This window comes from Chitinophaga sp. CC14 (genome assembly GCF_048957795.1).
Classification (GTDB): Bacteria; Bacteroidota; Bacteroidia; order Chitinophagales; family Chitinophagaceae; genus Chitinophaga; species Chitinophaga ginsengisegetis.
Genome location: NZ_JARBFY010000003.1, coordinates 2,249,183 through 2,306,853, shown reverse-complemented (window position 1 = coordinate 2,306,853; position 57,671 = coordinate 2,249,183). Strand labels below are relative to the sequence as shown.

Below are 57,671 nucleotides of genomic sequence, written 5' to 3'. Positions count from 1 at the left end.
TTGCTGAAGCGCTTTGGCAGCAGGCCATCGCGGCTCATGCTCATCCAGATACGCGGCTGGCCGATCTGGAAAACCAGCAGTACGCTGGTAGTGGCCACCACGGCGCTCACAGAAATAAGATAACTGATCCAGGGCAGGTTTACCTGTGTGAAAACATAAGCCAGCGGGTCGTTTACCTTCAGGTTATAATACGGCACCATGCCGGTGAGCACAAATGAGATGAGGATATAAAGTACGGTACAGATAATCAGGGAATAGATCATGCCTTTGGGCAGATCCCGCTGCGGGTTGGCGCATTCTTCGGCCGTGGTGCTTACCGCGTCAAAGCCGATATAAGCAAAAAATACGGCCGATACCCCCTTCAGCACACCAGAGAACCCATTGGGCATAAAAGGGTGCCAATTGGCCTTATTTACGTAAAAGAAGCCTACTACAATCACAAACAGGATCACCAGGATCTTCAGGGCCACCATAAAGTTGGCACTTTTCTTACTTTCCTGGATGCCTACATAGGCCAGGTAAGTTACCAGCAGTACAATCAGAAACGCCGGGAGGTTCACAATGAAGGGGATGCCTGCAATATGCGGCGCCGCGGCAATGGTTTCGGGAGTGGCGCTGTCGTAGTTACTGGCCAGCCAGTCGGGTAAACTGAGGCCGATACCACCTAAGAGGTTATTGAAATATCCGCTCCAGGAAATGGCTACGGCGATATTGCCAATGGCATATTCCAGGATCAGGGCCCAGCCGATCACCCAGGCGGCCAGTTCTCCGAAAGTAACGTAAGAGTAAGTGTAAGCGCTGCCGGATACCGGTACGCGGGAAGCAAATTCTGCATAGCAGAGTGCGGAGAATCCGCAGGTAACTGCTGTAATCACAAAGAGCAGGGAAACGCCTGGTCCGCCGTGGAAGGAGGCTTCGCCAATGGTGGAAAAGATCCCGGCCCCGATAACCGCTGCAATTCCCATAGCGGTAAGGTCTTTCACCTTCAACACCTTATTCATCCCCCCTGTTTCATGACCATCTGACAAACCGTCTTTGGCATCTTTAATAATGGCAGTAAGTGATTTTTTCCGAAACAGCGAATTTGACGACATTGGCTAAGGAATTACGTTTACAGTTGTCTTTAAATTTAATGAATATGATTGTCTTGTTCTCTAAAAAACAATAATGCTGATTGCCCTGATTAAATCTTTCAGAAAAAATCAATGCAATCAGCAATATCACTTTCATCCTGAATAAGACAAGCGCGAATATAATGCGAATTTGAATACGAACCTTATTGCTGACGGTTTAAGAGGTAGTTAGCCACTTCCATCAGTGCAGCCTTGCGGTTAGACAATACCGCCACATTATCCAGGCTCTGGAAAGCCAGCTGCTGGAAGCGTTCTTTTTCCTTCTCGGCCCATTCATCCACTTTACAACTGCGGAATAATGCCAGTACCCGTTCCACTTTATCGGCCGGCGACGTTTCCATCAGCATTTTCAGCTCCGCCCGTTGTTCCGGGGTACACAGCTCCAGCGCCTTCAGGAGCAGGAATGTTTTTTTATTAACGAGGATGTCTCCCCCCTGCTGCTTGCCAAATTTTTCAGGGTCGCCAAAAGCATCCAGGTAGTCGTCCTGGATCTGAAAGGCAATACCAATATTTTTACCAAAAGAATAAATATGCTGCTGGTTGCCTTCGCCGGCGCCGCCTATGATAGCGCCCAGCTGCAGGCTGGCGGCGAGTAACACGGAGGTTTTAAGCCCGATCATATGTACATAATCGTCGTACTGCACCTTTTCGGGGTCCATGCCTTCAAAGTCCATATCGAGCTGCTGCCCTTCACACACTTCAATGGCGGCTTTATTAAATACGGAGATGATCTTTTGTTTGTAGTGCGCTTCTATCTTGTTCAGGCGCTCATATACATAAATGAGCATCACATCACCGGCCAGGATTGCCGCAGGTTCGCCATATACCGTATGAACGGTGGGTTTACCGCGGCGAATCGGCGCTTTATCCATGATGTCATCATGCAGTAACGTAAAATTATGAAACAGTTCTATCGCACTGCCCACCTCAAATGCATCCGTACGCAGGTCATCAAATAATTCGTTCCCCATCAGGCACAGTACAGGGCGGATCCTCTTTCCGCTTATTCCCAGGATATGGGACGCTGCATTGTATAATTTACTGGGCTGTTCCGGGAACTGTTGTTTTTCAAAATGCTGACTAAACTGCGCTGTTAAATCTTTGAATGAATGCATTGCTGTTGGCTCGTGTTTTATTATTTACTCTTTTTCTTTGACTTGCTTTTATCAGCTGCCTTCTTTGCCGGTGCGGCTTTTTTAGGGGCAGCTTTTTTGGCTGGCACTGCTTTTTTGGCTACTGGTTTTGCAGCAGCTTTCTTCGCGGGTACGGTTTTCTTAGCTACCGGTTTTGCGGCGGCTTTCTTCACTGGTACTGCTTTCTTAGCAACTGGTTTGGTAGCAGCTTTCTTTGCAGGTAAGCCTTTCTTAGCCACTGGTTTTGCGGCAGCTTTCTTTGCAGGTACGGCTTTCTTAGCTACTGGTTTGGTAGCAGCTTTCTTCGCGGGTACCGCTTTCTTAGCTACTGGTTTTGCAGCAGCTTTCTTCGCGGGTACTGCTTTCTTAGCTACTGGTTTTGCAGCAGCTTTCTTCGCAGGTACTTCTTTCTTCGCAACCGGTTTTGCTGCAGCTTTCTTTGCGGGTACTGCTTTCTTTGCTACCGGTTCAGCAGCAGCTTTCTTTGCGGGTACTGCTTTCTTAGCAGCCGGTGCTGGTTTTGCAGCTGCCTTCTTCGCAGGTGTTTTAACTGCGGGTTCCTGTTTAGGAGTTGTTTTCTTAACAACCACTTTCTCAGCCACCGGCGCGGGAGCTGGTGCAGGTGCAGGAACTACCGGTACTGGTTTTTCTTCCGCTACCTTTTCAGTCACTTCTTTCTTCGGTTTCTTTTTATGCACAGGTACAGGTGCCGGTGTTGCCGGTACTGCGGGCGTTTCTGGTGCATCCGGTGTTACCGGTACCACATGCGTTTCCACAATCACCTGGTCAACAACCGGTAGTGGCTTGGGTTCGCCGAGCGATACTTCCGGTGCCCTGTGAGGTGCTTTGGCTTCCTGTTCCCAGGGCTTATAGCGTTGTTTGTCTTTTTTCTTCTTCCGGTCCTCACGACGATCATCACGACGATGATCACCACCTTTACGGTCGTCACGGCGGTCTTCCCGGCGTTTATGCTGGAACGGAGCGGCAGCAGGTGTGCCGGTGCCGGTCAGTTCATCTTCCAGGTCGTAGTCCAGCTGGCGTTTGGCCAGGCTGGCGGCCACCACGCGGATACTCACTTTTTCGCCTATACGAAACTTGCGGCCCGTGCTTTGGCCCACGAGGGAATATTCCCCTTCATTATATTGGAACTCTTCTCTTTTATTCAGATTGTGAATGCTGATCAGTCCTTCGCACTTGGTATCCATTGTTTCCACCCAGAAGCCGAAATGCGCTACGCCACTGATCACGCCATCGAAGGTATGACCAATGAACTGCTGCATGTATTCCACCTGCTTGTATTTGTTACCGGCGCGTTCTGCTTCCATGGCTTTACGTTCCATTTCAGAGCTGTGTTTGCATTTCTGCTCCATTTGCTTGTCGGGGCGCACGCTGTTGGCAAGACATTCCGCCAATACGCGGTGTACCAGTACATCGGGGAAACGGCGGATGGGGGAAGTGAAATGGCAGTAGTCCTCGAAACCAAGACCATAGTGCCCCACGTTATTCACCGTATAAATGGCTTTGGCCATTGTACGGATGCCCAGCGTTTCCAGTACCGGTTGTTCCGGTTTGCCTTTCACCTGTGCCAGCATTTTATTGAAAGAGCTGGCAATACTTTCCGGTGTGCTGAGATCGAACTTATAACCGAATTTTCCGGCGAACAGTGCAAACACCTTCAGCTTTTCCGGATCGGGCGTATCATGCACACGGTAAGGGAACGGGATAGGCTGTTTATTGATCCGCAGCTTGCCCACATATGCAGCAATGGTCTTATTGGCCAGCAACATAAACTCTTCGATCAGCTGGTGCGCTTCTTTGCTTTCTTTGATGACAATGCCAATAGGCTTGCCGGTTTCATCGAGTTTAAAGCGTACTTCCTGTGAGGAGAAGTTAATGGCACCATGCGCAAAACGCTGTCCACGCAGGGTTTGGGCGATGCGGTTTAACAACATCACTTCATTCCTATACGGACCGTCAGATTTGCCTTCTATGATTTCCTGTACTTCTTCGTAGGTAAACCGGTGATCAGAATGGATCACGGTGCGACCAATCCAGTGCTGCTTCACCTCTCCTTTTTCGTTCATCTGGAACATGGCGGAGAAGGTCAGTTTATCTTCGTGCGGACGCAGGGAACAAAGCTCGTTGGAGATCTTTTCCGGCAGCATCGGTAATACACGGTCGGGCAGATACACGGAGGTAGCCCGTTTATCGGCTTCTTTATCGAGTTCAGTGCCAGGCAGTACATAATGACTTACATCCGCAATATGCACGCCCAGTTCATACAAACCGTTTTTCAGTAACCGGATGGAGATGGCATCGTCAAAATCTTTGGCATCCACCGGATCGATGGTCATGGTGAGGATTTTGCGGATATCTTTCCGTTTACCTACTTCTTCTTCAGAAATATTTTCCTGGATGGTATCCAGTTCGGCTATTACCTCTTTAGGGAAGCTGAGGGGGAATCCTGCTTCAATGAGGATTTCCTTCATGGCCAGGTCGTTGGTATCGCTGGCATCCAGGATTTCCACGATTTCGCCTACGGGTTTGCGTGATTTTTCTCCCCAGGCTACTATTTTCACCACGGCTTTATCGCCGCTTTTCGCTTCTCCGAGGGAGTTTGCGGGGATATAAATATCCGGCATAAACAATCCCTTTTCGGGGATGAGGAAAGCAAAACTTTTGCTGACCTGCAGGGTACCGGTAAATTCGGTTTTATTTCGTTTAAGGATGTCCGTTATAATGCCTTCCATGCGGCCGTCGTTATGGGCTGCTTTCAATACATCCACCAGTACTTCATCTTTATCGAGGGCGGTATGCAGGTTTTTCTGCTTCACCATGATGTCTTTTGTAAGGCCATCCACGATCACAAAGGCCATTCCGGACCTTGTTACTTCCAATATGCCTTTAAAGGTTTTCTTCTGGCTATGGCTTTGTTGGGGGTTGTTAGGGTTATGATTACCGCCTTTTTTATTTTTCTTTTTTCTACTCATGTTAGTCGTAAGTTATTGTTGACCGGGCGCTGGCAGGTGCCGGCCTATGTAGTCAAAAATAAAGTTATTAAATAATTCTGCTTCTCCGAAGAGGAATGCAATCTCCACCGGAATAACAGCAATCTGCAGATTTTGTTCTGCCAGCATTCCTTTGAGCAGATGTAATCTTACCGCATCCTTCTCTGTGGTAATAACAATCTTTTCTGTGCCGGGCAGGTCGCTGCATTCTTTTTTTATTTTTAGTATATCCTTCTCCGTATAATAATAATGATCGGGAAAAGACAAGAGGTATACCTGTTCGTAACGTCGTTTCAATTCTTCGAGCAATGGTTCGGGCCTTGCTATACCACACGCCAGCAATACGGTTGCTGATTTGGGGAGGGCCACCGGGTGATGGGTGATCATATCGGACAAGGCGCCGTATTGCAAGGTAGTGAAAAAGAGCCGCTGATGAGGCAATGGTTTAATTTCTTTTTCCAGGGCCAGCTTCTCTTCCTTGCTCATGGCCGGCGGACACTTGGATACAATAATACAGTCGGCCCGTTGATATCCCTGTCTTCCTTCCCTTAAACGGCCAAAAGGTACTACATGATCCCGGGTAAACAACCGGCTGTAATCGGTGATCATGATATTAAGACCGGGTTTTATGGAACGGTGCTGGAAAGCATCATCGAGCAGTACCACCTGGGTATCGGGTTCATCTCCCAGCAGCTGCGGGATGGCCAGCATCCTTTCTTCCCCCACACATACCTTGATATCCGGGAATTTATCGTGAAACTGCATGGGTTCGTCCCCGATATCGGCGGCAGTGCTTCTTTCATCGGCCAGGATGTAGCCGCTGGTACGGCGGTTATACCCCCGGCTGAGGGTGGCAACTTTTAAATGATCCTTCAGCAGGCGGATCATGTATTCCACGTGCGGGGTTTTCCCAGTGCCTCCCACCGACAGGTTGCCCGCGGCGATCACAGGGAGGTCAAATTCCACGGCAGTGAGCAGTCCTTTATCATAAAATCTGTTCCGCAACCACATCACCAGGCCATACAGCAGGGAAAAAGGATATAAAAGAATATTCAGGTATTTAAGCACGGTTGTTTATTTAAATTGATAAATGTGATCCGGGGTAACCACCGTATGCAGCGGTACATCCCACGAATCCGCGTCTTCTATCTGCAGCACGGGTTCAAACAGCGAGAGGCCGATGGTACGCACATCCGGCCGGCATTGTTTAAGAAAACGGTCGTACATGCCTTTGCCGTATCCTACCCGTTGCCCGTGCCGGTCGAAGGCCAGCAAAGGTACAAATACAAGGTCTATATTTTCCGGTGGTACCCCTTCCCCCTGGTCCGGTTCCGGGATGCCGAACTTGTTTTTTACCAGGATGGTATTGGTTTTCCAGAGATAATGATTCATCTCGCCGGTTTTCATGTCCGAGCGGGAAAGCACCCATTCCATTTCCGGCCATTGGGCTCTCCCCCATTTTACCAGGGGCCAGGTATCTACTTCTTTTTTTTCAGAGATAGGGAGAAAGATATGCGCTTTCCTGACGTTGCTGTAATCGAGCTGACGGGCATTCGCCAGCAACTGCTCATTCAGTGCAAGGGCAGTGGGTTCGTCCAGGTTAAGCCGCAGCTCCAGGAAATGTTTTCGTATATCCTTTTTCGTGGTCATGCCAGTAAACTATGCAGCGAGGTTGACAACAACTGTGCCTGTTGTTGAACGAATGCCTTATCTACCGTATCTGTCAGCGGGATGCGGCCAACTTTAGGATACCCGCTCCACTTTACCACATCGTCTTCATTGCTGTGATGGTCGCCGCCAAACACCCATCCGATAACGGGCACGCCTGTATGTTGCAGCATCTTTGCAGTGAGCATCGCATGATTGATGCTGCCCAGGTAATTCTGCGCCACAATGAGCACCCTGGCTTTCAGGGCCACTATCAGGTCGAGTGTAAACAGCTCCTCGTTTATGGGCACCATCAGTCCCCCCGCGCCTTCCATTACCAATGGCCGGCTAACCGGCTGGTGTTGGTCTGCCAGCTGCAGGATACGCGCCATATCGATGGTGCAGTGCTCCAGCCGCGCCGCCAGATGCGGGGAGGCAGGCGCCTGCAGCCGCCAGGCTTCCGGGTGACAAACTGACACCTTGTTTGACAACAAGGAGGATACCGTATCCGTATCTGTGCCTTCCATTAAACCCGTTTGAATGGGTTTCCAGTAATCGGCAGTCAATGCTTCCGTAACACAGGCCGCAGTAATGGTTTTGCCCACACCCGTGCCTGTTCCTGTTATAAAAATCCGTTCACTCATTGCCGCAAATATACGCGAATGTTGTCTTTCTCAGGATTGGACTGATTATGCTGATTTAAGGATTTGATCACTTTGGATTTTAAATGATTTTGGGAGATATAAGCGGTATATATTCACTTATATCTCCCCGATTCTTTAAATCAAAAAAGTAAAATCAAAGTAATCAGTCTAATCCTGAGAAAGACAAAATCCGCATCGCCGAAGGCGATTCGGTTCAATTCCGTATTTTCGTAACCATACAACCTCATTTTTTATGAAATACTGTGATAATATACTCGAAACGATAGGCAATACCCCGATGGTAAAGTTGCACCGCGTAACCGCTTCCCTTCCCTGCACCGTACTGGCGAAGGTGGAGTTTTTTAACCCCGGCAACTCTATTAAAGACCGCATGGCCGTGAAAATGGTGGATGTAGCGGAAGAGAAAGGATTGCTGAAACCCGGCGGCACCCTCATTGAAGGTACTTCCGGTAATACAGGTATGGGCCTGGCGCTGGCGGCCATTATCAGGGGATACAAATGTATTTTCACCACTACCGATAAACAATCCAAAGAAAAAGTGGATATCCTGAAAGCAGTAGGCGCTGAAGTAATTGTTTGTCCTACGAATGTGGAACCCGAAGATCCCCGCTCCTATTATTCCGTGTCCAAAAGACTGGCCACCGAAGTGCCCAATTCATTTTATGTGAATCAATATGATAACCTGGCTAACCGCGATGCGCACTACGAACAAACCGGTCCGGAAATATGGGAACAAACCGATGGGAAAATTACGCACCTGGTGGTGGCTACCGGCACTGGTGGCACCGTTACAGGCACCGGGAAATACCTGAAAGAAAAAAATCCGGGCATTAAAGTATGGGCTATCGACAGTTATGGCTCCTTACTGAAGAAGTATTTTGAAACCGGCCAGCTGGATATGAGCGAGGTGTATCCTTATATTACAGAGGGTATCGGGGAAGATTTTGTGCCGGAGAATTACGACATGAAGGTGATCGACAAATTTGAAAAAGTAACTGATAAAGATGCAGCCGTGATGGCGCGCCGCATCACCAAAGAAGAAGGCATCTTTGTTGGCTATTCTGCCGGATCAGCCATAGCAGGGCTGCTACAGCTGAAAGAAGGACTGAAGCCAACAGATGTGGTGGTGGTTATCTTTCATGATCATGGTAGCCGCTATGTAGGTAAAATATATAACGACCAGTGGATGCTGGAACGTGGTTTCCTGGATGTAAAAACAGTGAAAGATGTAGTGAATGGCCGCCGGAATCAGCCACTGGTAACGATCAGCGCAGATGAGAAAGTAAGTGAAGCCATTGCCCGGATGAAAAAATATGATATCGAGCATATACCTGTAGAACAGGGCGGGGAACTGATTGGGTCCATTTCTGAAAACGGGTTGTTTAACCGCCTGATCGATGACGCCAACCTGAAAGATGCACTGATAAGCCAGGTAATACAGCCATCGTTCCCGCTGGTGAGCCAGGACACGCCTATTGAAAAGCTTTCGGTATACATCAACAGGGAAAATGGCGCGGTACTTACGAAAGACGACAGCGGCAACCACCACATTGTAACGAAGTACGATATCATACAGGCATTGGGCAGATAAAAGAACCACATGTTGTTTACCGATCAGCTCAACAGGCAGATAACGCTTGATCATCCGCCACGGCGGATTGTTTCACTGGTGCCATCCCAAACGGAGTTATTGTATTCCCTCGGACTGGAAAAGGAAGTGGTAGGCATTACTAAATTCTGCGTACATCCGTTAACGTGGTTCAGGGAGAAAACACGGGTGGGTGGCACCAAAAATGTTCACGCCGGTATCATACGGCAGCTTGCTCCCGATCTGATCATTGCCAATAAAGAAGAAAACCTGGCCACTGACATAGAGCCGCTGATGAAGGATTACCCCGTATGGGTGAGTAATATCCAAACATTGGAAGATGCTTATGAAATGATGACCAGCATCGGCGCCATCACCAATCGTGTGCGGGCCGCCGCTGACCTGACTTTCCGGATAAAAGCCGGCTTTGCCTCACTGCAGCCGCTTGCAGCGCCGGTTCCCACCGCTTATTTTATCTGGCGTGATCCCTGGATGGTGGCTGGTGGCGACACCTTCATTCACCAGATGCTGCAGTTATGCGGGTTTCACAATGTATTCGGCGATCTGCCCCGGTATCCGGCTGTTACTGCCAGTCAGCTGGCCGGCAGCGGGTGCCGCAGGGTGTTATTATCGTCTGAACCGTATCCTTTCAAAGAAAAACATATAGCGGAATTGCAGGCCATTTTGCCGGAAGCACGTATCCAGCTGGTTGACGGGGAAATGTTTTCCTGGTATGGCAGCCGTTTGGCAGAGGCACCCGCCTACTTTCAATCGGTGATAGAAAATTAAATCGCCTGAGGCAACTTTCTTCTTTTCACTTGCGTAAACAGGATAACGATCAACTAAAACGCATTTTATGGAAAGAAGAGATTTTGTTTCCAACATTGGATTAACGCTGGCATTAGTATGTACAGCCGGTTTGGCTGCCTGCAGCAAGGGAGGCAGTAATGATCCCGACCCAACTCCCCCGGGCGGCGGCAACGCAAAGCTAACATTGAACCTCGGCAGTGACCTCACCAATGTGGGCGATTTCAGGATCTCCAACGGGGTGATCATTATCCGTACCGGTTCCGGCAATACTGCATCGGCTTTCACGGCCCTTTCCAGCACCTGCACCCACCAGGGATGCACCGTTGCTACTTTTAACAACACGTCTAAATTAATAGAATGTAATGCGCCTTGTGGTCATGGCAGCCGGTATACCACTACCGGGGCGGTGAATACAGGTCCGGCTACTGCTGCACTAACGGCTTACACCATCAAGGTAGATGGTAATGTACTCACCGTTAGTTAGTGTTTCTGCAGGAAGTCGAGTACCCATTCAGCGAATGGTACGGCGCGTACTACTGAATTATGATCTCCGGTTACGGTGCCGTGCATTCCTGCCGGCATCATAGCTGCGAGAGCGCCACCGGTATCATTATCTTCGTCTTTATCCCCCCCGATAACCAATACCGGCTGATGCACGCCGGCCAGCTCCTGTGGTGTAGTGGAGGGCTGGCCAAACTGCATCATGGCGAGGGCGCGCTGATCCAGTCCGGCCTGTTGTACATATTTAACCATAGCGGCCAGTTCGGGCACATCTTTCCCTGAGAGGGCTTCATAAAACTGCCGGCGGCGTGGCCAGGCGGGATCCGTAAAAGCCGTACCCATACCGCCCATTACCGCGCTGCGTACCCTGGCATCCAGCACCAGCAGGCGCGCAACAATAATAGCTCCCCTTGAATAGCCAACTGCCTGGTAGTTATTAATATTAAGATGGGTCATGAGTCCCATGATATCTTTTGTTTCTGCATCGTCGAGGTAAGCGAGACTGTCGTGCGGATGGTCCGACGCACCATTTCCCCTCAGATCGAGGGTAATTACCTTATACCCGTGTACCAGCAGGGAATCGTACAAAGCTGTTTTCTTCCAGGAATCCCCGTTCACAATAAAACCATGTACCAATAATACCGGTGCGCCGGTACCTGTTATTGTATAATGAATACGGGTACTGTCGAAGGAGGTAAAATATAGCAACGAATCCGAAACATTGGCCGCAGATGCTGTAGCAGCGGACATTTTCAGGAATACGCCTGCAAGGAAAAACAGAAATAATTTCATACGGAACCGGATTAATACCGGTTAAAATACATTTTTCTGTTGGTAGAATTAATACGTAAGCGCTTACTTTTCGCTATAAATCTTCTATTTAACTCCTTATATTTGCTTTCCTAAAAAATAAAACACATATCAGAGTATGGGAAAATACAGAGCTGGCGTACTATTCGGCGAAGAGCTGGATGCGCTGTATAACGATGCCAAAGACAACGGATTTGCTATGCCTGCCGTAAATGTTGTGGGAACTAACTCCGTGAATGCGGTACTGGAAACAGCTGCTAAAGTAAATTCACCGGTTATTATTCAGTTTTCTAACGGTGGTGCACAATTTTTTGCAGGTAAAGGCATGCCGAACGACAAACTGCAGGCGAACATTGCAGGTGGTATTTCCGGCGCTAAACACGTACATGAAGTAGCAAAATATTACGGTGTTCCGGTAGTGCTGCATACCGACCATGCTGCTAAAAAATGGTTACCATGGATCGATGGTTTGCTGGATGCCGGCGAACAGTTCTTCAAACAAACCGGTCAACCGCTGTACAGCTCTCACATGCTGGATCTTTCCGAAGAACCGATTGCAGAAAACATTGAAATTTCTCATAAATATTTTGAGAGAATGAACAAGCTGGGTATGTCCATCGAAATCGAACTGGGCGTAACCGGTGGTGAAGAAGACGGCGTGGACAACTCCGGTGTAGACAACTCCAAGCTGTATACCCAGCCTGAGGAAGTAGCTTATGCGTATGAAATTTTATCAAAGGTAGGTCCCCGTTTCACGGTAGCTGCTGCTTTTGGTAACGTTCACGGCGTATACTCTCCGGGTAACGTAGAACTCCGCCCGGTGATCCTGCATAACAGCCAGGAATTCATCCAGGAGAAATATAAAACTGCCGCTAAACCAGTTTACTATGTATTCCACGGTGGTAGCGGTTCTCCAAAACACCAGATCACTGAAGCACTGGGTTATGGCGTTATCAAAATGAACATCGATACAGATATGCAGTGGGCATTCTGGGAAGGTATTCATGATTTCTACGAAGCGAAGAAAGATTACCTGCAGGGCCAGCTGGGTAACCCCGAAGGCGCTGACAAACCAAATAAGAAATACTACGATCCGCGCGTATGGCTGCGTAAAGGTGAAGAAACCTTTGTTAAGCGCCTGGAAGAAGCGTTCAGGGATCTGAACTGTATTAACAGGAACGCATAGTTAAGCATCAAGCTGAACGTATAAGGCAAAAAGCTGTTGTAACCGGGATAAAAGCGATCATATATTATATGTATATGTTATTATCTCCGCTACAATGGCTTTTTGCTTTTTGATTTAAACTTTATACTTTTCCCTATATGTTTTTGGCTTTATGCGATAATTCGTATCTTGCACCACTATTTTCTAATCTAATAGTAAAATATGTCAAGCTGGTTTAAGCGAATTAAACAAGGCATCTCTACCACCACCAGTGAAAAGAAAGAAGCACCGGATGGTTTGTGGCACAAGTGTCCTAACTGTAAAAAAACCACCACCGTAAAGGATCTGAAGGAACATTACTATGTTTGCGATAAGTGTAATTATCACAACCGTATTAACTCTGCAGAGTATTTTGAGATCATATTTGATAACAATCAGTTCGAGGAACTGTTCCCAAATATATACCCGACCGACTTCCTGGGATTTAAAGATCTGAAGCCTTACGCCGACAGGCTGAAGGATGCGCAGAAGAAATCCGGGCTGAAAGATGCGATGACCGTAGGGGCCGGCAAGGTGCTGGGTAACGACCTGGTAGTGGCTTGTATGGATTTTAACTTCATCGGGGGCTCTATGGGTTCCGTAGTAGGTGAAAAGATAGCCCGTTCTATCGACTACTGCATCATCCACAAGATGCCGCTGATGGTCATCTCCAAATCAGGCGGCGCCCGTATGATGGAAAGCGCCTTCTCCCTGATGCAGATGGCTAAAACATCGGCCAAGCTTACACAGCTGGCGGATGCAAGACTCCCCTACATCTCTTTAATGACGGATCCTACCACCGGTGGTGTAACCGCCTCTTACGCAATGCTGGGCGACCTTAACATTGCTGAACCAGGCGCACTCATTGGCTTTGCAGGACCCAGGATCATTAAAGAAACCATTAAAAAAGATTTACCTGCTGGTTTCCAGAGCGCAGAGTTCCTGCTGGAACATGGTTTCCTGGATTTCATCATGGATAGAAAAGAACTGAAAACGAAGTTGGCAAGTTTGCTGACCATCTTTAAAAATTAAGACAACAGCTTTTAGCCTTCAATTGTTAGCAATGGTATGGATCTTTCCCGCCACAGCTAACAACTGAAGGCTAAAAACTAACAGCTCATATTAAAGCGCAAATGGCAGAATTAAAGAACAGATCGGCATATTTTGAGTACGCAATAGAAGATAAATTTATTGCAGGGATGGTGTTGCTTGGTACAGAGATCAAGTCGATCCGTGCAGGTAAGGTGAGCTTTAATGATTCTTTCTGCTATTTTTCCAAAGGAGAATTGTACGTAAAGAGCCTGCATATTGCAGAATACTCGCACGGTACTTCCTCCAATCATGATCCGCTGCGTGAACGTAAGCTACTGCTTACCAAGCGGGAACTGAGAAAGATGGAAAACAAAATGAAAGAACGGGGCTATACCATTGTACCACTTCGTATGTTCATTACCGATAAAAGCCTGGCAAAAATGGAGATTGGGATCGGTAAAGGTAAAAAGCTCCACGACAAACGCGACTCTATCAAAGCAAGGGAGGCAGACAGGGAGCTTAGAAGACAATTCAAATAAATACAGCGCCGGCAGGCAAAGCATATCCTTATAAAACAGTTCCCCATTGAAAAAGCAAGCATTCAGGCAGTTACTGAGCATTACCGCCATCCTTCTCTACACCTGTATTCTTTCCTGTAAATCGGGTGAAAAACTATATAACAAAGGCAGATACGATGAAGCCGTTACCGCTTTTGTAAAAAAACTGCAGCGTAAACCGCAGGATGCCACCGCCACACGGATGCTGCCTGATGCCTATAAACAGGCACTACTGGTGCGGGAAGACCGCGTAAACGAATACCTCCGTTCCAATAACCAACTCAAGTGGGAAAACATACGGAATGAGTACCGGGCCTTACAAACCCTCTACAACGCCATTCACAGCTCCCCTGCTGCCCTTAAACTGGTGCAGCCGAAGGATTACCGGGATGCCATCACCGGCGCCCAGGAAAACGCCGCAGAAATGCGGTACGACCGGGGCATGGCTTTACTGGACAAAGGCGATAAGGCCAGTGCGCGGCAGGCATACGACGAATTTGACGCAGCGCTGAAACTGATCCCCAATTACCGGGATACCAAACAACGGCAGGATGAGGCTTACCAGATGGGAGTAATCAATGTGGTAGTCAGTGAAATTGAAGTGCGCTCCCCCTATTACCAGTTCAGCGCCGATCAGTTCCGCGATTACCTGGTGCGTAACCTGCAACAGCGCAATATCAACCAGTTTGTACAATTTTACGACGAACGGGTGGTTCGCAATGGAAACCTCCGTCCCGATGAATATATTGAACTCCGCTTTTTTGACTTCGTAGTGGGCCAAACCTATGTAGACCGCATCCAGCGCGATGTTTCAAAAGAAATTGTGGTAGGTACCACGAAGGACTCTACCGGTAAAGAGTTTAACATCTACAAAACGGTGAAGGCCACGCTCTATATCACTAAAAAAACAGTGGTCTCAAAAGGGTTGCTGGATTACCGCATCACCAACACCGGCAACGGACAATTACTGCGAACCGACCGTATTCCCGGCAGCTACACCTGGCTCAACCAGTTTGGTACCTTTAAGGGAGATGAAAGGGCGCTTAGTGATGAGGATAAACAACTGATGGGAGGACGGGATATGCCGCCACCGCCGCCTACCGACTTATTTATGGAATTTACCCGGCCTATTTATGACCAGCTGGCGAGAGATCTGCAAAGTTTTTATAATAGGATTTAGCGGACTCCAACGGGGACATAGTGCATGGGGAGTGCATGAACAGTGCATTAATAGTGCATGAGGAGTGCATGCTAACAGTATGGATAGTGCATGGATGATCCATGACATACGCAAGTCCGAAGCACCGGAGAAGCATCCGGGAAGTAATAATGACTATATCTTTTGCTTTAACAGCGGTATCAGCTGATGCGCAGGCACTACCCCGCTCTGCCGCCAAATCAGTTTTCCTTCCCGGAAAAGCAATAACGTAGGTACGCTGGCAATCTGCCATTGAGCGGCCAGCTGCTGGTTTCTATCTATATCAATCTTGATAATCCTGAGTTGTTCTCCCATTTTATCCTTTACTTCTTTCAGGATAGGCGGCACCATCTGGCAGGGACCGCACCAGGTAGCAAAACAATCAATCAGTACAGGTGTGGGTGAAGCGAGTATTGCCTGCAGGTTCTCCATAGCACAAGTTTTAATTGCACGCACAAATTACGACTTTTTGAAAATCAGAAAATATAATATATATTACAAATATAATTCCGTCTTATTTGTTGGTCTATGAACGTGCTATCCACCATTATTTATTTTGCCTGGTTCCTGTCTGAAATACTGCTGCACCGCATTCTCCGCGGCAAGGACGCAGACGACAAGAAAAAACAGGATCAGGGCAGCCTCGCTTTTATCTGGATCGTAATTATTGTGTTCATCAATATTTCTGTATTGGTATCTGCAAAAACATCTTACCCGGTTCTTCCGGGGCCTGATATGAATCGTATAGGGCTTAGCGTTATACTGCTGGGAATGGTGCTTCGCTTTGTAGCTATTGCGCAGCTGGGCCGGTTGTTTACCGTAAATGTAACTATCCGGAAAGATCATCATATCAAAAAGGATGGACTGTACAGCATATTGCGGCACCCCTCCTATGCCGGTTCCCTGCTGTCTTTCCTGGGATTCGGGTTATCACAGAATAACTGGCTGGGGTTAGCCATTGTGTTCATCCCCGTTTTTGTGGCATTTGTTTACCGGATGAAGATAGAAGAAAAAGTACTGAGCGAGAAGTTTGGAGAAGAATACACCGATTATATGAAGCATACCAGCCGGATCATTCCGTGGATATATTAGTAATTCTTTTCATGATAAAAATTCTCCCTCAAATTAAAAAGTTTGATTCTAAATTGCAGTCATAAACCTAACTGTCACCAATACACGATAAACCCAATACATACTTAAACCGAAGATTATCCTATGAAAAAAGTTCTCCTGGGCATGACTGCCCTGGCATTTTTTGCTGCCAGCTGTAAAGACGATAAATCCGGCATTGTTACACCTGATCCTCCTAAAACCGAAGACTGGTACCTTACCGGCATTGTTGTCAGGGATATTGACAACAGCGGAGCTACTTTTGGTGATAAAGACAGTATGGTAATGACTTATAACACCGACAAAACATTTAATACCCTGGAAGAAATTGCCGGTGAAAATGAAACTTATTATGCACTGGTTAAATTTATATACAATCAGCAGAAAGTTACAAAAATGACCTTGCAGGAATCAAAAATGGGAGTAGCTGAAACTATTTATGAGTGCACCTATTCGGGTGATCAGCTGGTCCGCTTTTTTGAGCCGGGCCGTTCTGCTACCAGCTACGATTCCCTGGTATATGAAAATAATAAAGTGGTAAAAGTTTTCCAGGTGAGGGCAGACAAACGCAATAATAAATCATGGGAATATACCTGGCAGAATAACAATGTGACAGAGGCCAGGGAGTTCAACGCTAATCCTACAACTTATAACCTGGAGTTAGTGAGTATCCGGAAATACACTTATAATAACGTGGCTAATCCCTACAAGTCCCTGGCTAACTTTTTACTGATGAAAGGAGATAATCCTGATATTCCGCTGCTTTCTGCAAATGAGCAGATGTCGTATACTGTAGCTAATGCGCAAAATGTGGTGTCTCATATTTATAACTACACCAGGTCCGCAAATGATAAAGGGCTGACTGTGGCCGATACAATGTGGCATAAAACGCCGGCAGAGAGTTCTGCCAAAGCCGATTATATTTCTGCTTATAAATACACAGATCTGAATAAATAATTACATCCGTATAAAAAAAGCCTCCGGAAAATTCCGGAGGCTTTTTTTATGATCCTTAATTATTGATATTCGGATTATTCTGTAATTCTGTAATCGGAATAGCAAAGAGGTAGTATTTACTGTAAGGTACAAATGGTGTTCCATCCGGTTGTTTCAGCGTCAGATGCCCCTGTGCAGACACTTTCACAAAGGTGCCATCACCTCTCGGCACGCTGATAATACTATCCTGCCCGTTATAAGAGAGGAAAGGCTTCCTTACTACGGTGCCGCCTGTACGAATAATATCAGACAGTGAAAATCCTTCTCCCCACAACTCTTTTCTTCTCTCCACCAGGATAGTGTCTACCAGGCTGCCGCCGCCTTTATAAAGCGTGGCATTCCTTGCTGCACGCAATACGTTGAGGGCTTCTGCGCCTTTGGTAGTGTTGCCGCTTTGTGCATAAGCTTCTGCTTCTATCAGGTACATTTCTGCGGAGCGCATCAGCACCAGGTCGCCCACCAATGCACCGGCGTCACGGAAACGGAACTTCTTGTAGCGCAGGTAGCCTTCCTGGTCAGGCAGGGTGTCCCAGTCGAATAAGCGGAAACGTACATCTGCACTGTCGAAGAAGTTCTTAAAGTAAGGATCTGCCATAAAGCTCTGGTAGTATGAGGCCGGGCTGGAAACATCGAGGAAATGGAAGTTGTAGCTGGCGTTGCTCTGGTTGGGCGTTTGCGCGTGTCCCCAGATCCATTCTCCATTGTTGATATCGCTGAAGCCTTTGTTGTAATCATCGCCCGACATCAGCGGATAACCATTACGGGCAGCAACAGCAGCGGTGATGGCGCTTGTCCACTGACGGTTGTAGAGGTATGCGCGGGCCAGTAAACCATTGGCTACGTTGAGATCAATTTTCCATTTCTGGGTGGCATTGCGTTCATAATTCTGCAGCAGCGGCAATGCTTTCTGCAGGTCATCAATTACCTGTTTGTACACTTCTGCCACTGTTGATTTGGCCTTTCCTGCAGTGGTGGGGCCGGATGGCTCTGTGTAGATGGGAATGGCTTTCTCTGTACCTGTTCTGTTAAACTGGTAGAAAGATGCCAGCGTGAGATAGCAATTGGCACGCAGCGCATATGCCTGGCCTTTGAGACGTTGTTTCTTATCGGCATCGCCGGTAGCATTGTCCACTTTTGCGATCACATTATTACAGTTGTCGATCACCTTGTACAGAATCGTCCAGAAAGCGTTTACACGGTTCTTGGTGTTGTCTGTCATTTCTGTGTATCCATAGGAATCACGTAGTCCATACGATTGGGTTACCGCGATATCACTGCCCATCGCGTCGCTGGTGAGATGAATGGATTTATAACCCGGCACCGCATATGTAAAGAACTCTTCAAACATATATGCCCAGGTACCGTTGATCACTGTTTCCACGTTGTCGGCAGTATTAAACACCTGGTCGTCCGGTACGGCATTGGTTGGTTTGGTATCCAGGAAATCCTTGTTGCAGGCGCCCAATACCAAAGCAGCGATTATTATTAAGAATATATTCTTTTTCATGGTCGTAATTTTTAGAAGCTCAGATTAATACCTGCAGAAATGGATTTAATGGCCGGGTAACGATAGTAGGTGGTACCTCCTACCGATTGTTCCGGATCCAGCCCCTGGTGGTTATAGATCGTGAACAGGTTTTCTCCCTGTACATATACCAGTACATTATTAAGATGTGCTTTATCCATTAGTGATTTGGGAAGGTTGTAGCTGATGTTCAGGCTTTTCAGGCGGGCATAGCTGGCATCATACAGGAACCGGTCGGATACGGATGTCCAGTTGGTTTGTACGGTAGTCAGTTTAGGCACGTCCGTGATCTTGTTGTCCGGCGTCCAGCGGTTCAGCATTTCCGTGCTGAAAGGACGGCCTGCGGAGGTACCTGTACCCAGCAGGAACAGGTAATCCTGGTCCAGTACTTTACCACCAAGACTGTACACCATCAGGAAGGAAAGTGAAAACCCTTTGTAGGTGAATGTATTGGTAAAACCGCCGTATACATCCGGCAGGGAGGAACCATTGTAATACTGCGTAGCGGAGGAATAGGTGCCGGTAGTGCCTTTGGTGCCATCTGCATTATCGACGTACCACATAGGCAAACCTGTTTCCTGGTTTACGCCAGCCCATTTTCTCAGGTAAAAATCATAGATAGATTTACCTACCATGAGTTTTTTGGTACCGCTGATAATTTCTTTCTGCGGTAACTCGGTGATCTTATTCTTATAGTGCGTGGCGTTCAGATCAATGGTCCAGCTGAACTCTTTTGTTTTCACGGGCACTGCGTGTATGGAAGCTTCCACACCGGTATTTTTCAGTGCGCCGATATTCTCATCCACAGCGGAATAACCTACGGAAGGCGCCATAGGACGGGAATACAGCAGATCCTGTGATTTGCGCTGGAAGTATTCTACGGTACCGCCTAAACGATTTCCAAACATACTGAAGTCAACACCAATATTTAAGTTCAGGTTGGTTTCCCATTGCAGGTTCGGGTTGTATACCTGGCGGCGGTAGGTACCGCCTTCACCGAGGTTACTGTTTACGTTCAGCAACGGGTAGTAGTTGTAGAATGCATCGTCCCCGAGGTTATCGTTCCCCTGTCCGCCGTAGCTGGCGCGGAGTGTAAGCAGGTTAAGCCAGGAATTGTTTTTAAGAAAATCTTCTTCTGTCAATTTCCAGGAACCGCCTACAGACCAGAAGGTACCCCAGCGGTGATTGGGTGCGAAACGGGAAGATCCGTCGCGGCGAAGGGAAGCAGATAAAAAGTATTTTCCTACGTAGTCATATTCAGCCCTGCCCAGGAAACTGGAGAGCGTATAAGTATCGGTATATCCCTGCAAACCCGTGATGAGAGAGGCATCCGAGAGTTCTTCCAGTCCAGGCAGGGAGAAGCCGGATTTCTGACCATCCAAAAAGGTAGTGGTGTATTTGTAGGCTTCCTGGCCTGCCAGCAGGTTCAGGTGATGCTTTTCATTAAATGTTTCTTCGTAGGTAAAGATGTTGTTGAATGTCCAGCTGAACACGCGGGTATTCAACCGCTCAATTGTTCCACCTACTTCTGCATCAAAGCCCAGGTTGGGGTTGGTGTAGTCGTATTGTTGTTTGGCGGTATAATCGGCGTTATAACTTGATTTGAATTTAAGTCCGCGCCAGATAGTGGCTTCGCCATACAAACGGGCAGATAAATCATCGCGGGTGAGGCGGTGTTTATCGATAGCGGAGGTAGCCACCAGGTTGGTGTTGGTGTTTGCAGCACTGGGACGGTAGCTACCGTAGTCAAAGATCTTATTACCGTTGGCATCCAGGATATAGGCGCCGGTGGACCGGTCGCGCTCATAAATAGGATAGAAATTTGACATCAGGCGGCCGTAGTTTACATAGTTATCAGAGCGGCTGTCTTCCGAAGGAGGCGCATCCTGTTCGGAGTGCGTACCATTCAGGTTCAGTCCTACCTTTAACCATTTCTTGGCATCAATATCAATGTTGCTGCGGAGATTATAGCGTTTGAAACCGGAAGCGAGATAAATACCCTGGTCGTTCAGGTATCCCCCGGAAACATAGTATCTTGATTTTTCAGTGGCGCCGCTGAGTGCCACATCTGCTTCGGTACGTTTCCCGGTTCTTTGCATGGCATCGTCCCAGTTATCGTTCCACAGGGCTTTAGCGCCTGCTACCAGTTTCCCGTCGGTGCCTACCGGCTGCGGGAAAGCGGTGCCATAGGGGTTAATCCCTACCCTTCTTACGAGGTTACTGCTGGCCTGGGCGGCGGCAGTAGCGGGTGATAAGCCGCTGGTAAGACCGCCATTGCGGATGGCTTCCCAGTACATTTCAAAATACTGATCGGTGCTTACCCGGTCGTAATTATCCACTGCTCTTTTTGAAAAACCCTGACTAACGCGAACGTCTATATTACTTCCCTGTTTCTTTCCTTTTTTGGTAGTGATGATGATCACACCGTTGGCGCCACGGGAGCCATACAGCGCGCTGGAAGCAGCGTCTTTCAGAACGCTGATGGATTCTATGTCGTAGGGATTGAGTGCATTCAGGCTACCTCCGTAAGGCACTCCGTCTACCACGTATAACGGATCGGCGGATGCGTTGATGGAACCAATACCGCGGATACGGATGGTAGCATCGGAACCCGGCTGACCACTGGTAGACGTACTTTGCACACCAGCTGCGAGGCCCTGTAATGCTTTGGTAACGCTGGATACCTGCCTGTTTACCAGTTCATCGCTTTTGATCTGCGAAACAGAACCGGTATAGGAACTCCTTTTAGCAGTACCATAGGCTACTACTACAATTTCATCAATATCTTTCCCTAAAGAACGGAGTGAAACATTGATGGGTGATGTGCTGATAGGCACTTCCTGTTGTTCCAGGCCGATGAAGCGGATCACGAGCGTGGTGGCGGCAGGATCAGTTACCTGGATCTTAAAGTTACCTTCAGGATCACTCACCACGCCGTTGGTGGTTCCTTTAATTACCACCGAGGCGCCTGGTAAGGGCGAATTATCTTTCGCGGAATAAACACGACCGGTCACCGTACGTGTTTGTGCAAATACTGCCAAGGGTCCAATGAGCAGTAGAAAGAGAAGTAGTCGTTGTAACATAGTAAAATGTTGAGAGTTTTGCAGTGATCTGGTTTTTCCTGGCAATACCTGTTCCTGTCTGTTATTGAACAGGCATTGCAGCATTGTATCCCATTGTTTTTTAACGCCGGTACAGACGGAGTTCCGGAAACAGTTATTGATCGTTGTAACCTGCTGTGGTTAAGCAGACAAATATTTATTGCTGATTTTTAATGATGGCAACAACAATAGTTGCATAAACAATATGGTTGGGTAATCTTCTCCATAAGCAAATCTTTAAATTCATTCCGTTCTATTATCCTATAATTCCTATAGACTAATGGGACGCAAAGCTATATGCTTTCATAATTAAAAACAAAAGAATTGTTAAAAATGTTGAAGAAAAGATTTTTCATGAGAATAGATTTTCAGTACCGACGCGGGTTTCATTGTTAAAAAATGTGATGAGCGGAGAACATCAACTGCCTCTATGCATCAGCAACACGATGATAACGCCTGAAGTGGTGAGTGTAATATTAGCTACTGCATATGCCACGGTATATCCCAGTGCGGGCACTTTGCTGTTGATAGCATCCTGTACTGCCAGCAGCGGTGCGGATTCGTCGTGCGCGCCGGCGCAGGCGCCAAGACCAATAGCCGGATGAAATTTAAATACATACTTTGCCAGGAACAGCGCCAGCATCATTGGCAGCAGGCTTAGCACTACGCCAGCCAGGAAAAGTGTGACACCTTCTTCTTTCAGTCCCTGCAAAAATCCTTCACTGGCGCTCAGTCCAACGATGGCGATAAATACATGCAGTCCCAGTTTGGTAAGCACCCATTGTGATGCAGCCGGGATGTAACCAAAGCGCGGATGGATACCACGCATCCAGCCGAATACCAGCCCTGCGATCAGGGCGCCGCCACTGGTACTCAACTCCACAGGAACGTTGCCGATATGTGCGCTCAAACTGCCAAATAAAGTACCCGCCACAATGCCGGCTGCGAGGTAAACAATATCTGTTTCCACGCCGCCCCTTTCTTTATAGCCAATGATGGCAATGGCCTTGTCCAGGTCTTCCTGGATACCCACCAGTTCTACCACATCGCCTTTTTGTATCACGGTAGATGCGTGCAGCGGCATCTCGATACCGGCGCGTAAAATTTTACGCACGCTGATACCATGAAAATCCGGGTGTTTTGCAAATGCTTTCAGGGGCTTGTTGCTGGCGGCTTTGCTGGTGATGATCACGGTTACTGACTGTACCGGGAACGTGAGCAGTTCCTCATCGGCTACTTCTTTTCCCAACAGGGATGCTGACGCAATGGCCGCCGCACGCTGGCCACCCACCGCAATAATATCTCCCGGCTTAATTATGAAATCAGGGGAAGCTTCCATCAGCTTTCCTTCTCTTCTGGTGCGCAGGATGTAGAGATGTCTTTTCTTATCATGAAAGATGTCTTCTAATTCACGGATGGTTTTACCATCACCGGTAAGTTCCGGGTTAACAAGATAAGCGCGGAAGGCTACCTGGTCGTAGGCGTTGGTAACATTCTCCTCTTCTTCAGCACCTGGATCTGTTATTTTTTCTTCCAGCTCCTTTGTTTCCTCTATCAGCTTGGCACGGCTGCCGGACATAAACCACGGGCCTATTACAGAAAGGAACCAGCTGGTACCGGCGGTACCAAAAATATAGGTAACCGCATACGCCACCGGGATCTGGTTGATGAGCGTATTTTTTTCATCGTCTGTAATATTGAGTTCATTGATGGTATTTGACGCCACGCCGATAATAGCAGAGCAGGTATTAGCGCCGGACATTAGCCCTGCGGTAGTACCTGTTTCAAAACGCAGCAGGGAAGCCAGCCCCCAGCAAAACAACAAACTGCTGCAGCATACTATAAATGAAAACAACGCCAGTGGCAATCCATCTTTTTTAAGTCCCTGGAAAAACTGCGGACCGATACCATAGCCGGTACAAAATAAAAAGAAGAGAAAGAAAATAGATTTTGTTTCTGAAGGGATACTGATGTGAAAGCTGCCGATGGCAATCCCCACCAACAGCACACCGGTAACGGTACCGAGGGTAAAACCTTTTATATGCACCTTACCAACCAGGAAGCCGGTCAGGAGGGTTAGCATCACCGCTATTTCGGGGTATTTCTGTAACGTGTTTATCAACCAGGGGAGCATAATTGGAATTTAAGATTGCGCTTATACTACAATTATGATCGCCGGTTGGTTCAGGGCAAGTGTTATTCTTTAGGCCAATCCTTTTTCAAAACCTTCATCAATCAGCCAGTTGCCGCTGTCGGCCGCTGCTGTAGCCAGTTCATCACAGCGGTTGTTGAAAGGGTTGCTGGCGTGGCCTTTCACCCATTGCATTTTTACCTGGTGTCTTTTATACAATGGTATGAAACGCAGCCAGAGGTCTTTATTTTTTTTGTCTTTAAAATTAATTTTCACCCAGCCCCATAGCCATCCCTTCTCAATACTATCCACTACATATTTGCTGTCTGTAAAAACGGTTACTGTTAATCCATCCTTCTTCAATGCTTCCAGCGCAACAATAACGGCCAGCAGTTCCATCCTGTTGTTGGTGGTTTTACGGTAGCCCTGTGATAATTCTTTCCGGACGTTTCCCCATATGAGTACTACGCCATACCCACCCGGACCGGGATTACCGCGGGATGCACCATCTGTATATACTACCAGTTCAGCCATGTTCAATTTTAAAGAAGCGCGAAGATAAGGAAAAGTGCGGAGGGGATCGAACACTTTCCCCTCCGTTCTTTACACCTGGAATACGCCTACATTAAAAGGCTGTTCCACCGGTGCGTTGTTGGCTGCTTTAATACCTTCTGCAATTCTTATCCGGGTATCTGCGGGATCAATGATGTCGTCTACCCACAACCTGGAAGCGGCGTAGTAGGGAGTTGTCTGCGCGTAATATTTATCGGTAATTTCTTTCAGCAGGCGGGCCTCTTCTTCGGGTGTAATCACCTGTCCTTTTGCTTTGAGAGATGCCACCTGGATCTGCAATAATGTTTTGGCCGCCTGCTCTCCTCCCATCACCGCAATTTTAGCCGATGGCCAGGCATATATAAAGCGGGGATCATAGGCTTTACCACACATGGCGTAGTTGCCGGCGCCATAGGAATTACCAATGATGATGGTGATTTTTGGCACCACGGAGTTGGCCACGGCATTCACCAGTTTAGCGCCGTCTTTGATAATACCGGCGTGTTCACTTCTGCTGCCTACCATGAATCCTGTTACATCCTGGAGAAATACGAGGGGAATTTTTTTCTGGTTACAGTTCATGATGAAGCGGGCTGCTTTATCGGCGCTGTCGTTGTAGATAACGCCCCCCATTTGCATTTCGCCTTTTTTGCTTTTTACAATTTTACGTTGATTGGCAACGATACCTACAGCCCAGCCATCGATGCGGGCGTAGCCGCAGATGATACTTTTGCCGTAGTCCTGTTTGTATTGGTCGAGTGTGTTGGCATCTACAATACGGTCAATGATGTCCAGCATATCATAGGGCCGGGAGCTGTCGGCCGGCAGCACACTGTCCAGTTCATCGGCAGGCTTTGCCGGTGGCTGTGGTTCAATCCTGTCGAAGCCAGCATTGCCGGTGTGACCGAGTTTGCTTACAATGCGTTTGATCTGATCGAGGCATTCCTCATCGGATTTGAATTTATAATCGGCGATGCCGGAGATTTCTGTATGTGTAACGGCGCCTCCTAACGTTTCCGCATCTACGTCTTCCCCGATGGCGGCCTTTACGAGGTAAGGGCCGGCGAGGAAGATGGAGCCGTTGCCTTCCACCATGAGCACTTCATCGCTCATGATAGGCAGGTAAGCGCCACCGGCCACGCAACTGCCCATTACTGCAGCGATTTGCGTGATGCCCATTGCGCTCATGCGGGCGTTGTTACGGAAGATGCGGCCAAAGTGTTCTTTGTCGGGGAATATTTCATCCTGCATGGGAAGGAATACACCGGCACTGTCTACCAGGTAGATGACCGGCAGCCTGTTTTCCATAGCGATTTCCTGGAGGCGCAGGTTCTTTTTACCGGTCATGGGGAACCAGGCCCCTGCCTTTACGGTCATGTCGTTGGCCACAATCATACATTGGCGGCCGCTTACATACCCGATTCCTCCTACGGTGCCTGCTGCGGGGCATCCGCCATATTCTTCGTACATGTCGTAGGCGGCAAATGCACCGATTTCGGTAAAGGGGGTGTCTTTATCGATGAGGTATTGAATGCGTTCCCTGGCAGTGAGCTTACCTCTTTGTCTCACTTTCTCCAGGCTTTTCTTTCCTCCGCCCTGTTCTATTACGCCCAGGCGTTGTTTCATGGTGCTGATTGCCATCCGCATAGCATCTTCATTTTTGTTGGTTTCCAGTTGCTGCTGATCCATAACGATGGTTTTTATATTCTTTAAAAATAAGGGAAAGAATTCAGTAAATTACGAATAACGGGAAGGCTACCGGTGTTTGGCGCCGGATATCTTTTAAAATAAAAATCCTATTGTATGTCTTTATTACTGGAGCATTTAGCCGTATCGCTTGAAAATCTTTACAATGGCGCGCCCTGGATTGATGTTACCTTCCAGGAGCATCTTTCGCGTATTGATGCGCAACAGGCGGTAAAATCTTTCGGAGAATCCAATAATACCTGGGAGATTGTTAACCATGTGATTTTCTGGCACCAGCGGGTGCAGCGATACATGCACAATGAGGCGCCGGAGCAGGACGGGGATCTGCCTGATTTTTATATGCCGGAAAACCACGGGGAAGAAAACTGGGAGGCTACCAAACACCGGCTGGCGCATTCTTTTGAGCTGATGGCCGCTACCATCCGCAAATTCCCGGAGAAAGAGCTGTTTGACACCTTTCCGGGAACGGAACACAAGGCCATTTATTACATACAGGGGCTGGCTGAGCATGATGCGTATCACCTGGGGCAGATCGTACTGCTGCACAAATATGCCTGACGGCAAGCTTAAAATAAATCCATGTCGTAACGCTGTTCATACAGCTGCTGCCCCCACAGTTGCAGGTATTTTTCGCCCGTTTTGCGAAAGCCGGCATTCTTGTACAGGGCAATGGCGGTTTCCTGCATGCTGGTAGTCATCAGGTATACTTTCTGGTAATGTTTTTCTTTACAGAAGGCAAGTGCTTCCTGTAATAGTTTCTTGCCAAGACCTTTACCCCTAAAATCGGGATGGATAAGGAACCAGCGTAACTGCGCCAGGTGCCGGGAAGATCCCAGGATGGCTACAGAACCCACAATCTGATCGTTTACGGTAGCAAGAAACATCCTGTCTTTGGCCGGATTATAGGTGGGGAGAAATTCGTAGAACGTCTTACAAACATATGCCTCAAACTCCAGGTTATACCCTGATTCCTTCGCATACAATTGCCCGTGCAGGTAGATAAGGTATCCTACATCCCCCGGCTGGAGGTTATAACGGATATGGATATCCGAAGTTTGTTCGCCCGGTTGCGCAGATAATACCTGTTCAATGGTTTTCATGGCGCCGGCTACCTGGTGTTGTTGTTTTTCGGAGAGATGACCGGTAATCTGTTGAATTTCCCGGTTAGATTTATCTTCCAGGCCGGCCAGCATTTTTTTACCGGCGGCGCTGAGATAAAGAAAAAACGTACGTCCGTCGGCGGTAGACTGCTGCCTGTTCAGCCACCCGTTCTTCTCAAACTTTTTCAGCAGGCGGCTGAGATACCCACCGTCAATTTTCAGGATGGCTATTAATTGCCCCGCCGTGCATTTTCCAAGCTGCCCTATTTCAAATAAAACCCTTACTTCAGACAGCGACAGGTTGCTGTCCAGGATGTGCTGGTTCAATAGCCCGATCATGCCGGTATAGAAACGGTTAAAGCGACGGATATCACCTACAACCGGAGATTCGACAGTCATACTTACTTGTTTTCCAGACAAAAGTAAATAAATACTTGACAAAAGCAAATTTATTATTTGCCTTTGTCAAATATTTAAAAGAAGGGATTGCGATGGGTAATTTCAGCGTTTTGATTTCAGCCGGCTGAGGGTTTCCTGCGAGATATTTAAGTAAGATGCCACCAGTTTATTGGGCAGGCGTTGCACGATATGGGGGCTTTCGTCCAGCAGCCGGCGATACCGTTCACCGGCGCTTTGCGTGATAAAAGACATCAGCCGGCCCGTATTGATTACATAGGCATTTTCGAGGTAGCTCCGGTAAAATTTCTCCCAGGAGGGAATTGTATCCAGCAGGTAATAAAAATCGTTGCGGGAAATGGACAACAACTGGGAAGGCAATACTGCCTGTATAAATTCGTGGGAGGTTTGCTGTGCAATAAAGCTCATCAGGCCGCAGGCAAAATTATTCTCAAAGGCCAGGTAGCGGGTGGCTTCCTGCCCGTTTTCATCGATGAAATAAATCCGTATACAGCCGCCGGCAACAAAAAAGATATTCCTGGCCACCTCTCCTTCCGTTAGCAGCAGCTGGTTACGGCCAGCCTGCAACGGTTTGAAATGTGATAGTATTACTCCGAGTTGTGCGTCGGTAACACTGATTTTACTGAGTATAAAAGCGGATAATTGTTCGTACATGATCAGGCGTTATTACGGCGTCCTTGTGTTCTCAGCACCAAATATATCAATAAAGCAGCGACTGCCACCAGCACGGCCGCCACCAGGAATACAACCGAGATGGCGTGCGTGATAGTGCCGCTTTTGACCAGGAGCGCGAACACAGCTCCCAGTACAGCCGTTCCCGTTATATGGCCGGTGGTGCGTGCCAGCGATAACAACCCGCTCATCAATCCGCGTTGCTCCGGCGCTGCCAGTTCCATCACGGCCGTGTTATTGGGTGTTTGGAAAAAAGTGAGTCCCAGCTGGATCAGCCCGATACGCCACAGGAAACCAAAGATCCCCTGTCCGGTGCTAAGGCTGCTCATGGCCAGGCAACCGGCCACCATTACCAGTACGCCTGCCAGCATTACCTTACGGGCATGGAACCGGTCGGCCGCCTTGCCCGCAAATACACTCAGCACCGCGGTTACCAACGGACCAAAAGACATCAGCAACCCGGTTTGTAATGGTGTGTAATGTCCTTCATTTACCAGGTAAAAGGGCAACAGCACTACGGTGGCCATGATCACCGTATACACCAGCCAGGCCGCCAGCAGGCTGGCACTGAGCAGGGAATTGCGGAACAGCTGCAGTTGCAGAAATGGTTGCGGTACTTTCTTTTCATATCTTATAAATAACACCAGTCCGGCTGCAAACCCTGCCAGCAACAACAATACCGGCTGGCTCAGCGGGCCTTTATCCTCCATAAAGGTCATACCCATACAATAACAAACCAGTACGCCTGCCAGAAGGATCATGCCGGTCCAGTCGGTTCGCTGCGGCGCCGCCTTCGCCACCACCGGTACATGCCTGCATACTAACGTATACGCCACTACGCCGATGGGAATATTTACCAGGAACATCGACTGCCATCCCAGCGTGGAAATGAGGATGCCGCCGCAGGTGGGGCCGGAAGCGATGCCTAGTGGCACCATCATGGTAAGCCAGCCCATTGTTTTGCCCAGCCGGGCTTTTGGTACCATATCGCCGGCAATAGCGAAACTCAGCGAGAGGCAGAAGGCCGCGCCAACACCCTGTAAGCCCCTGCACACAATAAGGGTACCGATTCCCGGCGCAATGCCGCAACCCAGTGAAGCCGCCGTGAACAGCGCAATACCGGCGAGATATAATTTCTTCTTGCCAAAAATATCTCCCAGGCGGCCAGCCCCTGCAATCAGTGCGGTGAGCAATAACATATAGCTAAGCACTACCCATTGGGCCGACGCAAAAGATGCATGGAGTTGTGCTATTAATACCGGCAATCCCACGATGACGATACTGGTATCGAGGTTTACCATAAAAAGGATCAGGGCGATACCGGTTACTGCCGCCTTCACACCCCATGAACCGGGCAACAGCTGTTCCGCCACCGGCGGGGCTTTCATTGTTAAATCAGACATATTGTTTTTTTTGATGACGCAAAGATGCCCCTAACCTTTTCCCTGAAAATTGATCCACGTCAAAAAATCAGCAGCGGAATTTCCATCCCCGGTGAAGTCCGGAAGATATTATATTTGCGTTTTCGCTCTTTTGCGCCTTTAGCGGGAAAGTAGTATCTTGATTAAATTTGATTTATGTCTCCAGGATTATTATTCTCATTCGTCATTGCCTACTTCGTCATCCTGCTGGTGGTAGCCTGGTATACGGGCCGCAATTCCAACAACGACTCCTTTTTCATCGGTAACCGCAACAGTAACTGGATGCTGGTGGCCTTTGGAATGATAGGCACCTCACTGAGCGGGGTTACTTTTGTAAGTGTGCCCGGCGCCGTTGGGCGCGACGCCTTTTCCTATATGCAGATCACCCTGGGGTATTTTATCGGGTACATTACCATTGCCTATGTACTGATACCGCTTTATTACCGGCTGCAATTAACATCTATCTATAATTACCTCGACAGCCGCTTTGGAAGAAGTGCCTATAAAACCGGCGCCTCCTTCTTTATCCTCTCCCGTACGCTGGGCGCAACCGCAAGACTATACCTGGTAGTGAGGATTTTGCAGGATGCCATCCTCTCCAGTTTTGGCGTGCCTTTCTGGCTAACCACCATTATCATCTTATTTATGATATTGCTGTACACGTATGAGGGCGGCGTAAAAACAATTGTATATACCGATACCCTGCAAACTACCTGTATGCTGGCCGGACTGGTAATTTGCGTAGGATATATCCTGCATACCATGAACCTTAGTTTGGGAGAAAGTTTTACGGCCATGGGTGAAAGGGGGCTGACAAAGATCTTTAATACCGATCCGAATGACAAGCTCTTTTTCGTAAAACAGATTGTGGCGGGCGCCTTCATCACCATCACTATGACCGGTCTTGACCAGGAGATGATGCAGAAAAACATCTCTGTAAAAACTTTAAAAGACTCGAAGAAGAACATGGTGTCGCTGGCTTTTATTATGGTGATCGTTATTGGCCTGTTCCTTTTCCTGGGAGGTTTGCTTCATTTATATGGCGCACAGCAGCAGGTAACTGCCACCGGCGATAAATTATTCCCGGAACTGGCATTGCATCATATGCCGCCGGTGATTTCCGTGATCTTTATCATTGCGCTTATCTCTGCATTGTTTCCCAGTGCCGATGGCGCGATGACAGCCCTCACCTCTTCCCTCTGCATCGACATCCTCGATATGCAAAAACGTACCGACTGGACCGAAGCAGAAAAGAAAAAATACCGTCAGCGTATTCACCTGATGATGGCATTTATCTTCCTGCTTTTTGTAATGGTATTTGAATGGGTGAATAACCAGAGCATGATAGGCGTGATCCTGAAAGTGGCTACTTATACGTATGGACCGCTGCTGGGGCTTTTTGCTTTTGGCATTTTAACCAAACGCAAAGTGCATGATGCACTGGTGCCGGTGATTTGTGTGGCTGCGCCATTGCTTTGCCTGGTAGTAGATGTGTACCAGACGCACATTTTTGGTAAATTCCAGATAGGGCTGGAACTGCTGATCATCAACGGGCTGTTTACTTTCCTGGGATTATTGCTGATTTCCCGTAAAGACTGATGATATTACCCGGATGCAGTGATGATCACTGCATCCGGATATAAACTATTCCACTTTTTTTGTTTTGTTCAGGTGGTGCAGCTCCAGCACGGTTGTTTTCCCGTTATCGCTTTCCCGGTACATCGGCACAAATTTCCTGTTGTAAATAATTTCCTGGTAGGTGTAAGAGGTGCGCTGCAATACCGTATTGGAGTACACATCATTAAAGCCCCTTACTGTTACATATAGCTCCGCATCGGCCACTTCCATGTCCTGCGCCGTGAACCCCAGAAACGGACTGTTTTCATCAATAGGATGTACCACCGTCCAGTTCATAGACAGGGTTTCAATTTTACTTCGTTCCAATGCCAGGTTGTAAAACTTATATACCGCCTCCCCGTTTTCCTGCACCTGGAAACCTGTTGTTACCAGTACTTCCACGTTGGTGAGGGTATGATTTTCTTTGTAAGAAGCAAAGCGGAACATCAGGGCTGTTTTATCCTTGTAAGGAGCAATCAGTGCATGATCACTGAACAACAGGTGTGCCCGTGGTTTTGAAAAGCGGCCATAGATAAGACCGGTAGCCACCGCAAAAGAGAGGAAGCCTGTCATAGCTTCAATGGCTGCCACGAAGTTTACACCGTCGCCCACCGGGTTAACGCGGCCATAACCCACGGTGGTAAAGGTTTCCGTACTGAAAAAGAATACTTCTTTAAATTTTTCCCAGCTGGTTTTACCGATGATTCCCTGAAATCCTTCTGTGCCTATCCACCAGTAAATGCCTGTATAGAGCAGGTTTATGGAGAAATAAAATAGCAGGATCACCAGGGCGAACTGCCAGGCGGGAACACTTAATAGGGCGTGATAAATATTAAAACGTTGCATAAACGAACGTCCTTCGCGGCGTATGTTAAAGCTTCCGTCGCGGTTAATAAACCGGCCGCCATAGCCATTTGCATTGGTACCGAAACCGGTGTCGTCGTTTTGCCTGGAAAAAGGGTTTATTCTTTTCAGAAGCGCCATAAATGGATATTTGAGGTGTAAAGCTAAGAAGAAAAGTGAGGAAAATTATGAATCAGGATGATCGTGTTTGGATGGTGTTAACGGTTGGGGTGTGAAAAAAATTGGCCGGCCAACATTCCTGCTAACCAGCCAACTCCCTTATAAAAAATCAAACTATTGGCAATCTCCGTCTGGTGTACAAACCTGGCCGGATAAGGTATCGAGTGTATTTACCGGTTGCGTGCTTTTCCATTCTGCAAAGGCTTGTTCCAGGGTTTGCGTGAATGCTTCTACCGGTTGTGCGCCGGACACGCCGTATTTGCGGTCCAGTACAAAAAACGGTACGCCCCTGATTCCCAGTTGCTGTGCTTCATCCACATCTTTATTCACTGCCGCTGCCATTTCTGAAGTTTCCAGTACGGATTCCACAGCGGCTCTATCCAGCCCGATTTCCACGCCCAGTTCCAGCAGGGTGGCATGATTGCTCACATCTTTACCTTCGGTAAAATAGGCGTAAAACAGGCGTTCTTCTGCAGCGTCGCCGAGGCCCTGTTGTTTGGCCAGTTGAATAAGGCGGTGAGCGTCAAAAGAATTAGCGATAACGGCTTTATCAAAGTTATAGGTAAGACCAGCTTCGCGGGCAGTTCCTGCCAGTTGGTCGTGTACGGTTAACGACCATTCGCGCGACTGTCCTTTCATTTCTGCTACATAGTCGTATACGTCCTTTCCGGGCTGGGATTTGAGGGAAGGATTCAGCTGAAAGCTTTTCCATTCCACGGTAATATCATCTTTCCCCGGAAATTTCTCCAGTGCTGCTTCAAATCTCCGTTTGCCGATATAGCAAAACGGGCACATGATATCTGACCATATTTCTACTTTCATCATTTTTAATTTAGGTTCTACCAACAAAGTTAATATATTTGCTATCAAAAAGTAACCAGTTTCCCGAAAGTAAGTGCTTTACAAAAGGTAACCAACTGTATGCAGATGAAAACAGAAGAACTCACTATTGATTGCGGCCGGCCAGAAACAGAAAACAGCGCTCATACTGATTGCCATAAAGTAATTATGCCGGTAAGAGATGCGCTGGATGTGATCAGCGGAAAATGGAAACTGCCCATTATTATAGCTGTTTCCCGGGGACATAAACGTTTCCGTGATATAGAGCGCAGTATTCCGAAAATAACGTCGAAAGTGCTTTCCAAAGAGCTGAAAGACCTGGAAACGCATAAACTGGTAAAGCGAACCGTGTATGATACGCAGCCGGTATCAGTAGAATATACCTTAACGCCTTATGCAGCCACGCTGGACAGTGTAATTATTGCCCTGCAGAAATGGGGCATCCAGCACCGGAAAAAAATACTCGGCAAATAACTGCTTATCCTTCAGATATCTTCAGTACTATTTTCCCTCTTCCGCTACCGCCATGTTTGCTGTACTCTTGCGCCGCTGCGGCTTCCGACAGGGAGTGAAACACTTTGCGGACGTAGGGTTGGATCAATCCTTTATCCAGCAGCTTATGCACCTCCTGCATGGATGCCAGCGTTTTGGTACCGCCCCATAACGCGCGCACGCCGGCTGCTGCCACCTTTTCAGCGTCAGGCATTTGCACGATACATAGCAATAGTCCTTCCGGTTTGAGCACAGCCAGCGATCTTTCCGTGACATCTCCCCCAACGGTATCAAATACAATATCCACCGGCGCCACCTGGGTTTCAAAAGGCGCTGCATTATAATCAATCACTTCGTTGGCGCCGAGCGAGGTAACGAAGTCGAGATTCTCTTCACTGGCCGTTGCAATCACGTAGGCGCCTGCATTAAACGCAAGTTGTACGGCAAAATGCCCTACCCCGCCTGCTCCTGCATGTATGAGGATGCGTTGTCCCTTTACGAGGCCGGCTACATCAAACAGTGCGCCCCAGGCTGTTCTGGCCCCTGCCATTGTTGCGGCTTCTTCAAAAGACACGCCGGGTGGTTTGCGGAACAGCAACTCTGCCGTTGAAATAGCGTAGGTGGCATAAGAGCCATCTACTGAACCATATACTTCGTCGCCTATTTTCTTGCCAAATACGCCTTCTCCCACGGCGGTAACAATACCGGAAGCTTCCACACCCGGTATATAAGGCAAAGGATGTTTCATAAAACCCTCCCTTATTTTCCAGTCGATAGGATTTACGCCACTGGCCACTACTTTGATTAATACCTGGTCTTTTGCCGGCACCGGAACGGGCACTTCCTGCAGTTGCAACTGCTCAGGGCCTCCATATGCGTGTACACAAATAGCCGGTATGTGGAGGTTTTTCATAGCTTTTTTTATGCTAATGTATTGAAATAAGAATTACAAAGGACAAATCCATAATTGGTAATTCTTTACCTTTGCCGTTCATATTATAGTAGTATCATGACTTTTGGTGATTTAAACCTGAACACCCCATTATTAAACGCGATAGACGAATTAGGTTATAAAAGACCTACCACCATACAACAGCGCGCCTTTTCCGTTATCATGTCCGGACAGGATGTGTGCGGAATTGCGCAAACAGGTACCGGTAAAACCTTCGCTTACCTGTTGCCCACCTTACGGCAGTTTAAATTTTCGAAAGAGAAATATCCCACGGTGCTGATCATTGTGCCTACCAGGGAACTGGTAGTACAGGTGGTGGAAGCCGTTAAAAAGCTCACTACCTACATGAACGTATCGGTGCTGGGCATTTATGGCGGCGTGAATATGAATCCCCAGATGGAGGCCGTGCAGGACAAACTGGATATCCTGGTGGCTACCCCCGGACGCCTGTACGACGTTATCCTCAGCGGAGCTTTAAAAGTGAAGCTGGTAAAGCGTTTGATCATTGATGAGGTAGATGAAATGCTAAACCTCGGTTTCCGGACGCAGTTAAGAAATATTATGGACCTGCTGCCCCAGAAGCGGCAGAACCTGATGTTTTCTGCTACCATTACGGAAGACGTGGAGAAAATGATTGAAACGCATTTTAATAACCCGGTAAGAATAGAAGCCGCACCCACCGGTACCCCGCTTGAAAACATCGACCAGATCGTGTACCGGGTTCCTAACTTTTATACGAAGGTGAACCTGCTGGAAATGCTGATCACGGACGATAAGAGCATGACCAAAACCCTCATTTTCGCCGCCACCAAACAACTTGCGGATGATCTGCATGAGCAGCTGGAGAAAGAATTCCCCGGCCAGGTTGGCATCATTCACTCCAACAAGGAACAGAATCATCGTTTTAATACCGTCCGCAAATTTCAGCAGAACGAATACCGTTTCCTGATTGCCACGGATATCATTGCCCGCGGACTAGATATCGCCGAAGTTACCCATGTGATCAACTTTGATACACCTGAGGTACCGGAAAACTATATTCACCGTATAGGAAGAACCGGCAGGGCAGATAAAAAAGGAATTTCGATCCTGTTTACCAAAGACGCGGAAACAGAAGACCTGGCACGGATTGAAAGCCTGATGAACTATGCCATCCCGGTGCAGCCATTACCCGAAGACCTGGTAATTTCTGATGTATTAACGGAAGATGAAAAACCGAAGATACATATGCGGAATACGCTGGTAAAGGCGCCCAAGCGGGAAGATGTAGGCCCGGCCTTTCACCAGAAGCTGGCCAAAAATATGAAGACCAACAAAAAGGTGACCCACAAAGAAAAGATGATGCTGAAATATGGCAAACCCAAGAAAAGGGGCGCCAAAAAGAAATAGTTATTACGGGTTATTTTGTGCAGCCTGCGCGAAATAACCCGCGATTTCCCGCTACCCTCCCCTGTTTTCAAACACCTGAGACAGCTTTTAGAAATAATGGAATAACAATTCATTAACAAACTTTACTTCTTATTACAAATCCGGCCATCCCCCCTGATCGAATATATTCTGTAGTGTGCATGTTATTGTATTAAAATCAGTTGTCTTACGGGTAGTTTTTCCTCATTGCTTGAAATAGCCATGCTGTTTCTGCCTGTCTGACGTATTTTCCTTACCGCGTATCAGTAACCATTTGACAACAGCAGCCGGCACCGGGCCTGCGATTATCAACTAAATCCCAGCATGAGTGCATCTATCAACGATATAGAATTGCTTGCACAACTGAAATCGGGCAGTGTTTCCGCTTTCAGGTATTTCTATGAGAGCTACCGTCAATGGCTGTACGTGACTGCATATACCATACTAAGAAACGAAACCGAGGCCCAGGAGCTTGTCCAGGACTTTTTTGTCGATTTCTGGCAAAAGGACCTGAGTGCGCGGATTGACCTGAGTACTACCAGTTCTCTCAAAAATTTTCTCTTTGTCAGCGTCCGGAACCGCTGTTTAAATAAAATTGCCAAAGATGCCACGCGGAACAAAAGGTTAAAGGATATCATGCTGCCTGAAACCTACACCATGCCTCAAAGCAGGTTAGAAACCAACGAGCTGAAAGAGCAGCTGGAAACCGCTATCAGTCAGCTCCCGGAACGCCAGTCGGTGGCATTCCGGCTGGCTTACCAGGAACACAAAACGCGAAAAGAAATAGCAGCCTTCATGGACACCAGTGAAGAAACTGTAAAAAAACAGGTAGCCAACGCGCTGAAAACTTTAAGGGCATCTTTAAAAAAAATCCTTTTTTAATACCCCGCCCGATTAAATAAACGGTTAATAGTGTACATGAACAGCGCAGAAGAAATATACAGGCTAATGACTGAAAAGCTTGCGGGAAGAATTTCCGCAGCAGATGACCAATTGCTGGAGGAACTGATTGAAGAAGATGAAGTAGTAAGGGAGAAGTGGGAAAAACTTTCCATGATGCAGATCCCGCCCCCTCCTGCCCCGTGGCTGGAGGTGATTGACTTTAAGCAGAAGAGACCGCTGTACCGCATATTACTTCCCTGGGCCGCCGCAGCTGCGGTGATTGCCATTATTGCATTTTCCGCGTGGAAGTGGGACTTTTTCGCAAGTCCCAAACCAGCACCGGTGGCTGTTATCAATAAAGATGTACTGCTGGAAATCGCCGGCCAGCCTACCATTAACCTGACGCAGACAGCCGGCAGTGTTACCATTGGCGGCAAACCCATTCCCAATAAAAACAATACGCTGTATCTCAACGCAGCAGACGATCTTCCGCAAGGGATCCACGCATTGATAGTACCACACGGGAAAAGCTACGAAGTAGCCCTCCCCGATGGTTCCGTTATTACGCTCAATGCTGCCACTACTATGGAATTCCCGGCTACCTTCAAAGGCGCCACCAGGGAAATCACGCTCAACGGGGAAGCTTATCTGAATATCGCCCGGCGCGCCGGTAAACCATTCCTCGTACACCTGCCAAACAGCACCGTGGAAGTATTGGGTACCAGCTTTAATATCAACAGCTACGACAGCGGCCTGGTGAAAGTATCCCTGGTAGAAGGAAAGGTGCGGATGAAGGCCGGCAAAAAAACAGTTACCATGAAACCCGGACAGCAGGCCATCTTCAACAAAGAAGCCGCTACCCTTGATACACAACCTTTTAATGCAACCGTGGAACTGGGCTGGCAGAAAGGACTCTACTGCTTTTCTGATACCCACCTGGATGAAATATGTAATGCCATTTTCCGGTGGTATGGCGTCCGCGCCTCACTGGATCACCCTGACCTTGCCAGCAGAACCTTCACCGGCCTGCTGGACAAAAGTACACCTATGAGCTTCTTCCTGGAAGGGATCAAAGCAACCACAGGTACTGATTATTATTTTACCGCAGATAGTACACTGCATTTCAAATAATAGGCAATATCAAAGGAAAATAACCATGAGTCAACCAGAAACCAAGTACCTGCTGATCAATCCGGGGAAAAGAGTTTGCACAACGTATGAACAGGTGCCCGGCTACCTGCAGTCCCAACTGATCCCTAATGCCAAATGCTTTACTGATATTGATGAAAACGGGGTGATCATGGATCAGCAGATTCAACTCAACGAGTTATCTGTTCATTACCACCTTGTTCATCTGAAACAGGGCGTGGAACTCACCACGGTAGCGCCGGACAAAGCCTGTTTAGCCGTTGGCATTTCAGGTTTTGCTGAAGATGCCGCCGTTTTTCCCATGAAAATGAAGCTGGGTAAAAAAGAAATGAATGTTCACCGTGGCGCTGCTGATACCGCTACCCTCGTTACAGAAAAGGAATTTGTGATCAGCTTTCACGTAAACCTTCACCTCCCGCTGGCAAAATATTTAGTGGCTGAATTTCCGTTGTTCAAAGTGCTGAACCTGAAAGAACCAACAGTGGATAAGCAACCCGTGAAAAAAGTGCCACCCTATCATCTGAATGAAGTCAACTACCAGATCATGCACCGGATCCGGAGCTTTAAAGCAGTAGGCGAAGCAGCGGATGTTTTCTTCCGGCGCAATGCCATCGACTTTTACGCTACCTATCTCCGTTACCTGCAAGGTCCTCCCTCATTGATGCTGATGGAACACTACCGGGAGAAGCTGCGGGAAATAGCCGGTTATATTATTCATCATCCGGCGGAAGTGACCGACAAAGAAGCACTCTGCGACAGGTTTGGCGTAGCGCCGGAGTTCCTGGAAGCGCCATTTGAACAGGAATTCCTCATCACCGTGGAAGAACTGATCCTGCAGGAGAAAATGGCCTTTGTGTTTAAGATGCTCATCGAAACAAACCGTACACTCACCCATATTGCCAGCCTCACCCAATATAGCGGTTGGGAAGAACTGTCAACGGTGTTTGAAAAATATTATAAATGCAATATCGCAGAATTGCGAACCGCACAATAACCCCTTACTTGTGGCCACCCGGCGGCAGCCATGCGCTGCTGCTGAGTGCCATATGGCACTACTTCCCCGCAGACGGCAACTCCTTCAGTAATTCTTTTATAAACAGATCTGCCGCCTTTTTGTGATAAGTTTCCTTCTGCCAGATAATGTACGCCCTCCGCTGCAACTCTTTCCCTTCAATAGGAATGGCCACCAGGTTTTTCCATCCCAGCAACGCTCTTTCATTGAGTAAAGTGGCCCAATGCCCCTTCTCTACCAGCGATAAAATAGAATGCACATCATTCATTTCAATCTTTACCGCAGGCTGAATTTTATTCTTCTGTAATATCTCATCCAGCGAATCACGCGCGCTGAAACCGCGCGAAGCAAAGATCAGGTCCATGCCATTCAAACTTTGCAGGTTGATCTTTTTTAATCCCGCCAGCTTATTCTTTTTAGACACCGCCACTACAATCCTGGAGCGGAACAGCTCCCGCGTTTCCAGGTCTTTGTAAAAAGCTTCCTGGTGAAAAGCCAGCACCAGGTCCAGCTCAGACGCACGCAGCTTGTTTTCCAGCTGCTCGGTGGTGCCGTATTCCACGTATATTTTGATGCCGGGATACTTCACCGGGAAAGTAGCCAGCGCCGGCAGCAGGAAAGAAGTAAAGGCATACGTAACGCCTATACGTAATTCGCCGCTCAGCATATTCTGCAGATCCTGGATGGCCTGTTTGCCTTTCTCTACATCGAGCAGGATCTGGCGGGCATGCAGCAGGAAAACCCCGCCTGCCTCTGTAAGATGAACATGCTTGCCGATCCGGTCGAACAACAACATGCCCAGTTCATTTTCCAACTGCTTGATTTGCTGCGATAACGTAGACTGGGTAATATACAACGCCGCTGCCGCTTCTGTAAAATGCGCCATTTCTGCGGCCTTCACGAAATACATCAGTTGACGGAGCTCCATACACTAATCGTTTTTATCAATGGATATCATTAAAACAATCTATTTCACAAATATACTTCTCTTACCGAAATTTGCACCAGTTTAATAACGGATCAATACCCTAAATATGATTTTCAGATGGATGCTTTTCGTGCTTTAAAATCCCGGAATTTCCGGTTATTCTTCTACGGACAATCAGTTTCACTCATAGGTACCTGGATGCAAAAAACAGCCGTATGCTGGCTGGTGTACCGTCTCACTAACTCCGCAGTGCTGCTCGGCGTGGTGAGCTTTGTAAGTTTAATTCCTTCCCTGCTCCTGTCGCCGTACGCAGGTAGTTATATCGACCGGCATAACCGCTACCGGATCCTGATGATCACCCAGATCATTTCCATGCTGCAGGCAGGCGCGCTGGCGCTCATGATCCTGCTGCGTTACTACAATATACCAGGGATCATTTTCCTGTCGCTGGTACAAGGCGTTATCAATGCCTTTGACGTTACCTGCCGCCAATCGCTGATGGTGGAAATGGTAGAAAAAAGAGAAGACCTTCCCAACGCCATTGCGCTCAATTCCACGATGGCCAACTTTGCCCGGATCGCGGGACCAGCGCTGGCAGGGATAATCCTGAGTACTTTCGGGGAAGACATCTGCTTTGTGAGCAATTTCCTGAGCTATGTACCGGTGCTGATTTCTTTGTGGATGATGAAAATTGTGCTGCCGCCCGTTCTCCGGTCCGACCGGAGCATCTGGGCCGAACTGAAGGAAGGGTTTCACTATATCGCGGGCGACAAGGACCTCTCGTCGCTCCTGCTGATGCTTTCAGCCAGCAGCCTGTTTGTGATCCCTTTTAATACCCTGATGCCGGTATTTGCCAAAGATATTTTCAACGGCGACGCCAAAACATTCAGCTGGTTTGAAAGCGCTGCCGGTCTTGGTTCTATCGCGTCCGCCATTTACATGGCGAAACTCAAACCGGGAAAGGACCTGGTAAAGATCCTGGTTACGGCCAGCCTTATTTTTTCATTGAGCGTGTTACTATTGTCCCTGTCGGGGTGGCTGCCGCTGGCACTGGTATTTATGGCGCTTTCCGGTGTGGGCATGATGGCACAAACGTCGTCTATTAACACTTACATTCAAACGCATGCCATACCCACCATGCGCGCAAGGGCAATCAGTTATTATATCATGGCTTTCCAGGGGATCATTCCTGTGGGTAGTTTGCTCACCGGCCTGCTGGCGCATTTTATTGGTCCGAGGTTAACGGTATTTGTAGCGGGGTTGGCGGGCGCCGTGGCTACTGTCGTCTTTGTATATTATCGTAAAAAACTACGCATTCAACACTACGAAATACAGGGAGATAATCGCGCCGGCGTAGCGGCATAAACGAAAAGCCTGAACTGTGATGATATACAGCCCAGGCTTCTTTTTTATTAAAACTTAAACGACAAACTTCCGGTAAAACTTCTCAACTTCTGCGGATTCACAGTAGTATAACCGATCCAGTAATGCTTATCGGTAATGTTATCCATTTTAACCGCCACCCGGAAACGGGGCTGATCGTAGAAAATGCTGCCGTTTAACACGGTGTACGATGGTAATATAAAAGTGCCGACTGTTCTGTCGTTCACTATCTTATTATCACTGGCATAATTACCACCAAATCCAAAACCAAGACCATCGGCTACGCCGGCGGATATACGATAACTGAGCCAGAGGTTAGCTACAGAAGGCGCACCAGCAGTGCCGGGACGCATTCCTTCCACATCTTTGGCTGCTGCTTCATATTTGGAATCATTGTAGGCAAAACCAGCCACAATGTTAAAGCCCTGGAAAGGATTCGCAATTACTTCTGCCTCAAACCCTTTACTCACCTGCGTTCCATCCTGTACAGAAAAATTGGGGTTCGCCAAATCCGGACGAAGTACATCTTTTACTTTGATATTGTAGTAACTGAGCGTACTGTTGATACGGCCATTTAACAACTGTAACTTCACGCCGCCTTCCAGCTGGTTGGCCTGTTCCGGCTTAAACGCTTTACCCGCGGCACTCGTACCCACCTGGTTGGTAAAACCATTCTGATAGTTACCGAATATGGAGATCCGGTCTTTTAAAGGCTCATACACGATTCCCAGTTTTGGAGAGAAAGCCGTTTGGTTATAACCTCCTTCATAAATGCCTTTTACATCATTGTAGCTGCCTTTATTATCAAAATAATCCACGCGGAGAGCAGCCATGATCATCAGGTTGTCGGTCAGGTTCAACATATCCGATATGTATGCACTGTAGGTATTGGTAAGATTCCTGATAGGAAAAGTAAATGCCAGGCCGTGGTTGGCGTACAAGGTATCCATGTTACGGCGGTTAAAATTGGAATACGTTGGAATATCGCCGTGAGAAGGAATGGTATCATAAGTGCCGCCACCGAAGAACTGGTTCGCATTATGATGGAAGTAATCCAATCCGCCTACGAAACGGTTTCTCAGGCTGCCGATCCTGAAATCTCCATTGAAGTTCTGTTGTATTTCCAGGATGCCGTCTCTGCTGTTATCCGTAAACTGGTCGTTGCGTGAAATATAATTACTTCCTTTGGCGCCGGCTACCCCGGTAGCTGCGGCATCAGACAGGAGATAAAAATAGGGAGAAGGACCGTCTGAAAAGCTGTTGGTAGAACTGATGTTGGTGCTCATGGTCCACTGGTCAGACAACTTGTACTTCATCTGCCCGAAAATATTGGTATTACGGGAAGTCTGGTACAGGTCATTCTTAACGTAAGCGCGTTTATAATCTATTTTCAGTTCATCCGCGCGGTTGGTGCCCAGGTCTGCTATTGGCTGCATATAAGGGAAGAAAAACACACCCAGACCGGTATTCTGCCCGGTGGAGTATTCCGCGTCGAAGAGGAATGACAAACGGTCATTAACCCGGTAGGACAAGCTGGGCGCAAAGGAAAAATTCTTGTTAAAGCCATAATCCTGCCAGCTGCCTTCGTAGTTATAAGCGGTATTAATTCTCAGCAATACGTCCTTTTCCTTGTCCAGCGGCGTGTTTACATCAGCGCTTATGCGGTTAAAGCCGTAGCTGCCTATCGCATAGGTAACATCTCCGCCGAAATGGTCGTAAGGCTTTTTAGTAACGCGGTTAATGAGGCCGCCGTAGGAAGTGAGGCTGTTACCAAACAACGTAGCGGATGGCCCTTTAATGACTTCCACCTGTTCCAGGTTATATGCATCAATTTTAGCGGTCACATTACCTGCCAGGCCATTACGCAGTTTACTCTGCGTAATAAAGCCACGGAGATTATAATAACCGCCACCATCACCGCCTCTGCCGGTGGCGTCCCACATGCGGGTAAGGCCGGGGGCATTTTTCAGCGCATCATCCACCGAAAAAATTACCTGTTGCTGTAAGAGATCTTTTGTGATGGTGCTGTATACCTGCGGGTTTTCCAGGTTCTTCAGCGGCATTTTTGCCACATCGTAGCTGGACGTTCTGATGAGTTTATTATGGTTACCGGTTACCACCACTTCTTTAAGGGCTTTGCTGGTAACGGCCAGCTGCAGCCTGATGTTGGTGGTTTTCCCGGCATTTACCACTACCTGTTCTTCTATCGGGGTATAACCCATCAGGGTTACCGTGAGGTGATAGCTACCCGGTTTAATACGGCTAAATACAAAAGATCCATCCGTTTCTGATATAACGGTTTCATTGATTTCCTGTAAAACGATGACTACATCGCTGGCTGGCTTACCATCTGTGGTTACCACTTTTCCCCTGATGGTACCAGCATTCTCCTCTTCTGCCCGCAGGCATACGGGTGAAAAAAGGAATGCTATTAATAAAAAAATTAAGCCGGTTTGCCTGATCATATTTTGCTTTTTTTGATGGTGCAAAATTGGAGCAGACAAGACCGGCAAGATAATCGTATCCGGAATTTTATTTACGCGATAGGGAAATTGTTTAATGTATCACCGCTTTGGTAACGCCTTCGCGGGTGATTTTCACTGGCTTGATATAACCGTCTTTATCAAAAAACATCCGGTCAATGCAGGTTTCACGGGAGTTAGCCGCTTTTTCTGTTAACGGCCGGCGGTGATAAACAATATACCAGCGGTTTTCCTTTGGAATGCCGATTACCGAGTGATGACCGGCGCCGGTGGCAATAGTGGCATCCTGTTCCAGGATCTTCCCGATCCTTTTGAACGGACCCATCGGAGAATCAGCGATGGCGTAGGCTACGCTGTAGTCGGGGCCTGTCCAGCCGCCTTCAGACCACATAAAGTAATACTTACCATCTTTTTTGAACATGGTAGGTCCTTCCACATATTTTTCGGGCGTGATTTCTTTAAAGGTGGTGCCGTCTGCGAAGGGAATAAAGCCGGTTAAATCGGGCTTCAGCTGTGCAATATTGCAATGTCCCCATCCGCCGTAGATCAGGTAGTACTTACCATCGCTGTCGTGGAATACATACTGATCAATAGGCTGCGCCTTGTTAATGATCTTATCTACCAGTGGTTTGCCGAGATAATCTTTAAACGGACCGGCAGGATTATCAGCCACCGCTACACCAATGCCACCTGTTTCCTCATTGCTTTGTATGTCGTTGGCGCCAAAAAACAGGTAATACTTTTGCGCAATTTCTATAATCGACGGCGCCCATACGGCGCGTTTCGCCCATTTTATGGAAGCGGTGTCGAGGATGCGCGGATGCTTTGTCCACGTAACCAGGTCGGGCGATGAGAAAGCATCGAAGAACACCTGCTTTTCGTAAGCAGCAGAATAAGTAGGATAAATCCAGTACTCCTTACCAAATACTACTCCTTCCGGATCGGCGTACCAGCCCGGGAATACAGGATTTCCGGATAACTTGTCCAGCTTTTTCTGCTGGGCCATTGTAACGTGCGTACTTCCTGCGAGCAACAACAGGGCTATCAATCTTTTCATGTAACCAGATTTTTTATGAATCGTTAAAAATAATAAAAATCGCTCGCCGTTCTTAAGAGATAACAAATTTCTGCTATATTTTTTCATAATTTTATCGTTCAGAAAGGCATTTACATGAAGCGGGGAAAAAAAATAATCAGGCTGTTCCTGGTCATTACGGGTATTTTTTTATTGGTGATGACAATAGCCGGGGGGATCTTATACAGCCAACAGGAGCGGCTCACGCAGATGGCGGTGAAGGAGTTGAATAAGCAGTTTGCGGGAGAGCTGGTCATCACAAAAAGTAGTATTTCTCCATTCAGCAACTTCCCATATATTTCTATTGCCCTGCACGACGTTCGTTTTTTTGCAGATAAAAAGATGCAGGGGCAGCCACTGTACCAGGTAGAACGCCTGTACGTGGGCTTCAGCTTACCGGACATCCTCCGGCAACATTATAATGCCCGCATTGTTGCGCTGGCCAACGGACGGGTGCATGTGGCCCGTTATGCCAACGGCGACGTGGATCTGATCAAAGCCCATGAATTTAAAAGCAGCGGCCCCGCTACACCGGCCGATTCCAGTGAGGATCTCAGCCTGGATCTCAAAAAAATAATCCTGAAAAATATTGATGTCACTTACGTCGACGGCGCATCCGGTTTGAAAGTGAATACCCATATAGATAAGATCAAAACAGCTTTCTCCATGGATTCCGCCCGCATTGCCATCGATATGGACAGCAAGCTGGAAATAGATATTACCGGGAAAACAGATACTACGCTCTTCCGGCACAAACAACTGAACTTTAAACTGGCTGCCGTTTACGACAAGCAAAAAAAACAACTGACCTTACCTCCGGGCACCATCCGGCTGGAACAAGCCTCACTGCAACTGCAGGGAGTAGTGAGTGAACATTATGCAGACCTGAAGGTAAAAGGCGATAAGCCGGATCTGAACCTCCTGCTGGCAATGGTGCCCGCAGATGTAGCCGCGATGCTGGAAAAATACCGCCACGATGGCCGCGTATTTTTCGATGGCATCATCAAAGGCGCTATTGGAAAAGGCATCATGCCTTTGATGGAGTTTAATTTTGGCTGCGAAAATGTATGGTTCCAGAATAAGAAAATTGACCGGAAAGTAGACCAGCTGGGCTTCAAAGGATTTTATACCAACGGCGCCGCGCATAACCTGCAAACATCCGAACTGCATATCCTGAACTTCAACGCCAAACCGGGAAGCGGCGTGTTCAAAGGTAACTTCGTGATGAAAAATTTCACCGACCCGCAAATCCTGATGCAGTTATATTCTGAACTGAACCTGCGCTTTGTAGGGGAATTCCTCGGCATTAAAGACCTGGAACAGATCAGCGGTGAAATAAAGCTGAACATGAACTTCCGGGAAATAGTGGATATGCGGATACCGGAGGAAAGCCTGGCTAAACTGAAAGACGGCGTGCAAAGTGAACTCACGGTTAAAAATCTTGAATTCCGCATTCCCGGCTATCACCTGCCGGTGCGCAATATGAATGTGCATGCGCAAATTGAGCAGGGACGGTTACACCTTGATTCCATTGCTTTTCGTATAGGCAGCTCCGATATACTGGCGCAGGGCGCCATCAGTGATGTACCGGCGCTGTTTCACCAGCAGAATAAACCCGTAGCTGTAAACTTCAGCGCTTCCAGCAAGCGTTTGCAACTGGGAGAATTATATAAGTTTGATTCCACCCACCCCATCTTATCCAAAGAAGTAATTACCGGGTTTAACATTGGCCTGGCGTTTGAAACATCCGTAAAAGAATTGCTGCACCCCAACCCTTTGCCTAAAGGAACTTTCAAAGTAGAGAAGCTGTATGCAAAATTCCAGCAGTATCCGCACGCCCTGCACGATTTTAATGCAGCAGTGATGATCAACGACACCAGTTTACGGGTAACTAATTTTAGTGGAAATATCGACAGCACCAGCTTTGCTTTCAAAGGAAGGTTAAATAATTATCTCATCTGGTTTGATAAAATTAAAAAAGGAAACACCGAAGTGGCATTCGATTTTAAGTCGGACCGCCTCGCAGTGAATGACCTCATCAGTGAACGTGGCCATAAATTTATTCCGCAGGGATATTGGTATGAAGAAGCCAACAACGTATGGCTGCGGAGTAAAATGAGTATAAAATATGATACTGTTTTTAAAAAGATAGATGCCCGCATCGCCAATATTTCCGGCACATTGAAACAACATCCTATTAAAGTGGAAAATATAACCGGCCGTATACGCTATGGCCATAACCGCTTTATTGTGGTGGATACGCTTACCGGTAAAGTAGGCCGTACCGATTTCAACCTGAACATGCGTTATGCTACCGGCAAAAGTAAACGCCAGTTAAAACGCAGCAATTACTTCCGGTTCAAATCTGATATGCTGGACATTGATGAGCTGATGAACTATGACTTCAGCGAACACCCCGTAACCACTAACACGCCGGCGCGACGTACCACGGTAAAAGAAAATGATTCGCTCCATGCCACCGGCTTCAACGTGTTCAATATTCCTTTTTCAGAATTTGAAACACAGGTGGATGTAAAGAAGATCAAATACAAAAAGCTGTGGCTGAAAAATGTGCTTGCCAATATTCATATGCGGGAAGACCAGAAAATAAAGGTAGATACCATCGCCATGAATATTGCAGGCGGGCATATTGCCATGCGTGGCATGTTCAATGCCGCTGATCCAAAGAAGCTGTATTTCCGGAGCGGGATCTATCTCAAAAATGTAGACATCTCCAAAATGCTCATCAAGTTTGATAACTTCGGGCAGGACTTTGTGCTCAATAACAACCTGAAAGGTATACTGAGCGGAAGTATCAAAAGTTATGTACGCATGCATCCCGATCTTACGCCGGTGCTGAGTGAAACGGAATCGCAGATGGATATTGAAATAACCAATGGCACCCTGCTGGACTTTGGTCCTATGCAGGCAATGGCAGGTTATTTCAAAGATAAGAACCTCCGCATGGTACGCTTTGATACGCTCCGTAACAAGCTAACCCTGAAAAATGGTACGCTGGTAATCCCTAATATGAACATCAATTCTTCGCTCGGCTATATCGAAGTGTCGGGCAATCAATCGCTGGATATGAGCATGAACTACTACCTCCGTATTCCCATGAAAATGGTGACCCAGGTAGGTTTCCAGGCCCTTTTTGGCCGGAAGCAGGAAGAAGTGAATGTAGACCAGGTAGATGAAATTGAGTATAGGGATAAAGATAAAAAGGTGCGTTTTATGAACATCAACATTTCCGGCACTCCTGACAAGTACAAGATTGCCCTTAAAAAAGCAAAGAAAACTTCCTAAGGCATTACAGACGCCCGCTGGCGGATAATGTAGGCGATCCTGCTTTTTATTTCTTCTTCACTGGTTTTATCAGCGACCAGGTTTTTGCCATTATATTTTTTATATAACGGGGAGATGTTACCCGGCTGAAACTGCACCTGTTCTACGGAAGCTACGATACCCGGAATAACGGCGCCAAACCAATGATCATCCGGTTGCTGTTTCCAGGTGACCAATGTAAGCAGCGCATCTGCGGGGTAAGTAGCAGCTCCTCTCCTGGCGCTGGCTATTGCGCGGTCGTTGCCATACAGCGTACTCATGGTCTGATCTTTTTGAATACCGCTGGTGATCACCTTCCATTCATTCATCTTTAAGCCCAATGTATCGGGCAGCGATGCAGCCGTGTGCTGTGTTGGTGTAGTGAACACAAAATCATTGTTACGCATGGGTTGATGACAGTTAACACATTCCATTGTGAACATCGCATTTTTACCATAAGGCTTCAGATCCGTTCCTTTCCACCGCGCCCATCCCCAGCCTTTGGTAGCAGCGTATTGATGGCTGTCTTTGATCATAAACTCTACCTGTTTAAACTCCCCCGGAGTGATGTTCCCGGCGGCATCAGTAAGTTCATCCCAGGCTATTTTTGCAAAAGCAGCGCCATCGGGCCAGGGATTGGTTTGGTGTTCCTGGATGGCTTTCACAGCAATGTCATTCCCCGTAATTACCCGCATGGTGCCATTGTCCAGTCGTTGCGTACTGCTGATGGCCTTCCAGTTTTTATAGTCCGGCATATAGGCGATACCGTTAGGCACGGGCAATACCTTTGCAATGGAGCTATCGGACTGCCAGGCAGCGTATTGATGGTCAGCGGCGGCTATTTTATTACTATCGGGTTTAAGCGGAGTTATTTGTGTGGCCAGGTAATTTTTCAGGATACTGATTTCGTCGTTGGTAAGGCGCGCCGCAGGATGGAGCGCGGTGTACTGCGACAGGGGCATTACGTTAAACTGCATCTGGTTGAGGGATTCAAAGAGTTTGCCTTTTTGCTGGTCTTTCGGTATACTATCCCAGTTGGAGAAGTTAAGTACCTTCCGGCCTTCTGTAATATGACCGGCCACCAGCCAGATAGCGGGTGAAATCTGGTCGAACCAGGCCAGGTGCGTTTCATTGGAGTGGCAGTCGTAGCAGGCTTTCCTCAACACAGCACTCACTTCTGGCGGAACATCCGGTTCTCCTGTCACCGGCGGATGAGTAATGCGCGGCCTGATAAACTGTAAGACAATAAAGCAGCCCATCAATATCAGCAGCACTACTTTCCATTTCTTATACCGTTTCATAGTGTTGTTATTTATATTTGTGGCAAAGTAAATGACGTGGTCACCGCAAGCAAGTACTTTTAGGTGAATCAGGCAAATGAGGGTGTGAATCAGTCTTATTTAACAATGAACCGGGCAGATAGTTGTCGCAACCCGGCAGCAGACCGGCGAAACCTGTTCATATCCGGACACCTGCCCTTTAAAAACGGACAATAGTATTTACCCAAACAACTCATTATCAGCACATAATGCTATGGCATTATCTTAGTCGGAATTAGTCGCACTACTCCCAAATGTGTACATATGATGATGCTAAGAAATTATATTAAGATCACGTTCAGACATCTCTGGAAAAACAAAACCTACAGTTTTCTGAATATTTTCGGGCTGGCGATCGGTTTAGCCTGCGCCGGTGTAATTTTTTTGTGGGTAGAAGATGAAGTTACCTACGACAGCTCGCATGTAAAAAAAGACCGGATCTACCAGGTGTGGGAAAACTGGAATTACGATGGTAATATCCGCACATTTACCTCTACACCTGCCCTGCTGGCTGACGCCATGAAGACAGAAATACCGGGCATCACACAAACCTGCCGTACCTCAGAACAGGCCACCAACCTGTTGTTCACCTTCGGGGATAAAAAAATGTATGCCGCTGGTATTTATGTGGATGCCAGTCTCTTTAATATTTTCACGTTTCCTTTTACAGAAGGGAATGCTGCTGTTCCGTTTCCGCAGCTATACTCCATTGTTATCACAGAAAAAACTGCCCGGAAATTTTTTGGCGACACGAAGAATGTAGTAGGTAAAACTATTACGGTCGATAATGCGCAGCCCTACGTGGTATCCGGTGTAATAAAAGATATTCCGGAAAATTCCACGCTGAAATTTGAATGGGTTGCTCCTTTTCAGATCTATTTTTCCCAAAACCCATATCTGAAAAACTGGGGCTCCAATTCTGTTGACACATATGCCGAACTGGCTCCTCATGCAGACCTGACCGCTATCAACCATAAACTTCAAAACTTCATTGCAGCGCACAGTCCCGGCGCCATTAACCAGGCATTCCTGTTTAGTATGAACAACTGGCGGTTACATGACCAGTTCAGTGATGGAAAACAAAGTGGCGGCCGTATAGAGTATGTCCGTTTGTTTTCGCTCATTGCCTGGATCATTCTATTCATTGCCTGTATCAACTTTATGAACCTGGCCACTGCCCGCAGTGAAAAACGTGCGAAAGAAGTAGGCATCCGCAAAGTAGTTGGTGCGGGAAAAGGCAGGCTGATCACACAGTTTATCAGTGAGGCATTGTTTATGTCCCTGTTGGCGGCCGTGGTGGCCGTATTATTGTTATTCCTGGTGTTGCCGGGGTTTAATGCGCTGGTAGATAAACACCTTAGCGTGGGGCTGGACAGGCCGGTACATCTCATCTGGTTGCTGGGGATTACGGTGATATGTGGCGTGCTGGCAGGCAGCTATCCATCACTGTACCTGTCTTCCTTTAACCCGGTTTTTGTGTTAAAGGGTATTAAATCCAAGACCGGCAGCGCGGCCTTTATCCGCAAAGGGCTGGTGATTGCGCAGTTCAGTGTTTCCATTACACTCATTATCTGTACAGCCATTATTTACCAGCAGATCCAACATGTGAAGAAGCGGAACCTCGGTCTTAATAAAGATAATCTTATCTCCATGCAGCTCCAGGGTACGATGAAGCAAAACTTTGCAGCTATCAAAACGGCTTTGCTGGCCACCGGCATGGTAGAAAATGCGGCGTTGGCGGATCATGTTCCTTTGTATGGCGGCAACAATACCAGTGATATCGGCTGGACAGGGAAATCTCCCACCGATAACATTCTTATTTCGCAGCGGGTCGTGAGCCCGGAATTCATTCAAACGGCAGGTATGAAAATCGTGGCAGGCAGTGATTTTAAACCCGTAACCGCTGCCAACGGCATGGATGTATTGATAACAGAGTCGCTGGAACAGTTGATGGGTAAAGGAAGCGCCGTAGGCAAAACTATTACCACACCGTTCAGTGAAGATTCTACTATTCATTCCCGTGTAGCCGGTGTAGTGAAAAACTATGTATATGGCAATATGTATGGCACGCCTGATCCCGTGGTATTTTACTGTATGCCTGATGAAGCCAACCTGATGTATGTGCGTATGAATACAGGGGCGGACAAGGAAGCCGCACTTCATAAAATCGGCGACGTGATGAAGCAGTTGAATCCGGCTTATCCGTTTACTTACCAGTTTGTAGACGACCAGTTTAACGCCATGTTTACCAATGAAACGCTGATGCAGCAGCTTTCCCGGTTGTTTGCCACGCTGGCTATTGTGATCAGCTGCCTGGGATTATTCGGACTGGCTGCCTATACCGCCGAGCGCAGAACCAAAGAAATAGGCATCCGTAAAGTGCTTGGCGCCAGTGTATCCGGTATTACCCGGCTGCTTTCCGCCGACTTCCTGAAGCTGGTGGGTATTGCAGCGCTGATTGCCTTCCCGGTGGCGTGGTATACGATGGACCAGTGGCTACAGAAATTCCCTTACCGCATCTCCATTCATTACTGGGTGTTTGTGCTGGCCGGCATCGCCGCCATGCTGATAGCCCTGCTCACTATCAGCTTCCAGAGCATAAAAGCGGCGTTGATGAATCCCGTAAGCAGTTTAAAAGCAGAATAACGCCATCGCGTATATCAATAGTTCCTGCGGGGAGGTTTGGCTCAAACCTCCCCGTTTTGTTATGGGCCATTGAGAAGTGAAAAAGCTGCACATTTGTTTACTTACTACTAAGTAAGTATATTTGTGCCGCAAACGGCAAAATATGTCTGAAACAAAAGATAAAATAGTGGCGCTGGCCGACCGCCTGGTAAGGACTAAAGGGTTTAATGCCTTTAGTTACAAGGACATTTCAGGACCGCTCGAAATAAAAAATGCAGCGGTACATTATCATTTCCCGGCAAAGGCCGACCTGGGCGTGGAAATAGTGGACCAGGACGTTGCGAAATTTATTGCGCAAACAAACAGGTGGAAAAGTTTGCCGGAAGAAGAACAGCTGGTGAAGCTGATAGACGTATTCCGGCGGCACAGCAAGGAAGGTAATATCTGTTTGATGGGCTCTCTCGCACCAGATTTTGAGACGCTGGAACCGGCTATGCGGGCGAAAGTACAGGAAATGGCCAACGGCATCCTCACCTGGCTTAGCCATTGCCTCGAAGAAGGCCGGAAAAAGAAACGTATTCACTTTAAAGGCGCCGCCAACACGCGGGCGCTCATTATCATATCCAATTTGCAGGCGTCCCTTCTTTTATCGAGGGTGATGGGACCATCGGCTTTCCGCCATATTGCGGAACAGCTGCTGGACGACCTGTGTCATAAATAACCAGCTATGAAAAGAGTTGTCATAACAGGAATGGGTACAGTATCCCCTGTCGGTAACAATGTTGCTGATTTCTGGAATAGTCTTGTTAACGGTAAAAGCGGCGCTTCCACCATCAGCCATTTTGATGCCAGCCGCTTCCGCACACAGTTTGCGCATGAGCTGAAAGGCTTTGATCCCACTGCGTTGCTGGACAAAGGCGAAGTGCGCAAAACCGATCCGTTTACACAATATGCCCTGGTAGCAGCCGACCAGGCAGTGAAAGATTCCGGGCTGGACTTCAGCACAATGGATCCTTTTGATACCGGCGTGATCTGGGGCTCAGGGCAGGGCGGTATGCAAACGTTCGAGGAACAGGTCACCGAATATGTTTCCGGCGATTTTAATCCCCGTTTCAGCCCTTATTTTGTACCCAAGCTCATCACCAATATGGCATCGGGTATGATCTCCATTAAATATGGCCTGATGGGTATTAACTATACAACGGTATCGGCCTGCGCTACTTCCAATACCGCTATCATGGATGCGTTAACGTATATCCGTTTGGGTAAGGCGAAGGTAATTGTAACCGGTGGCTCTGAAGCGCCCATTACGCCTGCATCCGTAGGTGGATTCTGTGCCATGAAAGCGATGTCGGTGCGCAATGATGATCCCACCACCGCCTCGCGTCCTTTCGATGTACACCGCGATGGCTTTGTAATGGGAGAAGGCGCCGGCGCGCTCATACTGGAAGAGTATGAACATGCCAAAGCCAGGGGCGCGCATATTTACGCCGAAGTAGCCGGCGCCGCTATGACCGCCGATGCCTATCACATGACAGCTACCCATCCGGAGGGACTGGGCGCCCTGCGGGCGATGCAGCTGGCACTGGAAGACGCAGGATTGAATAAAGAAGAAGTGAATTACCTCAATGCGCACGCTACCTCCACACCGGTTGGCGACCTGAGTGAAATAGCCGCTATCGGCAAAATGTTTGGCGCAGCGCCGGCACACCTGCACATCAGCGCCACCAAATCCATGACCGGTCACCTGCTGGGCGCCGCAGGCGCTATAGAGGCTATTGCCAGCGTAATGAGCATTCAGAAAGGCATCATCCCTCCTACTATCAATACGCAGGAACTGGATGCCGCCATTCCTTCTACCTTACAGATTGTACTGGGAACCGCAATAGAAAAAGAAGTGAATGTAGCCATGAGTAATACGTTCGGCTTCGGCGGACACAATGGTATTGTTGTTTTCAGAAAAGCTTAATAAAAGAGGCCCGGCAGTGTACCGGGCCTCTCTCTTCATTATTTCACCACCGTAGCTTCAAATTCAATCTTTAATGTTTCAAAAAGGCTCTTCACTTCCAGCAAAGTGAGCGCCTGCTTAATACCATGCTTTGCAATCCAGTCCTGGAAAACATCAAAGCAGTCGAAAAACTCTGCGGATGAAGTAGTATATACATTTAACCTCGCAATACCGCTGCACTCGTATCCTGCATCACTGATCACTTTTTCCAGGTTTTCCAACGCCTGTATTACCTGGGTTTTCATGTCGGCGTTACTTGATTGTCCGTCGGCGTCTATAGCCGTTTGACCGGAACAATAAAGTGTGCCCGCCGCCTGTTTTATTTCAACAGCCTGCACATAACTGCGTTTATCCTGCCACTGCCACGGATTAATAACCTGTTTTTCCATTTGCTGATCCTTTTAGTTTGTGCCGCTACCGGCACAACAGTTAATAAAAATTGTACACTGCAAAGATGGGAACAATGCCCCTTTCCTTTGTGTGACAAACATCACAATTATAACCTGCGGAGAATAAGATCAGGACGGACGCCAAAGCCTGCTAAGGGTTTCACGCGAAACGCCCAGGTAGGCAGCCAGCAGGGTTTTAGGCACTCTTTGAAATAAAGAAGGATATCGCGTAAGGAGTTGTTCATAGCGCTCCTTTGCATGGGAAGTAAGGAAAGATAAGATGCGCTGCTGCGATCCAATATGTCCCCCATTCGCTTTTTTGAGAAAGAAATAGGTCATCTTTGGAAGACCGGCACATAGCTTTTCGTAGTCCTCCAGCGAAAGACACAGCACAGCCGTATCTTCAAGGCATTGCAACGACATGGTAGCTTTGGTTTGATTGAAATAGGCCAGGAAATCACTCTCCCACCAATCTTCCATCGCAAAGGAAACAATGTGCTGCCTGCCTGAGTCGTCGTCATACACGAGCATGATCAGTCCTGACACTACAAAATAAGAGTACTTTACACGTTCCCCATGCTGTATAAGAAACTCACGCTTTTTATACTTTTTGATAGTGAAATGAGCGCGCACAAACGCAAACTCCTCATCGGTAAGCGGCACTATTTTTTCTATATGTTCCCTTAGTTTTTCCAGCATATATCAGCAATATAGCGTCACAAAGTTATAGTAACCGCTGATATCAATCACCTTTTTATCCCACAAATCCGGTACTCCGTCACATTAATTCCCGCCTGCATCACAACCCGGGAAATACCTCCCCTAAAAATTTCATCTTTCCATAAATAATAACCCGGTATGAAAAAACTATTCCTGGCATTCTTTATACTGTGCGCTTTCATCAGCGCAACAGCCCAGTTGAAACAAAGCCTGGTTTCCTTCGGGCAACCCGACAGCATCTATTCTGCTGTGCTGAAAGAAAACAGACCTCTATGGATATACACGCCACCGGATGATACCAGCTACTTTGTAAAGCCCGCCTATCCCGTGGTGTATGTGCTGGATGGCGACTTCCACTTCTCCTCCCTTCAATCCATGATCCTGCAACTCAGTACCATCAACGGCAATACCGCATTGCCGCGGATGATCATTGTTGGTATTCCGAACACGGGCCGTAACCGTACGCGCGACCTCACTCCCACACGCGATTCCATGTATGCCGGCTCCGGCGGTGGCGAGGCTTTCACCGAGTTTATCGGCAAAGAACTCATTCCCTATATCGATAAAAAATACGCCACTGCTCCCTACCGCACATTGATAGGGCACTCCCTCGGCGGACTGATGGTAGTGAACACCCTGTTGCATCACCGGGAACTGTTTAATGGTTACATTGCGATAGATCCGACCATTTTCTGGAACAAAGGCGAAATACTGCAACAGGCCACCCGGCAACTACAACAGCCATTTAAAAATAAAAGTTTATACCTGGCCGTGGCGCATACCATGAAACCCGGTCTGGATACCGTGCAATTAAGAAAAGATACCTCACAGGGATCTGTTCATACCAGCGCTATCCTTACCTTAACAGACCTCCTGAGAAAATTTCCCGGGAACCAGTTAAAATGGAGTTATAAATATTATGAAGATGATGACCATAACTCGATACCATTTGTGGGAGAATACGACGGGTTAAGATTCCTGTTTCCGCATTACCGTTTTCCTACTTATCTCTATACTGATAACAGCTGCCCGGCAGACTCGCTGAAAACACTTATCACCACGCACTTCAATACCTTGTCGAAAGACATGGGCTACCGCGTACGCCCCTACGAAACTACAATGAATGAATTCGGGTACGCTAACCTGCAACGGAAAAATTTTGATAAATCTAAAATGTTCTTTCAGCTGAACATAGATTATTACCCGGAGAGCTTTAACACTTATGATGGTATGGGAGATTATTACCTGGAGATGAAAGATACTGTCCGTGCCAACATCTTCTGGAAAAAAGCACTGAGCATACGGTTTACAAAGGAAATTAAAGATAAGATGGAGATGGTAAATAACACTCCGTCACGTTGAGGGTTACTATTGTTTGAAAAAAGGGGCTGCAGTCACAGCCCCTTTTTATTTGTTTATGGTAAGGTATTAAAATTAATCACCGGCGCTGTACCCGATGGTGTACGGGTAAGCGGTGTATTGATCTTTACAAAATTGGAGAAGAAACCACAGTTGCGCAGGTAAAACTTTGTAGATTCCACGCCACCGGCAAAGTCCATACGGGATTGGGATGCAGCAGTAGCATCGCCTGTAAACTGCGCCTTTGTTAACTCATACCAGGTACCGTTGGTATCCATGGCCCACTGGTTGCCGTATTGTGCTTTCCTGCCGATGTAACCTGTTTCAGTAGAGAAATTCTCCAGGAAAGAATACAACCCTGTTAAGTAAGTGTTGGTTTGCGGACGTCGGAAGCTGGCAATCAGCTGCCAGGCGCCGATTTCTGGGGCATAAAACCAGGAAGTGAATTCCGTTTTATTATTTGCCACCGGCACAGCATGTGTTAAAAAGCGATAAGTAGTACCCGCCTGCCAGTTGTATACCAGGTAGCTTTGTCCACCTGCGCCTTCATTACCAAAGGAACCTGTTTGTACGTTAGGACCTTTGCGCAGCAATTCTATCTTCAGTGAATCCGGGATGCTGTTGGGATCATCTGTATCGGCAGGACTCCAAACTGAAAATAACACC

Annotated in this window: 48 protein-coding genes (2 of these 48 running past the window's edge); 22 read left to right on the top strand and 26 right to left on the bottom strand. The window is 47.7% G+C overall.

Features of this window, described 5'->3' with window-relative positions; translation table 11 throughout:
• The 6 genes from PV783_RS19220 to bioD all read right to left on the bottom strand — a co-directional run.
• Positions 1 to 1,094, bottom strand: the 5' portion of a protein-coding gene (locus PV783_RS19220; protein ID WP_420989211.1) for an amino acid permease. 541 nt of this gene lie to the left of the window's left edge; only the first 1,094 of its 1,635 coding nucleotides appear in the window; its start codon is at positions 1,092 to 1,094; its stop codon lies off the left edge, out of view.
• 182 nt (positions 1,095 to 1,276) lie between these two features.
• Complete coding sequence (locus PV783_RS19215; protein ID WP_420989210.1) at positions 1,277 to 2,248, bottom strand: polyprenyl synthetase family protein; 972 nt, start codon at positions 2,246 to 2,248, stop codon at positions 1,277 to 1,279.
• A gap of 20 nt (positions 2,249 to 2,268) precedes the next feature.
• Entirely contained in the window at positions 2,269 to 5,256 is a 2,988-nt protein-coding gene (rnr, locus tag PV783_RS19210; protein WP_420989209.1) for a ribonuclease R, read from the bottom strand.
• A gap of 12 nt (positions 5,257 to 5,268) precedes the next feature.
• A complete protein-coding gene (gene lpxK, locus PV783_RS19205; RefSeq protein WP_420989208.1) occupies positions 5,269 to 6,342 on the bottom strand; it encodes a tetraacyldisaccharide 4'-kinase in 1,074 nt (357 codons plus the stop codon).
• A 6-nt stretch (positions 6,343 to 6,348) separates the two neighbouring features.
• On the bottom strand, positions 6,349 to 6,924 hold the full coding sequence (locus tag PV783_RS19200; protein WP_420989207.1) for a 5-formyltetrahydrofolate cyclo-ligase: 576 nt from the start codon (positions 6,922 to 6,924) through the stop codon (positions 6,349 to 6,351).
• Positions 6,921 to 7,565, bottom strand: coding sequence for a dethiobiotin synthase (gene bioD, locus PV783_RS19195; RefSeq protein ID WP_420989206.1), 645 nt, complete (start codon positions 7,563 to 7,565; stop codon positions 6,921 to 6,923). Before bioD ends, PV783_RS19200 begins: the two co-directional genes overlap by 4 nt.
• Before the next feature lie 253 nt (positions 7,566 to 7,818).
• Between bioD and PV783_RS19190 the strand changes: the two genes are divergently transcribed.
• From PV783_RS19190 to PV783_RS19180, 3 genes are all read left to right on the top strand, one after another.
• A complete protein-coding gene (locus PV783_RS19190) occupies positions 7,819 to 9,177 on the top strand; it encodes a pyridoxal-phosphate dependent enzyme (protein WP_420989205.1) in 1,359 nt (452 codons plus the stop codon).
• 9 nt (positions 9,178 to 9,186) lie between these two features.
• Positions 9,187 to 9,963: a helical backbone metal receptor gene (locus PV783_RS19185; RefSeq protein WP_420989204.1), complete on the top strand. Its 777-nt coding sequence runs from the start codon at positions 9,187 to 9,189 to the stop codon at positions 9,961 to 9,963.
• 67 nt (positions 9,964 to 10,030) lie between these two features.
• A complete protein-coding gene (locus tag PV783_RS19180) occupies positions 10,031 to 10,468 on the top strand; it encodes a ubiquinol-cytochrome c reductase iron-sulfur subunit (protein WP_336388652.1) in 438 nt (145 codons plus the stop codon).
• Here the strand turns inward: PV783_RS19180 and PV783_RS19175 are convergent.
• Positions 10,465 to 11,277: an alpha/beta fold hydrolase gene (locus tag PV783_RS19175; protein ID WP_420989203.1), complete on the bottom strand. Its 813-nt coding sequence runs from the start codon at positions 11,275 to 11,277 to the stop codon at positions 10,465 to 10,467. The two genes, PV783_RS19180 and PV783_RS19175, sit on opposite strands and share 4 nt — an antisense overlap.
• A gap of 136 nt (positions 11,278 to 11,413) precedes the next feature.
• Between PV783_RS19175 and fbaA the strand changes: the two genes are divergently transcribed.
• The 4 genes from fbaA (at position 11,414) to PV783_RS19155 (ending at position 15,268) form a co-directional block, all read left to right on the top strand.
• Positions 11,414 to 12,481, top strand: a complete 1,068-nt coding sequence (gene fbaA, locus PV783_RS19170; protein WP_420989202.1) for a class II fructose-bisphosphate aldolase — start codon at positions 11,414 to 11,416, stop codon at positions 12,479 to 12,481.
• Positions 12,482 to 12,682: 201 nt separating this feature from the next.
• Positions 12,683 to 13,531 (top strand): acetyl-CoA carboxylase, carboxyltransferase subunit beta, encoded by an 849-nt coding sequence (gene accD / locus PV783_RS19165; protein WP_079467454.1) that lies wholly within the window; start codon positions 12,683 to 12,685, stop codon positions 13,529 to 13,531.
• A 101-nt stretch (positions 13,532 to 13,632) separates the two neighbouring features.
• On the top strand, positions 13,633 to 14,070 hold the full coding sequence (gene smpB, locus PV783_RS19160) for an SsrA-binding protein SmpB (RefSeq protein WP_079467455.1): 438 nt from the start codon (positions 13,633 to 13,635) through the stop codon (positions 14,068 to 14,070).
• Between the two features lie 46 nt (positions 14,071 to 14,116).
• Complete coding sequence (locus PV783_RS19155; protein ID WP_420989201.1) at positions 14,117 to 15,268, top strand: tetratricopeptide repeat protein; 1,152 nt, start codon at positions 14,117 to 14,119, stop codon at positions 15,266 to 15,268.
• Positions 15,269 to 15,421: 153 nt separating this feature from the next.
• Here PV783_RS19155 and trxA read toward each other — a convergent pair whose 3' ends face one another.
• Complete coding sequence (gene trxA / locus PV783_RS19150; protein WP_111578081.1) at positions 15,422 to 15,718, bottom strand: thioredoxin; 297 nt, start codon at positions 15,716 to 15,718, stop codon at positions 15,422 to 15,424.
• Between the two features lie 96 nt (positions 15,719 to 15,814).
• Between trxA and PV783_RS19145 the strand changes: the two genes are divergently transcribed.
• Both PV783_RS19145 and PV783_RS19140 read left to right on the top strand, forming a co-directional pair.
• Positions 15,815 to 16,378 carry a methyltransferase family protein gene (locus tag PV783_RS19145; RefSeq protein ID WP_420989200.1) on the top strand — a complete coding sequence of 188 codons (564 nt, stop codon included), beginning with the start codon at positions 15,815 to 15,817 and terminating at the stop codon, positions 16,376 to 16,378.
• A 123-nt stretch (positions 16,379 to 16,501) separates the two neighbouring features.
• Positions 16,502 to 17,353, top strand: a complete 852-nt coding sequence (locus tag PV783_RS19140) for a hypothetical protein (protein ID WP_420989199.1) — start codon at positions 16,502 to 16,504, stop codon at positions 17,351 to 17,353.
• A gap of 55 nt (positions 17,354 to 17,408) precedes the next feature.
• Here the strand turns inward: PV783_RS19140 and PV783_RS19135 are convergent, their stop codons facing one another.
• From PV783_RS19135 to PV783_RS19115, 5 genes are all read right to left on the bottom strand, one after another.
• Positions 17,409 to 18,899 carry a RagB/SusD family nutrient uptake outer membrane protein gene (locus PV783_RS19135; RefSeq protein WP_420989198.1) on the bottom strand — a complete coding sequence of 497 codons (1,491 nt, stop codon included), beginning with the start codon at positions 18,897 to 18,899 and terminating at the stop codon, positions 17,409 to 17,411.
• A gap of 11 nt (positions 18,900 to 18,910) precedes the next feature.
• On the bottom strand, positions 18,911 to 22,000 hold the full coding sequence (locus tag PV783_RS19130; protein ID WP_420989197.1) for a SusC/RagA family TonB-linked outer membrane protein: 3,090 nt from the start codon (positions 21,998 to 22,000) through the stop codon (positions 18,911 to 18,913).
• 436 nt (positions 22,001 to 22,436) lie between these two features.
• Positions 22,437 to 24,152: an aspartate-alanine antiporter gene (aspT, locus tag PV783_RS19125; protein ID WP_420989196.1), complete on the bottom strand. Its 1,716-nt coding sequence runs from the start codon at positions 24,150 to 24,152 to the stop codon at positions 22,437 to 22,439.
• Positions 24,153 to 24,221: 69 nt separating this feature from the next.
• Complete coding sequence (gene rnhA / locus PV783_RS19120) at positions 24,222 to 24,683, bottom strand: ribonuclease HI (RefSeq protein WP_079467462.1); 462 nt, start codon at positions 24,681 to 24,683, stop codon at positions 24,222 to 24,224.
• 69 nt (positions 24,684 to 24,752) lie between these two features.
• Positions 24,753 to 26,390, bottom strand: coding sequence for an acyl-CoA carboxylase subunit beta (locus tag PV783_RS19115; protein ID WP_336388658.1), 1,638 nt, complete (start codon positions 26,388 to 26,390; stop codon positions 24,753 to 24,755).
• Between the two features lie 114 nt (positions 26,391 to 26,504).
• On the opposite strand from PV783_RS19115, the gene PV783_RS19110 reads away from it, so the two are divergent.
• Positions 26,505 to 26,966 carry a DinB family protein gene (locus PV783_RS19110; protein ID WP_420989195.1) on the top strand — a complete coding sequence of 154 codons (462 nt, stop codon included), beginning with the start codon at positions 26,505 to 26,507 and terminating at the stop codon, positions 26,964 to 26,966.
• 8 nt (positions 26,967 to 26,974) lie between these two features.
• Here the strand turns inward: PV783_RS19110 and PV783_RS19105 are convergent, their stop codons facing one another.
• From PV783_RS19105 to PV783_RS19095, 3 genes are all read right to left on the bottom strand, one after another.
• Complete coding sequence (locus PV783_RS19105) at positions 26,975 to 27,907, bottom strand: bifunctional helix-turn-helix transcriptional regulator/GNAT family N-acetyltransferase (RefSeq protein WP_363435927.1); 933 nt, start codon at positions 27,905 to 27,907, stop codon at positions 26,975 to 26,977.
• Positions 27,908 to 28,009: 102 nt separating this feature from the next.
• Positions 28,010 to 28,579: a Crp/Fnr family transcriptional regulator gene (locus tag PV783_RS19100; protein WP_111578075.1), complete on the bottom strand. Its 570-nt coding sequence runs from the start codon at positions 28,577 to 28,579 to the stop codon at positions 28,010 to 28,012.
• A 2-nt stretch (positions 28,580 to 28,581) separates the two neighbouring features.
• Entirely contained in the window at positions 28,582 to 30,000 is a 1,419-nt protein-coding gene (locus PV783_RS19095) for an MFS transporter (protein ID WP_420989194.1), read from the bottom strand.
• 174 nt (positions 30,001 to 30,174) lie between these two features.
• Here PV783_RS19095 and PV783_RS19090 point away from each other — a divergent pair, with 174 nt between their 5' ends.
• Complete coding sequence (locus PV783_RS19090) at positions 30,175 to 31,617, top strand: sodium:solute symporter (RefSeq protein WP_079467468.1); 1,443 nt, start codon at positions 30,175 to 30,177, stop codon at positions 31,615 to 31,617.
• A 45-nt stretch (positions 31,618 to 31,662) separates the two neighbouring features.
• Here the strand turns inward: PV783_RS19090 and PV783_RS19085 are convergent, their stop codons facing one another.
• Together PV783_RS19085 and PV783_RS19080 are read right to left on the bottom strand one after the other, a co-directional pair.
• Entirely contained in the window at positions 31,663 to 32,619 is a 957-nt protein-coding gene (locus PV783_RS19085) for an ion channel (RefSeq protein WP_420989193.1), read from the bottom strand.
• A gap of 153 nt (positions 32,620 to 32,772) precedes the next feature.
• Positions 32,773 to 33,480 (bottom strand): DsbA family oxidoreductase, encoded by a 708-nt coding sequence (locus PV783_RS19080; RefSeq protein ID WP_420989192.1) that lies wholly within the window; start codon positions 33,478 to 33,480, stop codon positions 32,773 to 32,775.
• A 105-nt stretch (positions 33,481 to 33,585) separates the two neighbouring features.
• Between PV783_RS19080 and PV783_RS19075 the strand changes: the two genes are divergently transcribed.
• A complete protein-coding gene (locus PV783_RS19075) occupies positions 33,586 to 33,972 on the top strand; it encodes a winged helix-turn-helix transcriptional regulator (RefSeq protein WP_079469925.1) in 387 nt (128 codons plus the stop codon).
• A 4-nt stretch (positions 33,973 to 33,976) separates the two neighbouring features.
• On the opposite strand, the gene PV783_RS19070 is transcribed toward PV783_RS19075, so the two are convergent.
• Positions 33,977 to 34,903 carry an NADP-dependent oxidoreductase gene (locus PV783_RS19070; protein WP_111578071.1) on the bottom strand — a complete coding sequence of 309 codons (927 nt, stop codon included), beginning with the start codon at positions 34,901 to 34,903 and terminating at the stop codon, positions 33,977 to 33,979.
• 96 nt (positions 34,904 to 34,999) lie between these two features.
• Here PV783_RS19070 and PV783_RS19065 point away from each other — a divergent pair, with 96 nt between their 5' ends.
• From PV783_RS19065 to PV783_RS19050, 4 genes are all read left to right on the top strand, one after another.
• Entirely contained in the window at positions 35,000 to 36,331 is a 1,332-nt protein-coding gene (locus PV783_RS19065) for a DEAD/DEAH box helicase (protein WP_079467472.1), read from the top strand.
• A gap of 342 nt (positions 36,332 to 36,673) precedes the next feature.
• Positions 36,674 to 37,231, top strand: coding sequence for an RNA polymerase sigma factor (locus PV783_RS19060; protein ID WP_420989191.1), 558 nt, complete (start codon positions 36,674 to 36,676; stop codon positions 37,229 to 37,231).
• Between the two features lie 66 nt (positions 37,232 to 37,297).
• Positions 37,298 to 38,362, top strand: coding sequence for a FecR family protein (locus PV783_RS19055; RefSeq protein WP_420989190.1), 1,065 nt, complete (start codon positions 37,298 to 37,300; stop codon positions 38,360 to 38,362).
• Between the two features lie 25 nt (positions 38,363 to 38,387).
• Entirely contained in the window at positions 38,388 to 39,374 is a 987-nt protein-coding gene (locus PV783_RS19050) for a hypothetical protein (protein WP_420989189.1), read from the top strand.
• A 58-nt stretch (positions 39,375 to 39,432) separates the two neighbouring features.
• Here PV783_RS19050 and PV783_RS19045 read toward each other — a convergent pair whose 3' ends face one another.
• A complete protein-coding gene (locus PV783_RS19045) occupies positions 39,433 to 40,320 on the bottom strand; it encodes a LysR substrate-binding domain-containing protein (RefSeq protein WP_111578068.1) in 888 nt (295 codons plus the stop codon).
• Between the two features lie 117 nt (positions 40,321 to 40,437).
• Between PV783_RS19045 and PV783_RS19040 the strand changes: the two genes are divergently transcribed.
• Entirely contained in the window at positions 40,438 to 41,685 is a 1,248-nt protein-coding gene (locus PV783_RS19040) for an MFS transporter (RefSeq protein WP_420989188.1), read from the top strand.
• 47 nt (positions 41,686 to 41,732) lie between these two features.
• On the opposite strand, the gene PV783_RS19035 is transcribed toward PV783_RS19040, so the two are convergent.
• Positions 41,733 to 44,168, bottom strand: coding sequence for a TonB-dependent receptor (locus PV783_RS19035; RefSeq protein WP_111578066.1), 2,436 nt, complete (start codon positions 44,166 to 44,168; stop codon positions 41,733 to 41,735).
• A 91-nt stretch (positions 44,169 to 44,259) separates the two neighbouring features.
• Complete coding sequence (locus PV783_RS19030) at positions 44,260 to 45,243, bottom strand: glycoside hydrolase family 43 protein (protein ID WP_420989187.1); 984 nt, start codon at positions 45,241 to 45,243, stop codon at positions 44,260 to 44,262.
• A 114-nt stretch (positions 45,244 to 45,357) separates the two neighbouring features.
• Between PV783_RS19030 and PV783_RS19025 the strand changes: the two genes are divergently transcribed.
• Positions 45,358 to 48,567: an AsmA-like C-terminal region-containing protein gene (locus PV783_RS19025; RefSeq protein ID WP_420989186.1), complete on the top strand. Its 3,210-nt coding sequence runs from the start codon at positions 45,358 to 45,360 to the stop codon at positions 48,565 to 48,567.
• Here PV783_RS19025 and PV783_RS19020 read toward each other — a convergent pair.
• Complete coding sequence (locus tag PV783_RS19020; RefSeq protein ID WP_420989185.1) at positions 48,564 to 49,886, bottom strand: cytochrome P460 family protein; 1,323 nt, start codon at positions 49,884 to 49,886, stop codon at positions 48,564 to 48,566. The two genes, PV783_RS19025 and PV783_RS19020, sit on opposite strands and share 4 nt — an antisense overlap.
• Before the next feature lie 282 nt (positions 49,887 to 50,168).
• Between PV783_RS19020 and PV783_RS19015 the strand changes: the two genes are divergently transcribed.
• The 3 genes from PV783_RS19015 (at position 50,169) to fabF (ending at position 54,498) form a co-directional block, all read left to right on the top strand.
• The gene (locus PV783_RS19015; protein WP_420989184.1) at positions 50,169 to 52,550 is read left to right on the top strand and encodes an ABC transporter permease; all 2,382 of its coding nucleotides are present in this window, start codon (positions 50,169 to 50,171) and stop codon (positions 52,548 to 52,550) included.
• 142 nt (positions 52,551 to 52,692) lie between these two features.
• A complete protein-coding gene (locus PV783_RS19010; protein ID WP_420989183.1) occupies positions 52,693 to 53,250 on the top strand; it encodes a TetR/AcrR family transcriptional regulator in 558 nt (185 codons plus the stop codon).
• Positions 53,251 to 53,256: 6 nt separating this feature from the next.
• Positions 53,257 to 54,498, top strand: coding sequence for a beta-ketoacyl-ACP synthase II (gene fabF, locus PV783_RS19005; RefSeq protein ID WP_420989182.1), 1,242 nt, complete (start codon positions 53,257 to 53,259; stop codon positions 54,496 to 54,498).
• A 38-nt stretch (positions 54,499 to 54,536) separates the two neighbouring features.
• Here the strand turns inward: fabF and PV783_RS19000 are convergent, their stop codons facing one another.
• Both PV783_RS19000 and PV783_RS18995 read right to left on the bottom strand, forming a co-directional pair.
• Positions 54,537 to 54,926, bottom strand: coding sequence for a RidA family protein (locus PV783_RS19000; RefSeq protein ID WP_420989181.1), 390 nt, complete (start codon positions 54,924 to 54,926; stop codon positions 54,537 to 54,539).
• A gap of 129 nt (positions 54,927 to 55,055) precedes the next feature.
• The gene (locus PV783_RS18995; protein ID WP_420989180.1) at positions 55,056 to 55,625 is read right to left on the bottom strand and encodes a Crp/Fnr family transcriptional regulator; all 570 of its coding nucleotides are present in this window, start codon (positions 55,623 to 55,625) and stop codon (positions 55,056 to 55,058) included.
• 159 nt (positions 55,626 to 55,784) lie between these two features.
• On the opposite strand from PV783_RS18995, the gene PV783_RS18990 reads away from it, so the two are divergent.
• Entirely contained in the window at positions 55,785 to 57,008 is a 1,224-nt protein-coding gene (locus PV783_RS18990) for an alpha/beta hydrolase-fold protein (protein WP_420989179.1), read from the top strand.
• 53 nt (positions 57,009 to 57,061) lie between these two features.
• Here the strand turns inward: PV783_RS18990 and PV783_RS18985 are convergent, their stop codons facing one another.
• A protein-coding gene (locus tag PV783_RS18985) for a DUF3472 domain-containing protein (protein WP_420989178.1) crosses the window boundary here: on the bottom strand, positions 57,062 to 57,671 show its end. 731 nt of this gene lie beyond the right edge of the window; 610 of the gene's 1,341 nt are visible here — the last part of the coding sequence; its start codon lies beyond the right edge, outside the window — the gene reads right to left on this strand; its stop codon occupies positions 57,062 to 57,064.

What these genes read in the sequence shown, in the direction of transcription:
- PV783_RS19015 (WP_420989184.1), top strand. Translation starts at nt 50,169, where the DNA reads ATGATGATGCTAAGAAATTATATTAAGATCACGTTCAGACATCTCTGG.
- PV783_RS18995 (WP_420989180.1), bottom strand. Translation starts at nt 55,625, where the DNA reads ATGCTGGAAAAACTAAGGGAACATATAGAAAAAATAGTGCCGCTTACC.
- rnhA (WP_079467462.1), bottom strand. Translation starts at nt 24,683, where the DNA reads ATGGCTGAACTGGTAGTATATACAGATGGTGCATCCCGCGGTAATCCC.
- fbaA (WP_420989202.1), top strand. Translation starts at nt 11,414, where the DNA reads ATGGGAAAATACAGAGCTGGCGTACTATTCGGCGAAGAGCTGGATGCG.
- PV783_RS19040 (WP_420989188.1), top strand. Translation starts at nt 40,438, where the DNA reads ATGGATGCTTTTCGTGCTTTAAAATCCCGGAATTTCCGGTTATTCTTC.
- PV783_RS19045 (WP_111578068.1), bottom strand. Translation starts at nt 40,320, where the DNA reads ATGGAGCTCCGTCAACTGATGTATTTCGTGAAGGCCGCAGAAATGGCG.
- PV783_RS18990 (WP_420989179.1), top strand. Translation starts at nt 55,785, where the DNA reads ATGAAAAAACTATTCCTGGCATTCTTTATACTGTGCGCTTTCATCAGC.
- PV783_RS19110 (WP_420989195.1), top strand. Translation starts at nt 26,505, where the DNA reads ATGTCTTTATTACTGGAGCATTTAGCCGTATCGCTTGAAAATCTTTAC.
- rnr (WP_420989209.1), bottom strand. Translation starts at nt 5,256, where the DNA reads ATGAGTAGAAAAAAGAAAAATAAAAAAGGCGGTAATCATAACCCTAAC.
- fabF (WP_420989182.1), top strand. Translation starts at nt 53,257, where the DNA reads ATGAAAAGAGTTGTCATAACAGGAATGGGTACAGTATCCCCTGTCGGT.
- PV783_RS19065 (WP_079467472.1), top strand. Translation starts at nt 35,000, where the DNA reads ATGACTTTTGGTGATTTAAACCTGAACACCCCATTATTAAACGCGATA.
- PV783_RS19190 (WP_420989205.1), top strand. Translation starts at nt 7,819, where the DNA reads ATGAAATACTGTGATAATATACTCGAAACGATAGGCAATACCCCGATG.
- PV783_RS19140 (WP_420989199.1), top strand. Translation starts at nt 16,502, where the DNA reads ATGAAAAAAGTTCTCCTGGGCATGACTGCCCTGGCATTTTTTGCTGCC.
- bioD (WP_420989206.1), bottom strand. Translation starts at nt 7,565, where the DNA reads ATGAGTGAACGGATTTTTATAACAGGAACAGGCACGGGTGTGGGCAAA.
- PV783_RS19090 (WP_079467468.1), top strand. Translation starts at nt 30,175, where the DNA reads ATGTCTCCAGGATTATTATTCTCATTCGTCATTGCCTACTTCGTCATC.
- aspT (WP_420989196.1), bottom strand. Translation starts at nt 24,152, where the DNA reads ATGCTCCCCTGGTTGATAAACACGTTACAGAAATACCCCGAAATAGCG.
- PV783_RS19050 (WP_420989189.1), top strand. Translation starts at nt 38,388, where the DNA reads ATGAGTCAACCAGAAACCAAGTACCTGCTGATCAATCCGGGGAAAAGA.
- smpB (WP_079467455.1), top strand. Translation starts at nt 13,633, where the DNA reads ATGGCAGAATTAAAGAACAGATCGGCATATTTTGAGTACGCAATAGAA.
- PV783_RS19020 (WP_420989185.1), bottom strand. Translation starts at nt 49,886, where the DNA reads ATGAAACGGTATAAGAAATGGAAAGTAGTGCTGCTGATATTGATGGGC.
- PV783_RS19100 (WP_111578075.1), bottom strand. Translation starts at nt 28,579, where the DNA reads ATGTACGAACAATTATCCGCTTTTATACTCAGTAAAATCAGTGTTACC.
- PV783_RS19060 (WP_420989191.1), top strand. Translation starts at nt 36,674, where the DNA reads ATGAGTGCATCTATCAACGATATAGAATTGCTTGCACAACTGAAATCG.
- PV783_RS19135 (WP_420989198.1), bottom strand. Translation starts at nt 18,899, where the DNA reads ATGAAAAAGAATATATTCTTAATAATAATCGCTGCTTTGGTATTGGGC.
- PV783_RS19085 (WP_420989193.1), bottom strand. Translation starts at nt 32,619, where the DNA reads ATGGCGCTTCTGAAAAGAATAAACCCTTTTTCCAGGCAAAACGACGAC.
- PV783_RS19035 (WP_111578066.1), bottom strand. Translation starts at nt 44,168, where the DNA reads ATGATCAGGCAAACCGGCTTAATTTTTTTATTAATAGCATTCCTTTTT.
- PV783_RS19080 (WP_420989192.1), bottom strand. Translation starts at nt 33,480, where the DNA reads ATGAAAGTAGAAATATGGTCAGATATCATGTGCCCGTTTTGCTATATC.
- PV783_RS19130 (WP_420989197.1), bottom strand. Translation starts at nt 22,000, where the DNA reads ATGTTACAACGACTACTTCTCTTTCTACTGCTCATTGGACCCTTGGCA.
- PV783_RS19200 (WP_420989207.1), bottom strand. Translation starts at nt 6,924, where the DNA reads ATGACCACGAAAAAGGATATACGAAAACATTTCCTGGAGCTGCGGCTT.
- PV783_RS19185 (WP_420989204.1), top strand. Translation starts at nt 9,187, where the DNA reads ATGTTGTTTACCGATCAGCTCAACAGGCAGATAACGCTTGATCATCCG.
- PV783_RS19095 (WP_420989194.1), bottom strand. Translation starts at nt 30,000, where the DNA reads ATGTCTGATTTAACAATGAAAGCCCCGCCGGTGGCGGAACAGCTGTTG.
- accD (WP_079467454.1), top strand. Translation starts at nt 12,683, where the DNA reads ATGTCAAGCTGGTTTAAGCGAATTAAACAAGGCATCTCTACCACCACC.
- PV783_RS19010 (WP_420989183.1), top strand. Translation starts at nt 52,693, where the DNA reads ATGTCTGAAACAAAAGATAAAATAGTGGCGCTGGCCGACCGCCTGGTA.
- PV783_RS19175 (WP_420989203.1), bottom strand. Translation starts at nt 11,277, where the DNA reads ATGAAATTATTTCTGTTTTTCCTTGCAGGCGTATTCCTGAAAATGTCC.
- PV783_RS19115 (WP_336388658.1), bottom strand. Translation starts at nt 26,390, where the DNA reads ATGGATCAGCAGCAACTGGAAACCAACAAAAATGAAGATGCTATGCGG.
- PV783_RS19180 (WP_336388652.1), top strand. Translation starts at nt 10,031, where the DNA reads ATGGAAAGAAGAGATTTTGTTTCCAACATTGGATTAACGCTGGCATTA.
- trxA (WP_111578081.1), bottom strand. Translation starts at nt 15,718, where the DNA reads ATGGAGAACCTGCAGGCAATACTCGCTTCACCCACACCTGTACTGATT.
- PV783_RS19145 (WP_420989200.1), top strand. Translation starts at nt 15,815, where the DNA reads ATGAACGTGCTATCCACCATTATTTATTTTGCCTGGTTCCTGTCTGAA.
- PV783_RS19055 (WP_420989190.1), top strand. Translation starts at nt 37,298, where the DNA reads ATGACTGAAAAGCTTGCGGGAAGAATTTCCGCAGCAGATGACCAATTG.
- PV783_RS19025 (WP_420989186.1), top strand. Translation starts at nt 45,358, where the DNA reads ATGAAGCGGGGAAAAAAAATAATCAGGCTGTTCCTGGTCATTACGGGT.
- PV783_RS19070 (WP_111578071.1), bottom strand. Translation starts at nt 34,903, where the DNA reads ATGAAAAACCTCCACATACCGGCTATTTGTGTACACGCATATGGAGGC.
- PV783_RS19105 (WP_363435927.1), bottom strand. Translation starts at nt 27,907, where the DNA reads ATGACTGTCGAATCTCCGGTTGTAGGTGATATCCGTCGCTTTAACCGT.
- PV783_RS19030 (WP_420989187.1), bottom strand. Translation starts at nt 45,243, where the DNA reads ATGAAAAGATTGATAGCCCTGTTGTTGCTCGCAGGAAGTACGCACGTT.
- PV783_RS19215 (WP_420989210.1), bottom strand. Translation starts at nt 2,248, where the DNA reads ATGCATTCATTCAAAGATTTAACAGCGCAGTTTAGTCAGCATTTTGAA.
- PV783_RS19075 (WP_079469925.1), top strand. Translation starts at nt 33,586, where the DNA reads ATGAAAACAGAAGAACTCACTATTGATTGCGGCCGGCCAGAAACAGAA.
- PV783_RS19000 (WP_420989181.1), bottom strand. Translation starts at nt 54,926, where the DNA reads ATGGAAAAACAGGTTATTAATCCGTGGCAGTGGCAGGATAAACGCAGT.